41 protein-coding genes and 2 riboswitches are annotated in these 42,463 nt (G+C 50.6%); of the genes, 25 read left to right on the top strand and 16 right to left on the bottom strand.

Features of this window, described 5'->3' with window-relative positions; translation table 11 throughout:
• Positions 1 to 525, top strand: a 525-nt coding sequence (locus tag V7Z69_RS03985) for an MBL fold metallo-hydrolase (RefSeq protein ID WP_334138664.1), incomplete at its 5' end; no start/stop codon positions are given.
• 29 nt (positions 526 to 554) lie between these two features.
• On the opposite strand, the gene metX is transcribed toward V7Z69_RS03985, so the two are convergent.
• The 3 genes from metX to V7Z69_RS09935 form a co-directional block, all read right to left on the bottom strand.
• The gene (metX, locus tag V7Z69_RS03980) at positions 555 to 1,688 is read right to left on the bottom strand and encodes a homoserine O-acetyltransferase MetX (RefSeq protein ID WP_334138662.1); all 1,134 of its coding nucleotides are present in this window, start codon (positions 1,686 to 1,688) and stop codon (positions 555 to 557) included.
• Positions 1,688 to 2,992 (bottom strand): O-acetylhomoserine aminocarboxypropyltransferase/cysteine synthase family protein, encoded by a 1,305-nt coding sequence (locus V7Z69_RS03975; RefSeq protein ID WP_334138661.1) that lies wholly within the window; start codon positions 2,990 to 2,992, stop codon positions 1,688 to 1,690. Before V7Z69_RS03975 ends, metX begins: the two co-directional genes overlap by 1 nt.
• 59 nt (positions 2,993 to 3,051) lie before the next feature.
• A riboswitch (SAM riboswitch) is annotated at positions 3,052 to 3,152 on the bottom strand.
• A 100-nt stretch (positions 3,153 to 3,252) separates the two neighbouring features.
• Entirely contained in the window at positions 3,253 to 3,522 is a 270-nt protein-coding gene (locus V7Z69_RS09935) for an MFS transporter (protein ID WP_416376413.1), read from the bottom strand.
• Positions 3,523 to 4,716: 1,194 nt separating this feature from the next.
• Here V7Z69_RS09935 and V7Z69_RS03965 point away from each other — a divergent pair.
• Positions 4,717 to 6,789, top strand: a complete 2,073-nt coding sequence (locus V7Z69_RS03965) for a methyl-accepting chemotaxis protein (RefSeq protein WP_014162336.1) — start codon at positions 4,717 to 4,719, stop codon at positions 6,787 to 6,789.
• Between the two features lie 68 nt (positions 6,790 to 6,857).
• Here the strand turns inward: V7Z69_RS03965 and V7Z69_RS03960 are convergent, their stop codons facing one another.
• The 5 genes from V7Z69_RS03960 to V7Z69_RS03940 all read right to left on the bottom strand — a co-directional run bounded on the left by V7Z69_RS03960 (position 6,858) and on the right by V7Z69_RS03940 (position 12,521).
• Complete coding sequence (locus tag V7Z69_RS03960) at positions 6,858 to 8,381, bottom strand: cobyric acid synthase (RefSeq protein WP_334138658.1); 1,524 nt, start codon at positions 8,379 to 8,381, stop codon at positions 6,858 to 6,860.
• 20 nt (positions 8,382 to 8,401) lie between these two features.
• The gene (locus tag V7Z69_RS03955) at positions 8,402 to 9,259 is read right to left on the bottom strand and encodes a GHMP family kinase ATP-binding protein (RefSeq protein ID WP_334138656.1); all 858 of its coding nucleotides are present in this window, start codon (positions 9,257 to 9,259) and stop codon (positions 8,402 to 8,404) included.
• Entirely contained in the window at positions 9,256 to 10,359 is a 1,104-nt protein-coding gene (gene cobD, locus V7Z69_RS03950; protein WP_334138654.1) for a threonine-phosphate decarboxylase CobD, read from the bottom strand. The genes V7Z69_RS03955 and cobD overlap by 4 nt, the downstream gene beginning before the upstream one ends.
• 16 nt (positions 10,360 to 10,375) lie before the next feature.
• Entirely contained in the window at positions 10,376 to 11,314 is a 939-nt protein-coding gene (cbiB, locus tag V7Z69_RS03945; protein WP_334138653.1) for an adenosylcobinamide-phosphate synthase CbiB, read from the bottom strand.
• 148 nt (positions 11,315 to 11,462) lie between these two features.
• On the bottom strand, positions 11,463 to 12,521 hold the full coding sequence (locus V7Z69_RS03940; RefSeq protein ID WP_334138650.1) for an NADP-dependent isopropanol dehydrogenase: 1,059 nt from the start codon (positions 12,519 to 12,521) through the stop codon (positions 11,463 to 11,465).
• A 162-nt stretch (positions 12,522 to 12,683) separates the two neighbouring features.
• On the opposite strand from V7Z69_RS03940, the gene V7Z69_RS03935 reads away from it, so the two are divergent.
• From V7Z69_RS03935 to V7Z69_RS03915, 5 genes are all read left to right on the top strand, one after another.
• The gene (locus V7Z69_RS03935; RefSeq protein WP_334138649.1) at positions 12,684 to 13,562 is read left to right on the top strand and encodes a PDZ domain-containing protein; all 879 of its coding nucleotides are present in this window, start codon (positions 12,684 to 12,686) and stop codon (positions 13,560 to 13,562) included.
• 77 nt (positions 13,563 to 13,639) lie between these two features.
• Positions 13,640 to 14,287: a GntR family transcriptional regulator gene (locus V7Z69_RS03930; protein WP_334138648.1), complete on the top strand. Its 648-nt coding sequence runs from the start codon at positions 13,640 to 13,642 to the stop codon at positions 14,285 to 14,287.
• Positions 14,288 to 14,471: 184 nt separating this feature from the next.
• Positions 14,472 to 15,716: a saccharopine dehydrogenase family protein gene (locus tag V7Z69_RS03925; protein WP_334138646.1), complete on the top strand. Its 1,245-nt coding sequence runs from the start codon at positions 14,472 to 14,474 to the stop codon at positions 15,714 to 15,716.
• Positions 15,717 to 15,796: 80 nt separating this feature from the next.
• Positions 15,797 to 17,071 (top strand): Na+/H+ antiporter NhaC family protein, encoded by a 1,275-nt coding sequence (locus tag V7Z69_RS03920; protein ID WP_334138644.1) that lies wholly within the window; start codon positions 15,797 to 15,799, stop codon positions 17,069 to 17,071.
• Between the two features lie 22 nt (positions 17,072 to 17,093).
• Positions 17,094 to 17,810: an aspartate/glutamate racemase family protein gene (locus tag V7Z69_RS03915; RefSeq protein WP_334138643.1), complete on the top strand. Its 717-nt coding sequence runs from the start codon at positions 17,094 to 17,096 to the stop codon at positions 17,808 to 17,810.
• 93 nt (positions 17,811 to 17,903) lie between these two features.
• Here the strand turns inward: V7Z69_RS03915 and V7Z69_RS03910 are convergent, their stop codons facing one another.
• On the bottom strand, positions 17,904 to 18,029 hold the full coding sequence (locus tag V7Z69_RS03910) for a hypothetical protein (RefSeq protein ID WP_334138641.1): 126 nt from the start codon (positions 18,027 to 18,029) through the stop codon (positions 17,904 to 17,906).
• A 193-nt stretch (positions 18,030 to 18,222) separates the two neighbouring features.
• Between V7Z69_RS03910 and V7Z69_RS03905 the strand changes: the two genes are divergently transcribed.
• Genes V7Z69_RS03905 through V7Z69_RS03895 form a run of 3 tightly spaced genes read left to right on the top strand, consistent with a single transcriptional unit; the run spans position 18,223 to position 20,737 of the window.
• A complete protein-coding gene (locus V7Z69_RS03905; RefSeq protein ID WP_334138640.1) occupies positions 18,223 to 19,164 on the top strand; it encodes a metal ABC transporter solute-binding protein, Zn/Mn family in 942 nt (313 codons plus the stop codon).
• A complete protein-coding gene (locus tag V7Z69_RS03900; protein WP_334138639.1) occupies positions 19,161 to 19,940 on the top strand; it encodes a metal ABC transporter ATP-binding protein in 780 nt (259 codons plus the stop codon). The genes V7Z69_RS03905 and V7Z69_RS03900 overlap by 4 nt, the downstream gene beginning before the upstream one ends.
• Positions 19,937 to 20,737: a metal ABC transporter permease gene (locus tag V7Z69_RS03895; RefSeq protein ID WP_014162323.1), complete on the top strand. Its 801-nt coding sequence runs from the start codon at positions 19,937 to 19,939 to the stop codon at positions 20,735 to 20,737. Before V7Z69_RS03900 ends, V7Z69_RS03895 begins: the two co-directional genes overlap by 4 nt.
• Before the next feature lie 3 nt (positions 20,738 to 20,740).
• Here the strand turns inward: V7Z69_RS03895 and V7Z69_RS03890 are convergent, their stop codons facing one another.
• Positions 20,741 to 22,465: an ABC-ATPase domain-containing protein gene (locus tag V7Z69_RS03890; protein ID WP_334138636.1), complete on the bottom strand. Its 1,725-nt coding sequence runs from the start codon at positions 22,463 to 22,465 to the stop codon at positions 20,741 to 20,743.
• A gap of 90 nt (positions 22,466 to 22,555) precedes the next feature.
• On the opposite strand from V7Z69_RS03890, the gene V7Z69_RS03885 reads away from it, so the two are divergent.
• Positions 22,556 to 22,750, top strand: a complete 195-nt coding sequence (locus tag V7Z69_RS03885) for a hypothetical protein (protein ID WP_334138635.1) — start codon at positions 22,556 to 22,558, stop codon at positions 22,748 to 22,750.
• Between the two features lie 14 nt (positions 22,751 to 22,764).
• Here the strand turns inward: V7Z69_RS03885 and cobT are convergent, their stop codons facing one another.
• Positions 22,765 to 23,814, bottom strand: a complete 1,050-nt coding sequence (gene cobT / locus V7Z69_RS03880; RefSeq protein ID WP_334138634.1) for a nicotinate-nucleotide--dimethylbenzimidazole phosphoribosyltransferase — start codon at positions 23,812 to 23,814, stop codon at positions 22,765 to 22,767.
• 81 nt (positions 23,815 to 23,895) lie between these two features.
• A riboswitch (cobalamin riboswitch) is annotated at positions 23,896 to 24,078 on the bottom strand.
• Between the two features lie 95 nt (positions 24,079 to 24,173).
• Here cobT and cobU point away from each other — a divergent pair.
• The 4 genes from cobU (at position 24,174) to kynU (ending at position 27,591) form a co-directional block, all read left to right on the top strand.
• Positions 24,174 to 24,758, top strand: a complete 585-nt coding sequence (gene cobU / locus V7Z69_RS03875) for a bifunctional adenosylcobinamide kinase/adenosylcobinamide-phosphate guanylyltransferase (RefSeq protein WP_334138633.1) — start codon at positions 24,174 to 24,176, stop codon at positions 24,756 to 24,758.
• Positions 24,755 to 25,495, top strand: coding sequence for an adenosylcobinamide-GDP ribazoletransferase (cobS, locus tag V7Z69_RS03870; protein ID WP_334138632.1), 741 nt, complete (start codon positions 24,755 to 24,757; stop codon positions 25,493 to 25,495). Before cobU ends, cobS begins: the two co-directional genes overlap by 4 nt.
• Positions 25,496 to 25,506: 11 nt before the next feature.
• Entirely contained in the window at positions 25,507 to 26,157 is a 651-nt protein-coding gene (gene cobC, locus V7Z69_RS03865) for an alpha-ribazole phosphatase (protein WP_334138631.1), read from the top strand.
• A 144-nt stretch (positions 26,158 to 26,301) separates the two neighbouring features.
• Positions 26,302 to 27,591: a kynureninase gene (gene kynU, locus V7Z69_RS03860; RefSeq protein WP_334138629.1), complete on the top strand. Its 1,290-nt coding sequence runs from the start codon at positions 26,302 to 26,304 to the stop codon at positions 27,589 to 27,591.
• A gap of 24 nt (positions 27,592 to 27,615) precedes the next feature.
• Here the strand turns inward: kynU and ilvD are convergent, their stop codons facing one another.
• Positions 27,616 to 29,298 carry a dihydroxy-acid dehydratase gene (gene ilvD, locus V7Z69_RS03855; protein ID WP_334138627.1) on the bottom strand — a complete coding sequence of 561 codons (1,683 nt, stop codon included), beginning with the start codon at positions 29,296 to 29,298 and terminating at the stop codon, positions 27,616 to 27,618.
• A gap of 397 nt (positions 29,299 to 29,695) precedes the next feature.
• Here ilvD and ilvN point away from each other — a divergent pair, with 397 nt between their 5' ends.
• From ilvN to ilvB, 7 genes are read left to right on the top strand one after another with little or no spacing between them, the layout of a single operon-like run.
• Positions 29,696 to 30,190 (top strand): acetolactate synthase small subunit, encoded by a 495-nt coding sequence (gene ilvN, locus V7Z69_RS03850; RefSeq protein ID WP_014162314.1) that lies wholly within the window; start codon positions 29,696 to 29,698, stop codon positions 30,188 to 30,190.
• Positions 30,191 to 30,224: 34 nt separating this feature from the next.
• Positions 30,225 to 31,235 carry a ketol-acid reductoisomerase gene (gene ilvC, locus V7Z69_RS03845; RefSeq protein WP_014162313.1) on the top strand — a complete coding sequence of 337 codons (1,011 nt, stop codon included), beginning with the start codon at positions 30,225 to 30,227 and terminating at the stop codon, positions 31,233 to 31,235.
• Between the two features lie 54 nt (positions 31,236 to 31,289).
• Positions 31,290 to 32,831, top strand: a complete 1,542-nt coding sequence (locus tag V7Z69_RS03840; RefSeq protein WP_334138624.1) for a 2-isopropylmalate synthase — start codon at positions 31,290 to 31,292, stop codon at positions 32,829 to 32,831.
• Positions 32,824 to 34,122, top strand: a complete 1,299-nt coding sequence (locus tag V7Z69_RS03835) for a 3-isopropylmalate dehydratase large subunit (protein WP_334138622.1) — start codon at positions 32,824 to 32,826, stop codon at positions 34,120 to 34,122. The genes V7Z69_RS03840 and V7Z69_RS03835 overlap by 8 nt, the downstream gene beginning before the upstream one ends.
• Positions 34,115 to 34,630: a 3-isopropylmalate dehydratase small subunit gene (locus V7Z69_RS03830; RefSeq protein ID WP_334138620.1), complete on the top strand. Its 516-nt coding sequence runs from the start codon at positions 34,115 to 34,117 to the stop codon at positions 34,628 to 34,630. The genes V7Z69_RS03835 and V7Z69_RS03830 overlap by 8 nt, the downstream gene beginning before the upstream one ends.
• Positions 34,627 to 35,763: an isocitrate/isopropylmalate dehydrogenase family protein gene (locus V7Z69_RS03825; RefSeq protein WP_334138619.1), complete on the top strand. Its 1,137-nt coding sequence runs from the start codon at positions 34,627 to 34,629 to the stop codon at positions 35,761 to 35,763. The genes V7Z69_RS03830 and V7Z69_RS03825 overlap by 4 nt, the downstream gene beginning before the upstream one ends.
• Positions 35,764 to 35,778: 15 nt before the next feature.
• Positions 35,779 to 37,461, top strand: coding sequence for a biosynthetic-type acetolactate synthase large subunit (ilvB, locus tag V7Z69_RS03820; protein ID WP_334138616.1), 1,683 nt, complete (start codon positions 35,779 to 35,781; stop codon positions 37,459 to 37,461).
• Between the two features lie 2 nt (positions 37,462 to 37,463).
• Here ilvB and V7Z69_RS03815 read toward each other — a convergent pair whose 3' ends face one another.
• The 4 genes from V7Z69_RS03815 to V7Z69_RS03800 all read right to left on the bottom strand — a co-directional run bounded on the left by V7Z69_RS03815 (position 37,464) and on the right by V7Z69_RS03800 (position 40,508).
• Positions 37,464 to 37,991 (bottom strand): chemotaxis protein CheW, encoded by a 528-nt coding sequence (locus V7Z69_RS03815; RefSeq protein ID WP_014162307.1) that lies wholly within the window; start codon positions 37,989 to 37,991, stop codon positions 37,464 to 37,466.
• A gap of 19 nt (positions 37,992 to 38,010) precedes the next feature.
• Positions 38,011 to 38,802 (bottom strand): flagellar basal-body rod protein FlgG, encoded by a 792-nt coding sequence (flgG, locus tag V7Z69_RS03810; RefSeq protein ID WP_334138612.1) that lies wholly within the window; start codon positions 38,800 to 38,802, stop codon positions 38,011 to 38,013.
• A 35-nt stretch (positions 38,803 to 38,837) separates the two neighbouring features.
• Entirely contained in the window at positions 38,838 to 39,275 is a 438-nt protein-coding gene (locus V7Z69_RS03805; protein ID WP_014162305.1) for a YaaR family protein, read from the bottom strand.
• Positions 39,276 to 39,371: 96 nt separating this feature from the next.
• The gene (locus V7Z69_RS03800) at positions 39,372 to 40,508 is read right to left on the bottom strand and encodes a nuclear transport factor 2 family protein (RefSeq protein ID WP_148256296.1); all 1,137 of its coding nucleotides are present in this window, start codon (positions 40,506 to 40,508) and stop codon (positions 39,372 to 39,374) included.
• A 139-nt stretch (positions 40,509 to 40,647) separates the two neighbouring features.
• On the opposite strand from V7Z69_RS03800, the gene fliW reads away from it, so the two are divergent.
• From fliW to V7Z69_RS03785, 3 genes are all read left to right on the top strand, one after another.
• Complete coding sequence (gene fliW / locus V7Z69_RS03795; protein ID WP_334138609.1) at positions 40,648 to 41,139, top strand: flagellar assembly protein FliW; 492 nt, start codon at positions 40,648 to 40,650, stop codon at positions 41,137 to 41,139.
• Complete coding sequence (locus V7Z69_RS03790; protein ID WP_334138683.1) at positions 41,139 to 41,426, top strand: carbon storage regulator; 288 nt, start codon at positions 41,139 to 41,141, stop codon at positions 41,424 to 41,426. The genes fliW and V7Z69_RS03790 overlap by 1 nt, the downstream gene beginning before the upstream one ends.
• A partial coding sequence (locus V7Z69_RS03785; RefSeq protein ID WP_472132147.1) for a flagellin N-terminal helical domain-containing protein occupies positions 41,404 to 42,463 on the top strand: 1,060 nt, incomplete at its 3' end. The genes V7Z69_RS03790 and V7Z69_RS03785, both read left to right, overlap by 23 nt.

The following is a 42,463-nucleotide window of genomic DNA, read 5'->3' as shown; positions in this document are numbered from 1 at the left end:
GAAGGCATAACGGCCCTGGATACGCCTGGGCATGCCCCCCACCACCGCTCGTTTTTCTACGACACCCCATCAGGGAAGATTCTTTTCGTAGGAGAAGCAGGGGGAACCTACGGAAGAAGGGGCTTTGCCTACCCGGGGAAAGACGATGGTACCTTCATTCTAAGACCTGCAACACCTCCCAGGTTCTACATCGAAAAGGCCCTGGAATCCATAGCAAACCTAAAGAAGATCCCCGCAAAGATCATGTGCTACTCCCACTTTGGCTACACCTACGAAACCGAAAGAATGCTGAACGAGGCCGCAGAGCAGCTTTTGCGTTGGCAGAGGCTGTGTCTGGAGTTCATAAAGAACAACCAAATAACCTCAAAGGCCGAAGTGGACAAAGAAAAACTTATGGAGTACCTCATAGAAAAAGACCCACTACTTGAGGACTTCCATTCCCTGCCTCAGGACCTCAAAGATAGGGAAAAAGATTTTTCCTTCTCAAGCCTGGAGGGCTTTCTGGGAGCCATAATGGAAGAATAAAGCTCTGGGGTAAACCCCAGAGCTTTATTCTATTTCAGGTTCGTCTTCTTCCAGAAGCTCCTTATTATGTCGTCAAGCTGGTTTTGATCCGTCAAAAAGGCATCATGCCCATCGTCGCTCTCTATCTCGTCGTAGCAGGCCCTAACCCCTGCCTTGGAGGCCAAAAAGGATATCTCCTCCACCTGCCAGTTGGGAAACAACATATCGCTGGTTATCCCCACGGCCAGAAGGTCCTTTCCCGAAAATCTGCTGAGGGCCTCTTGGGTATCTCCCCTTCCCTCTCCTACATCATGAAGATCCATGGTTCGAGTCAGGTAGATATAGCAGTTGGCATCAAAGCGCCTTACTATCTCCTCCCCGTGGTAGTGGAGGTAGCTTTCCACGCAGAACCTCCCACTCCAGTCCATGGGGTTGCCATCCTGTATCTTCCTCATCCAGCGTTTGCTAAAGCACTGTTCGCTGCGGTAAGTTATCATGGCCAACATCCTGGCCACAGAAAGCCCCTTCCGAGGCGGGTCATCGGGAGTGTAGTTGCCTCCCTTCCACTTGGGGTCCGAGTATATAGCCTGGCGCTGTACCTCGTTCAGGGCGATAGCCTGAGGGTAAAGGTGCGCAGGGGCAGCTATTACTACGGCTCTTTCCACCATTTCAGGAAAGGAAACCGCCCACTCTAGGGCCTGCATTCCCCCTAGAGATCCTCCAACTACCGCTTTGAGCTTCTTTATGCCCAACTCGTCCAAGGCCTTTCTTTGAGCATACACCAGGTCCCTGACGCTCAAAACGGGAAACTCCATGCCATAAGGCCTTTGGGTGTCTGGGTTAATGGATATGGGAGACGTGCTCCCATAGGGGCTTCCCAGGACGTTGAAACAAATAACGCAGTACCTGGATGTGTCCAGCGCCTTACCAGGTCCCACCATATCCTTCCACCAAGGTTCCGGCAGACCCTCCACTTTTTGGCCCGTGACAAGGTGACTTCCCGTAAGGGCATGACAGACCAATATCACGTTGTCTTTGGCCTCAGAAAGCTTTCCAAAAGCAGCATAGGCTTGAACGGGCTCCTTCAGGGTTTTACCTGAAGGAAAATCAAGCCTTTGGAGCTTGACCTCGCCTAAGGTAAAAGCTCCCTCAGCTTTCTTTACTTCAACCCCCGATCCTTGCATTATGCTTTGTCCGCCTCCTGCTGGGCTTTGGATAACGCATTATCCAAGTCTTCTAATATGTCTTCTATGTCCTCTATTCCCACGCTCAACCTCACCAGGCCCTCATCTATGCCGCAAGCCTTGCGCTCTTCGGGGGTCAGCTGACCATGAGTGGTGCTTGCCGGATGTATGGCCATGCTGCGAACATCCCCAAGGTTGGCCACACAGGAGAAAAGCTCCAAAGCTCCCATGAAGGCTTTCCCTGCCTCAAGGCCTCCCTTTATACAGAAGGCCACCATTCCCCCGGCACCGTTGGGTAGATACTTTTGCGCCCTTTCATAGGATGGGCTGGATTCCAAAGCAGGATAGCTAACCCACTGGACCATAGGATGTTCTTCCAGGAAGCGGGCTACTGATAACGCGTTGGAGCTGTGCCTTTCCATTCTGAGATGAAGGGTGGAAAGGCCCGTTTTTGCCATTAGGGCATTGAAGGGAGAAAGACACCCTCCAGCATCCCTCAGTATGGAGACCTTGATCTTGGCGGCCAGTGCCGCTGGACCAAACTTTTCGGTGAACACTACACCGTGATAGGATGGATCAGGCTCCGTCAAGGCAGGCCACTTGTCGCTTGCCCCCCAGTCCATGTTGCCGCAGTCAACTATGACTCCCCCAATTATCTGTCCATGCCCGGAAATGTACTTGGTCACCGAGTGGATCACCACGTTGGCACCCCATTCCTTGGGCCTGCATAGAGCAGGGGAAGCGAAGGTGTTATCCACCACCAGGGGAATGTGGTGTTCCCTCGTTATGGCCGCCAACTCCTCAAGGGGAGCCACGTTGAGGCATGGGTTGCCTATGGTCTCTGTTACAACGCACCTGGTATTGGGCCGTATGGAATTCCTAACGGCCTCTACGTCATCGGTATCCACAAATGAAGACGATATTCCAAACCGGCTCATGAGGTTTTTGACCAGCGTAACGGTACCTCCATAGCTTTTGGTCGCCACTACTACGTGATCCCCCGCAGAGCACAAACACAAAAGCAGATGCGTCAAGGCAGCCTGCCCTGAAGATGTAGCAACAGCATCCACCCCACCTTCACACTGCGCTACGGCTTTCTCAAAGACCTCGACAGTGGGATTGGAAATGCGAGAATACAAGTGTCCCTCTTCTTCCATGTTGAAGAGGCGCATCGCGTGCTCCTGATCCTCAAAACGATATCCTGCGGTTACGTAAATGGGTAGACCAAAGGATCCGGTGGCCGGGTCGCTCTTCCAGCCTCCATGGACAGCCTTGGTAGCAAAGTTCCATTTCTTTTCCAACACAATGCACCTCCGAATAAAAAAATTTCCCTTCCGAGAGGAAGGGACACGATCTCTTTCCCCTCTTATCACCCAGCCTAAGCTGCAGGTATTGGCACCACGCCTGTAAAAGGCAGGTTGCCGGGCATCATCGGGCCAGTCCCTCCGCCTCTCTTGATAAGAGCTAGTTTTTGAAAATAATGCACACTAAAATTAGATTGCATTTTACGAGCATAACGCAACCGTGTCAAGGTGGGCAGAATTTTCTGACTTCAGATCAAATTTCAGGATATGTGTTTTTTGAACAGCCTATGAACAAAGGGGGCACACAGCATGATGAAGATTGGTATTATTATAAAAGCAGCCGTGAAGCTCAGGCTACGGGCTAAATAGCCTGTTATGACCGGAGACAGGAAATAGCATCCTGCCATAAGAAACCATACCAGGGAGGTAGCTTTTGGCCTTAGCCTGCTTTCTGCCACATCCCCTATCAGGGAAAGATGCAAAGGAAATCCCAATCCCATTGCCACACCATATACGCACCCCAGCAGCATAAAGGCCAAATTGCTGCGCGCGAAAGCAAGGCCTAAAAGGGAAAGAGCCTTTTTCCGAGGCCAGACCGGCAAGAGATACTATGGCCGCATCCGTCATGGCAAAAAGGATTACAGAGACAAAAAGCACCCTAATCGCTGGATTTTTGAAGACTTCCCTGTAAGAGCCCCAATCGGCGCCAGAGATGTTTATTTCATCAGAAGAGCCTATGGAATATGCCACAGCCAGGCACATGGCCGCTGCCAGAACAGGAAACCATATATAGGCCCTGTACATGCCAGACCTCAACAACCACTCAGCCAATGGCAGTATCATCACCAAGGGAGCTATGGTTCCCGCTGTGGCAAGAGTAAAGGACGAACCTCTTATATGTTCCGGAACTGCCAGGGTTTGATAGGTCGTAAGCCCTACCAGGAAGAGGCTGGAACCGAAACCATAAAAATTAGTCCATGGCGGCATCTTTTCCGTCCCCTTACGGAGAGACAATCCCACTGTATGGTGTATGGTAACACAAAACCAACATCGCTTTGCGGCTTCTAATGTCTTTATGATATAAAAAATAGCTATCAGTAAAACATGGGCACCTCTAATACTTCAGTTTGTCCATCGTGGCCTTGCAAGTTCAGCTGGGGTGCGGCAGAATTTTCAACCCTGAAAGAGTACGACAAATCCCTGAAACAAGCGGATTCGTTCCTATACGAAATGAAGGAAAAACATAAAAAGAGCCGCACCAAGTGCGGCTCCTCCGGAAAGGAAACAGAGAATCTATAACAATATGGGGTACAGGGTGAGAGCCAAAACTTAAACCTTCATATAAACCTGCAATTTTTAATTGCGATACGATGTTATCGTGAACAATGTAACTATACACCAAATCCTATCGTTCGTCAATTCACAAATAATCCCCTGCACAAATTTTGAAATTCTACAGCAATCTCCTAATTGCACCTTTTATTTTCTCTGACTATCATGCTAAACCAGGTAGTCTATTTTAATTTTAACTCGGCAAATAAGCCAAATTGCCCAGACAAAATCAATTTACCCGCAAGCAAATTTCAGATTGCCTTGAATACCTTCTGCAATTAACCAAAAATACTTACAATTAATACTTTATTGCCCGGGAAAGTTGCTCCGTTTATACTATGACTCGATTTCAAATTTACACATGCGGATTTCACACAAAGGAGTGGTCTTAGATGCTTGAACCTCACAACGGGAACAAAAGAGAAAAAAGCATATCTATAGCTCAAAAACTGTTAATTCTTGCTATAAGCGTTATTCTCCTACTGGGAGCGATGATAACTTTAATGGCTTACCAAACGAAGCACACCCTTAATGAGCAAGTCAACATCCTAGGCAGTGAGGTTACTATCAACGGTGCCGCCCAGGTCGATCAATATTTCCGAGAGCTCAAAAATCTATCCAAGAGTGTTGCAGGCGCAGCTGGCGAATTCCTAGATACTCATCCCAACGCTATAGACAACGAGTTAGAACCCCTTCTCCGCCGAACTTACGAATCCTTGACAGAAAACCTAAAACTATATGACATATATGTAGGACTGGCTTCCACCGGCAAAGTCAGCTCGGGCAGCGGATGGGTTGAACCAGAAAATTATGATGCAAGGAAACGCTCCTGGTATATCAAAGCAACCCAATACAACAAGCCAATTCTTACGGAGCCATATATCGACGCGGGTACAGGAAAGCTACTTATAACGGTAGCTACGCCCGTTATTTCATCCACCGGTAAGACCCTAGGCGTTGCAGCGATAGATGTGGTACTAGAGGACCTATCCAAGGTGATAACGTCATACAAAATACTGGGAACAGGTTATGGTTTTCTCATAGACCAAAACGGCACTTTCATTGCTCATCCTGAATTAGATATGATTATGAAGGAAAACATTACAAAAACAAGTTCCATAGTAACTCCTGAGATAGCAGAAGTGGGACGCAAAATGCTATCTAGCAAAACAGTAGGTTTTGCCGAGTACGCTTTTCAAGGCGAAAAAAGAAGAACATTCTACGCCCCAACAAAGTCTGGGTTTGTCTTCGGGCTGGTCTTTCCCACCTCGAACTTGAACGCAATAGTATTAAGTGAGGTCAAAAATCAGGCTATAGTTGGCATACTTGCTATCGTAATATTGGGCATCTTGCTCTACTCCATCTCCAAGAGCATTACCGTTCCCATTCGCCATATTACTAAAGCAATGACAAAGCTTGGACAGCTCAATTTGCAAGAATATGAAAACGAAAACTGGCTCGAAAAAGTAGCAAAACAAGATACTGAAATAGGTATTATGGCTTCCGCTGCCTTGACCTTGCGGAACGTACTGAGAAATGCGCTAAAAGACATATCCGGCCGCTCTGCCCAAACCATCAACGTCGCAGAGGGGTTGGCTTCCTTTTCCGAGGAGGCAGCAGCATCGGTGCGGGAGGCTAAGACATCCGTTGAGCAGGTGGCCGCTCTTATGGAAAACAACTCTGCCTCTCTGCAGGAAATAAACGCAAGCGTTGAGGAAGTTGCAAGCTCCTCTCAACAGGTAGCACAAAACGCCACCAATGGCGCCGAAGTAGCAGCTAAAATGTCCGCCATATCAGAAGAAGTTGCTCATAAGGTAAAAAGCGTAGTAAAAGCTATAACAATAGTAGGGGAAAAATCAACAGACACCGAAGAGACAATAAAGGAAATGGCTAAGTCATCCATGTCCATTACCAAGCTGGTGGACTCCATAAAAGCTATAGCCGATCAAACGAACCTCCTCGCTTTGAATGCCGCAATAGAGGCAGCAAGAGCTGGCGAGCACGGAAGAGGCTTTGCAGTGGTTGCAGAGGAAGTAAGAAAACTGGCCGAAGAATCTTCCAACGCTGCTCATGAGGTTGAAAATTTGATTGCCCCTTTACAGGAAAAGGCGAACGCATCCTTGGAAGCTACAAAGGAATCCACCAAAGCCGTAGAAGATACGATCCAGCTTGCAAACGAGTCATTAAGCAGACTATCGGACATGTTACAGCACATCAAAGAGGTGAGCGATATGGTTCAGAACATAGCGGCAGCCTCTGAAGAACAGGCCGCTGCAGCCCATGAGATGGCTCAATCAGTAGAAAGCGTAAGCCAAGCCACAATCAACACAGCAAACGCCATGGAGAACGTATCGCAGGCCACTGAAGAAATAGTAAAAGCAAGCGAGCGGATAGCCCGCGAAGCCCAAACCCTAACCGAAATAGCGGAAACACTTAAAGTTCTAGTGGATCAGTTCAAGCTGTAGACAAGAAGAAACTTCGCAGACCCACTCAAAAGCCGGGGATGGAAAGACCCCCCGGCTTTTGTTCATTATCAATACAGGCCAATTATTTTATATATACTATCCATATCCACGCTCTCTCTAACAATCTCGGCCAGCCTATCATACTCTCTGTCCTTAATTTCCCTGTACGATTTAGTTTCTATTTCTAAAGGATCCCAACCTTTGTTTTTCCTGATGTTGTTCAAAAACGCCCTCGTAAAGACCATGTTGTCAAATATTCCATGGATGTAAGTTCCAAAAACCCTTCCATTATCGCTCACTGCTCCATCTGGTATATAAACCTCATCTTCGAGTCTCTCGGTTATCAGCGCCAAAGGACTCACTTCGGCATCAATAACTGTTTCCCCCATGTGAATCTCGTATCCCTCTACCTCCACTCCCTGAAGGCCTTCAAAAGGTCCTATATTTACGTTGATCCTTGCCTTGACCTGAGTAGTAACTTTATCTCGACTGAATATGGTCTTCCCATCTATGAGCCCCAAACCATTGCAATACTCTAAATCGCTTTCAACATGATAGGGGTCGTGGATTTCCTTACCCAACATCTGAAACCCACCGCAGATCCCTATTATGATCCCGCCTTTGCGATGGACCTCGAAGATTTTCTTATCTATCCCCCTGTTTCGTATAAACTGTAGGTCCGCTAAAGTATTCTTAGAACCAGGGATGATCAAAACATCAGGCTCTCCAATCTCGTTGCTAAAAGCCACATAATTCAAGGCCACATCTTCCTGGCACTCCAACGGATTGAAATCTGTAAAATTAGATATGTGGGGAAGCCTTATAACCTTTACGTCAATTTTGTGCTCGGCACCTGACTTAAAGCCCAACCTATCATGGGAACCATCCTCATCATCTATCCTAACATCCATATAGGGCACAACCCCCAAATTGGGGCGCTTTATAATTCTCTCCAGTTCGTATATCCCGGGTTTCAGGATCTCTACATCGCCGCGGAACTTGTTTATTAAAACCCCCTTGATTCGCCTTCGCTCAGCGTGGTTTAAAAGCAACATAGTCCCTGTCAAAGATGCGAAAACTCCTCCTTTGTCTATGTCACCAACCAATATCACGGGAGCATCCGCAATTTCGGCCATGCCCATGTTCACAATATCCCCTTCTCTTAGGTTTATCTCCGCAGGGCTTCCAGCTCCCTCAATGACTACAATATCGTTGTCCATGGCAAGCTTCCTGTACGACTCCGCTACAACCTCCCTAAGATAGGGCTTGAAATCACAATATTCCTTGGCAGACATATTTTTGTATACCTTTCCCTTGACTATGACTTGACAATTTACGTCCACTGTCGGCTTCAATAATATGGGGTTCATATTTACATCCGGCTCTTTCCTTGCTGCCTCCGCTTGCGCTACTTGAGCCCTCCCCATTTCTAAACCTTCTTTTGTTATGAAAGAATTGAGGGCCATGTTTTGTGACTTGAAGGGAGCAACGCGAAAACCGTCCTGGTGAAATATGCGGCATAAAGCCGTTACTATCAAGCTTTTACCTACAGACGACCCCGTCCCTTGAATCATTAAGCTTTTTGCCTTCATCTTAACACATCACCTTTTCTTCAAACTAACATCTTGCATAAGTAAACCCTCTCGAACCGCTGCAATAACCCCTCATTCTCCAAGGCAGCTTTTACCACTTCCGCATCAGTATAGGCCTTGTCTATCAAGATCCCAATCACCGTCCCACTGTGAGCCACATTAACCCCCACGGCCTTGGCCTCTTTCGCACAGCGGATTATGGCAAGTAAGTCAGGCTTTTCAAGCACTTTTTCATTTGCAATGGAGCTAATGGTTGCCGCTTCTCCTATCAACAAGGAGTTTTGCGTTCTTATCCCCTCTTTCAAAAGCCGTAGGGCACGCTCCAACCTGGGTTGATCTTTTCTTTTGATTTCCGAATAGTCCACCTCTCTAAACTTAAGGGTGTCCAAAACCTCGGGGGGCTCCAAGACCAGCACATTCAAAGGAGGAGCTTTACCTAAAGGCTCTACAACCTCCCCCTTTAGATGATCAAACAAAGTTAACCCATGAAAGCACACACTGTCGGTTGGCTCAATAGATAAAGCTATTTTGGCCACCTCTTCAGGGTTTATCCTTTTCCCAAGAAACACAGCTGAAGCTTTCACAGTCGCAACTATATCTGCAGTACTGCTCGCCATTCCCTTGCCCACTGGTATGGAAGAATCGATTTGAATTTCGATCTGGTATGTATCCTCCCGAGGTAACCCAAAGAATTCAAATGTTTTCTCCAGAGCCTTCCTGGACTTTTTGTATCCCTGATCAATACAGGAATAAGGAACATCCCTCAAGACAACTTCCGAATACAGATCAACAGGACAAGAGACAAGAAGCTCCCTACCACCAATGAAACCCTGAATTACCTCTCCACAAGATCCATGACATCTAGCCCTTGCTATCATTGCGTTTCCTCACGACACCTCTTAAGAGCAGATATAAGAATATCATTGCTCCTTCGATCCTTCACAGCCACCCTAATGAACCTATCGCTCAAGCCCACAAAGTTTGAGGCATCCCTAATGAGGATTCCATGAGGAATGAGCTTCATCCTAAGATCCGATGAAGATATATTTTCATCTAATATTTTAATCAGAATGAAATTAGCCTTGGTCTCGAACGGCTTAAGCCATCCAATTTTAGACAGCTCCTCCAGAAGGTACTTCCTCTCTCTTTGAATAATTGCCTTACTTTTTTGGATGTAATCTTCATCCTTGAGAGCTGCAACTCCTGCAACTGCGGCCAAAACGTTTACACTCCAGGGCTCCTTGAAAGATCGAATACCCTCCAGTATCTCTGCACTTTTGGTTATCCCGTACCCCAATCTTACCCCGGGCATTCCAAAAAACTTAGTGAAAGCCCGCACCACCATGACGTTTCTAAATTCATCTAAAAGATCTATTGCAGTCAAACAATCCATCTCTTGGACGAACTCCATGAAGGCTTCATCTATGAGCACTAAAATGCCACGGCGATTGCAAAACTTCACAACTTCCTCTACTTCATTCCTGGGCAAAACGACGCCTGTTGGATTGTTGGGATTACACAACACTAGGGCACTCACGCCTTCAAGGTTCTGAACTAACCTTTGAGGAGACAAACTGAAACCATCCTCTTCATTCAAGGGCAAGTAACATATTTCACAGCCAGCAAGCCTCGCCGCCCGCTCATATTCGCTGAAGGTAGGAACCGGAATCAAAACCTTTCGTGGTCTCATGCTCCTGAAGAAAAGGTATATCAACTCCGTTGCTCCATTTCCCACGATAATGTAATCTGAAGCAACGTTTAGATACTTAGATATTTCATTCCTCAACTCACAGTAGTCCGGATCTGGATAACACTGTTGGAGTGATAAATTGTTAATTATGTTTTCTACTGCTAGCGGAGAAGGGCCCAGAGGATTTATGTTGGCACTGAAGTCCAGTATCTTTTCTTCCTCCATGCCGTACTCCTTCGCAACTTTATAAATGTTTCCTCCATGGGTAAACTTTTTCATCAGGCTCATCTTCACCTTCTCCTCTTTACACCCACCGGCTGATCAAAAAACCAGCTGTCACCATTATCGTAGCCACTGTGTACATGATTCTTATTCCAGCCTTTATATGCTTAGGCTCCAAAGGAACCATTGGATCCCCAAGGGTGGGCTTTTTTATTTTCTTTCCAAAATATGTGCTTTCACCCCCGAGCTGAACCCCTAGAGCACCAGCCACGGCCGCCTCAGGGAAACCAGCATTGGGGCTTGCGTGGTTGCGTCTGTCCCGAAGGACGATCCGGAAGGAATTGAACATGTGGAAACCACAAACGCCAGAAGCTAAGGGAATGATAAGCCCGGCCAATCTGGCTGGAATAAAGTTGGCTAGATCGTCCAACCTTGCCGACGCCCACCCCAAATGTATATATTTCTCGTTTTTGTACCCCACCATGGAATCGAGAGTGTTAATGGCTTTATAACACATAGCCAAGGGAGCACCTCCCAAGAAAGCGTAAAACAACGGAGAAATGACACCGTCCACAGTGTTCTCTGCCACGGTTTCCACCGCAGCCCTAATTATCCCTTGGTCATCCAAATCTTTGGTCTCCCTGCTCACCAAGTAAGAAAGAGCCTTTTGGGCCCCGACGATATCGCCTTTCCTCAAGGCTTTATGGACTTTGCCCACCTCATAACCCAAACTTTTTACAGAGAGGGTAGTATAAAGCATTAGGATATTTAAAAGGTGGTAAAGCAAAGGATGGATAAATCCCGCAATTTCCAGTACAGAAAACGCCACACCCCACACAAGGGCAGGAACACAAAAAGCCATAAATGTACCTGAGACCTTCAATCCCCGGGCCGTTGTAAAACGATTCCTAATGAAGCGCTCCGTTTTGGCCACAAGCCATCCGATCCCCCTAACGGGGTGAGGAAAGCCATAAGGGTCTCCAAATACTAAATCTACCGCAAAGGCCAAAAGAACATCCACCAAATTAATTCCCCACTTTCAGCCAGATTCCTACAAATGAATAATTTACATGAAAGTTACAATAAGACAAAGAAAAAGGTGCCACCGAAAAGGCGGCACCTTCGAGGAAATATACGATTTATAGGAGGTTGTTATAGGAGATTGAGAGCTACTCCACCAAAACCACAGGTTTTATAAGATCCTTTGGCTTATCCTTCATGAGCAACAAGGCTTCCTCTACATGTTCGAACCCTTTGAACACGTGAGTTACCAACTTGCCTGGATCCAAACGGCCGTAAAGGACCAAGTCTACCAACTTCTCCATTCTGAGCCTACCACCAGGGCAAAGGCCACCTCTGATGTCCTTGTGGGCCATACCGCAGCCCCATTCCAGGCGGGGCACAGGTAGGTACTCCCCTTCGCCAAAATAATTGATGTTGGATATGACGCCACCCGGCTTGGTCATTTCGACAGCAGAGGCCATTATGTCGGCGTTTCCACCAGCTATGATGGCTGCGTCTACGCCTTTACCCTTGGTTAGATCCAAAATCTGCTGATCTATCGGGCCTTCCTTGTAGCTTACCACATCGGTAGCTCCGTACTCTTTTGCAACCTCTACGCACTTGGGCCTGGTGCCCACGACGATTATCCGGGAAGCCCCCCTGAGCCTTGCACCTGCCACGGCCATAAGACCTACCGGCCCTATACCCAAAACGGCAACGGTGTCTCCTAGTTTTATCTCGGCCAGCTCGGCCCCATGAAGCCCAGTCGTGACCATATCAGGGATCATAACTGCGGCCTCCAAGGGAATCTCCTCGGGCAACTTGGCCAAATTCATGTCCGCATCATTTACGTGGAAAAGCTCGCCAAAAACTCCGTCCTTGATGTTCGAGAACTTCCAACCGGCCAAAAGCCCTCCGGAATGCTGGTGGCGCCCAGCCTGTGCCTCAAGGGTCCTCCAGTCTGGGGTTATAGCAGGAACCACTACCCTGTCGCCTGGTTTGAAGTCTTTGACTTCTTCTCCTACTTCCACTACCTCTCCTACTGCTTCGTGTCCCAGGATCATGTTGTGTCGCTCACCAATGGCTCCCTCAAAGACCGTGTGAATATCCGAGGTACACGGCGCTACAGCCAAAGGCTTCACTATGGCGTCAAAGGGCCCTGGCTTTGGAGCCTCCTTCTCTATCCAACCTACGTTTCCTATGCTCAACATGGCAAAACCTTTCATGATGTTGCCTCCTTTCAAGGGTTCTTGGTGAGGTATACATTCGTATTTTGTAAACAAAATAACTATAACATGAGATATATTGTTCGTCAATTCACAAATAATATGGATTTTGCTGCTCAAGATAGTAGTGATATACTGCGAAAAAGAGGGGGGGATCATCAGATGGGTAAAGGTATTTTTCCCAAAACCAGGGTTTTGCTTTTGATTTTCATGGTGTTTATGTGGGCGTTTTTTTCCGCAGCTGCCTTTGGGGCTGAGCAAGAAAACATCAAAAGCCCAAACACAAAAACACCTATATCCGAGGAAAACATAGCATCTGTGGTGGAGTTTTTATGCGACTATGATGACTTAGATTCAGCCTATAGTATTGCTAGTATGCTTGCCTATGGAAACGGTTATTTGCAAGGAGTTCCACAGCTTTTATATGACCAAATGGCCAAGTTTCAACTATCTGCAGGTCGACTGCAGAGCATAGAAGCACAAGACCCCCATTGGGCTTCCTTTGTGAAGTCCTGCATGGAGGGAGCAAAAACCATTCTGACAGCGTCCGATTTGTTCGCAAAAGCCATCCTCACGGGGCAACAAGCCCAAAACTGGAACGCCACTGCGCAAGATCTTTGTAAAAAGTCCTCATCCTACCTGAACCTTTCATCTCAGATAATGCAGTCAGCCTCCAAAGCCTTTATGGAAATCAACCCATCTTTCAAAAACAGACTACCCAGCGGCCTAACCTACGACCTAGGAGTGGATAAGCGACCTTCCATCTTCCGCATAGGCCTCTATAACTACTCCCGCGAACCCCTTCGCATCTGGTATGTGGTACCTGGCTCCCTGGCCAGCACAATAGGCCTAAAAAATGACGACATCATAGTAAAGGCAGCAGGACGAAAATTCGGGCCACAGAACAATATAGAGGACTTCAAAGTAGTGCTTCAAGAATACCTAGGCTTACCCATACCTGTCACCGTGATTCGAGGAGGAAAGGAAGTTACCTTTGAAGTGAAGATGCCCAAGACCATCCCGAAACAATTCCTCTACTAAGATGCGTATGATATCATGTATTCATTGGAACATTGATGGATGCATAACTGATGAATACATTGAAAGGAAGGACCTCAATGACAGTAAGCGCAGAGAAAAGGGCATATCGTTCCATTATAAACCTGATCATCTCCGGCCAGTTTAGGCCAGGTGATTTCCTGCTGGAGACCGAGATCGCCGAAAAACTGGGGATGAGCCGCACCCCCGTGGGCAAGGCCCTCACCATGCTGGTGAGCGAAGGGTTCCTGAACAAGATGCCCAAGAAGGGTTGTTACATACCTCTACCCACCCCCGAGGACGCAGAGCAGGTATTTTTCGCTAGAAAGGCGGTGGAAAGCCAGGCTGCCGCGAGTGCCGCACTGCACGCCACAGAAAAGGAAATCCAGCAGCTGAAGGAGGTACTATCCAAGGACCATGAGGCCCTGGCCTCGGGCAGCAAGGACACCTACTCCAGCGCAAACGAGGAATTTCACCTGGGAATAGCCAAGGCCTCCCACAACCAGTACCTTGAGAAGTGGGTAAGAAACATATTCTGGCGCTCCAACATCTATGTGTTCTATTTCGACAGCTTCTACAAAGGCAAAGAATTCTCCGTGCCTCAAAAAACTCCCATGCAGCACGCGACAATAATAAAGGCCATAGCCGACAGAGACCCTAAAAAAGCAGCCCAACTGATGGAAGAACACATCCAGTGGACCTATGAAAACCTCCTCATGAAGTACTGAACACCTACTCTTTAAGAACCTTTTGCTGAAATGAACCTATCGGTACTCCTCAACAAGTCCATCTTGAGGGGTACCGATAGTACCTTTTTACACAAAATTGACTCCCTCCCCCATCCGTGCTAATAATATTTCTGAATTTATCTATGAGCACAATGATGAATACATAACACGAGGAGTGATTTTCATGGCCGGTAAGACAGTTCTGCAGCTAGGCTACGGAATGCAGGGCAAGGCAGCACTATATGACATAGTAAAAAGCCCTATTGTATCTAAGGTTATCCTGGCTGACGCATCCACTCAGGTTTTAGACGTACCCAAGGCTCCCGGATTCGAGAAGGTCGAGGCGGTAGTACTGGACGCCTCGGACCAAAAAGCCATGGAGGAGCTGATGAAAAAGGCTGATATAGTGATGGAGCTTCTTCCTGGACCTTTTGCCCTTCGCGCTGCCAGGCTTGCAGCTCAGGTGGGGGTCAGCCTTGTGAGCTCCATGTATTTCGTCAATCCCGGAGAACAGGACCCCGAAAAGAGACAAGCCCAAAAGGAGGAACTTCAAAAGATTCATCAGGAGGCATCCTCCAAGGGAGCAACCATCCTGCAGGAGTTCGGCATGGATCCAGGAATCGATTTGGTTTTAACAAAGAACGCCCTGGACAAGCTCGACGTCGTTGAGGCCCTCCACTCTTACGGGGCGGGCTTCCCCGAAAAAGAAGTAGCAGAGAAAAACCCCTTGGGTTACAAGTTCACCTGGTCCATCATAGGAGTGATGCGGTCCTACTTGAGGCCGGCGCGCTACATAAAGGACTCCCAAATAGTCGACGTCCCCGCGGACGAAATGTTCATGCCAGAACACACCCACATACTGGAGATTCCAGAGCTGGGAGGCCCCCTGGAGTGCTTCCCAAACGGTGACTCCGCCTCCTACGCTGAGCTCTTCGGCGTAAAAGGAACGGTCAAGAGCATGGGCAGGTACATCTGCCGCTGGCCTGGACACGGCGCCTTCTGGAGCCGAATGGCCAAGTGCGGCTTTTTGAACGAAGCTCCCATCAAGTGCGGAGATGCCTGCGTCTTTCCTGTTGAGTTCTGCGCAAGCCTTCTGGGCTCTCAGAAACAGTTCTTCTACGAGGACGACGAAAGGGATGTAGCCCTCATTCGCATAGACGCCAGAGGATACAGTAACGGAAAACCCATCAGAGTGATAAACCAGATAATCGACAAAAGAGATCTGAAGACGGGCTTCACATCCATGCAGCGCACCGTTGGATTCACCGTCTCCATAGGTGCCCAAATGATACTCCAGGAGAAGATAAGCGAAAAAGGGGTGCTAAGCCCCATACAAGTTCCTTTCCAGCCGTTCATCTCAGAGCTAGCCGCAAGAGACATAGTCTTCACTTCCAGTGAAGAACATTGGGATGGCCGGCTGGATGCCTAGGAGGTGATGCCAACACTGAACTTAGCTCCACCTTGCAAAAAGAAACAAACCAAAAGAGCAAGAGAAAGGAGTTGTGCTTCATGGGAGAAATAGCAGCAAAAGGTGCTCTGTCCCTGGTTCCAGTGATCTTGGCCCTTATATTGGCTTTCAGGACAAAGGATGCGGTGTTCTCTCTACTCATAGGATGCATCGTCGGCGTCGTCATAGCCGGATTCGACCCAGCAACAGGACTTTCCAAGCTGTTCCAGAAGGCACTGGGCAACGGCGACTTCATCTGGGTGGTCATGATAGAGATCGCAGTAGGAATCATGGTTGCCTTCTACCTAAGAGCCGGCGTCATTGCCTCCTTCGCGGAGTGGGCCAGCACCAAGATAAAAAGCCGCAGAGCGGCCTCCGGGTTTGGCTGGCTTTTGGGAATATTCATCTTCTTCAGCGACTACTTCAGCCCTCTTTTCAGCGGCCCCATCGCCAGGCCTCTGACCGACAAGTACAAAGTTTCCCGAGAAATGCTCGCTTATCTGTTGGACTCAGGCAGCGCCCCTGTATGTACCCTGGTCCCCCTGACCGGCTGGGCCGTTTACATCGCAGGACTCCTCAAAGGGTACGGCCCCATACAGGACGTAAACGAGGGCATGGCCGTCTTCATCAAATCCATACCTTATAACTTCTACGGCTGGTTCGCGGTAATCCTGGCTGGTTTGATAGGCTTCCAACTGATCCCCAACTTCGGGCCGATGAAGAAGGCCGAAGAACGGGTCATGAAGGAGGGCAAGGTGCTCCGCGACGGTGCTACACCCCTTACCGGCGAGGAAATGGAAATGATCAAGCCCCTGGAAGGAAAGAAGTCCAACTTGTTCTTGTACCTTGTGGTTCCCGTCCTGATAGTAATATCCATAGCCATAGGCACTTTCGTGGCCTTCGGAAGCGCCAAGATCCTTGAGGCTTTCTTCGCTGCAGTTATGTACCAGGCCGTTGCCATGGCCTTAGGCGGATACTTCAAAGGCATAAAAGACGGCATGGACGTGGCCGTAAAGGGCATAACCGGAGCCATGATATCCTTCTTCACCGGGACATCGTGGGGAACCTACGCCATCTTGACGCCCTTCGTATTGCCCGTGGCGATGAACCTCTCCGGCGGTGAGGTCAACAGCCTAGTTTTGGCGACGGTTGGAGCCGTAGTGGGCGGAGGGCTCTTTGGAGACCACTGCTCCCCTGTCTCGGACACCACCTGTCTTTCGTCCTTCGGGGCAGGCTCGGACCACATGGATCACGTAACTACCCAGCTACCTTACGCCATAACGGCCGGCGTTCTGGCTGCTGTAATCTTTGCCATAATAGGCAACATCAGCATATAGATTCCATGGAGGAGGGCCGCTGATGACCAACACTACAGAAAAACCGCGCATAGGAATACTCTGCTGGGAAGCCGGGCAATCACCAAGGGGACTGGAACAGCTTGAGACCCTCAAGGGGAACAGCACGAATCCTGACACTTACGATTTCCCAGTGAGGTTCTGCAAGGTCAAAGGTGCCAACATAGAGACCATCCTCGAGAACCCCTGCAGGAAGGTCATGGAGAGGATGATAGAAGAGGCCCAAAAGATGGTGAAAGAGGGCGTGAAAGCCATAACCACAAGCTGCGGCTTCAACGCCATATTCCAGCGGGAGCTGGCGGACTCCCTTGACGTTCCGGTCTTTACATCCAGCCTCCTTCAAGTCCCCATGGTTTTCCACACCCTTGGGAGGAACAAACACATAGGAGTGATAACAGCCAAAAAGGCCGCCCTCCGAGAGGAACACCTAAGAGCCGTGGGCATAACCTCCGAAATGCCCGTTGAGATCTTCGGAATGGAGGAGTGTCCAGAGTGGAACAAAATATTCATCGCTCCCAATGAGGACGTGGACCTCGACGTAATAAGGGAGGAAGTGGTCTCAACAGCTGTGAAGGCCGTAAAAGAAAACCCAAAAATTGGAGCCTTCGTGCTGGAATGTACCGACCTTCCCCCGTTCGCACAAAGGATAAGGGAAGTAACGGGAAAACCTGTCTTTGACTTCGTGACATTGGTAAACTACATAAACAGCGCCATCCCTTAAAAACATGCTGAAACTGGGAGCAAAAAATGGGGGACCCCCATGGGGTCCCCCATTTACTCCTCGTTGATGTCAAATACTCTCTTTGAACAAAAACTAGAGATACTGTACCAGAAGCTGCGCTATGCCAAAGGCACAACCTGTAATATCAGAAGCAGCAAAAGCTGCGAAACCCAATGCCTCAGAAGCTCCCCCGGCCTTTTTACCGTAAATACGTGCCATAATTTATCCCCCCACATATCGTTCGTACCATTTGAGAAAACAAACGCTATTGCCTCCGCCGAGAATCATTATATATTATTGTTTTTAAATGTCAATATATACCGCTTTTTTCTGACAATTTAGTTTTTTGTCCATCTTTCTGGATTTTCCTTCGGAAGGCCCATGCTATAATGAAGTAAAGCGGGGTGAAAACATGACGGGAAAAGTTGCGGGGCTTTTTCTCTTTTTTTCCTTGATAATATTCGTCTTGCTGTCCCCTATTGCGGGGTGGGCCTCCCAGGAGGAGAAGCTGTTGGTTGCAGCCAGCATACTCCCCCAAAGATACTTCATTGAGCGGATAGCTGACCAAAAGGTCCAGATAGAAATAATGGTTCCGCCTGGAGCCAACCCTGCGACATACGAACCCAAGCCATCTCAGCTTGTATCCTTGAGCCGGGCCTCCCTTTACTTCGCCATCGGCGTTCCCTTTGAAAAGGCGTACCTTGGGCGTTTTTTTCAGATAAACAAGAATATGGTTGTCGTTGATACATCTGAGGGGATCTCCAAAATACCCATAAGCTCCATACACGACCTAACCAACCGCGAAAACGGCAAAAGCCACGGTCATGAACATTCGCAAGGGGAGCTTGATCCTCACATCTGGCTTTCCCCGAGGCTTGTGAAAATTCAGGCACAAAACATTCAAAGGGCCCTTTCTTCGGCGGATCCCCAAAACACCAAGTCATATCAAAAGAACCTAAAGAGGTTCCTCAAGGAACTGGACGAATTGGACGAAGAGATAAGGGGCAAGCTCTCCGAGACAAAGGGCAAAAAATTCATGGTGTTTCATCCCTCTTGGGGTTATTTTGCCAGGGACTACGGCCTTGATATGATCCCCATAGAGGTGGAAGGAAGCGAACCCAGCGCAGCGGAACTAGCCAAGATCATAAGCATCGCCCAAAAAGAGAAGATAAGGATAATCATCACTCAACCGGAGTTTCCAAGCCGATCAGCAAAGGTCATAGCCCAGGAGGTAGGGTGCAGGGTGGTCCCCATAAGCCCCTTGGCGCCCAACTGGAGAGAGAACCTCCTGCTTCTGGGGGACACCTTGGCTGAAGCTCTGAAAGACAACTCCCGCGAGGAGACCAAGCCATGAAACAAAAAGTCATAAGCTTAAAGGGCGTTTGGGCAGGGTACGGCAACAACAACGTGATAGAGGACATAAACTTTTCTGTGAAGAAGGGGGATTTCGTGGGCATTATAGGCCCCAATGGAGGCGGGAAATCCACCCTGCTAAAGGTCATATTGGGCCTCATAACACCTTACAAGGGAGAGGTGAAGGTCATGGGCCTTCCTCCAGAGGAAGGCCGGGAATTCGTGGGGTGGGTTCCCCAGGAAAGCGATATGGACAGGGACTTTCCCATAAAGGTCCTTGACGTGGTGCTAATGGGACGAATGGGAAGGAAAAAACTTCTTCGCTCCTACTCCAAGGAGGATAAAAATAAGGCTTCAGAGGCCCTCGAGATGGTGGGTCTACAAAACATCGCTCAAAAACCCATAGGTGAGATATCCCTGGGACAGAGGCAGCGGGTCTATATAGCCCGGGCTCTGGCAAAGGACCCGGAGATCCTACTTCTTGACGAGCCCTTAGCAAGTGTGGATCCCAACACCAGCGAGGTCATTTATGGCCTGCTCAAGGACCTTAACGAAAGCAGAGCCATAACCATAGTGATGGTAACCCACGACGTGGGGGCTGTGTCCTCTTACGTCAAATCCGTAGGGTGCCTGAACAGGAAGCTCTACTATTACGACGAAAAAACCCTTACCCAGGGCATGATAGACGCCGCCTACCACTGCCCTGTTGACCTGATAGCCCATGGAGTGCCCCACAGGGTGCTCCCCAAAATAAACCAGGAGGAAACCAAAAGATGATTGAGGCCCTTCAGTTCGACTTCATGAGAAACGCCCTCTTGGCAGGGCTTTTGATCAGCGTAGCATGCGGCATCGTGGGGACCTTTGTAGTAACCAAACGTATAGTCTTTTTGAGCGGCAGCATCGCCCACGCCGCTTACGGTGGGATAGGCCTTGGATATTTTTTGGGATTCAACCCCCTCTTGGGGGCCTTCGCCTTCAGCCTTGCCGCAGCCGTAGGAATGAGCGCCATTCAGCGAAGGGCAAGGGAGCGCTCCGACACCCTAATAGGGGCCCTGTGGGCCATAGGCATGGCTGTGGGGATAATACTCATTGATCTATCAGGAGGATACAAGGCCGATCTAATGAGCTACCTTTTCGGAAGCATCCTGATGATACCTCAAGAAGACCTATGGCTTCTTTTGGCACTGGACCTGGGTATAATGCTTTTGGTGTGGCTGTTTTACAAGGAGCTAGTGGCCCTTTCCTTCGACGAAACGTTCTCAACGGTGCAGAACATCCCCGTGGGTAAGATTCACACCCTTTTGGTCACCATGACCGCTCTCACCGTGGTGATGATGATGCGAATGGTAGGACTCATAATGGTTATCGCCCTTCTCACCATGCCCGCTGCCATAAGCGGGCAGTTCGCCAAGAGCCTGAAAAAAATGATGGTCCTTGCCTCCATTTTAGGGGCCTTATTCATCCTCTCAGGCCTTTGGCTTTCCTACTGGCTCAACCTCACATCCGGTGCATGCATCATTCTGGTGGCCGGCGTTTCCTACTTGGCAAGCCTGGCCATCAAGAACTTAATCTAGAACCTATTGCGCCCTTGCAATTTTTAGGCTCCTCAGCCTATTTATCGCGAAAGCCGTCTCGAACTTCCTGGGTAAGGCGTAATCCCCCGGATGGCCATAGCGGTGAGGGGAGATGACGTCCATACCCTTTTCCTGTATGTCCCCAAACACTTTATCTATTATCTCCACTATGCTCCTTCGACCATCTATGTAGCCCTTTACGTATGCGTAATGCCAGATTTGGGCTATCATTCTAGTCTGACTCTCGTCTACGAGCAGAGAGAGTGCACCAAGGTCCATGTTGTCCCTACCAAAGGTTATACTTCTAAGACCATTTGCCTTGATCTTAAGCTTCTTGCCCAGGTGAGGATTTATGCTTCCGGGGACAGGCACCCTAGAAGAGGGTATGAATGGGACCTTTTGAGCCTCTTTGGCTCTGTTGGTCTTTATACTTTGGGCCACCGACATAGCTTCCTGGGTCACGTCCAACGGAACGTACTCATCCATCATTATCACCTTATCCGCAACATCCAGGTAATCTCCGCTTCCGCCTATAACGAGGATGGTCGAGACGCCCAATTGCTCGAAGAGCCCTCTTACGTGATCTATGAAGGGCGTTATGGGCTCCTTGTCCTTGGCAATCAGCCTCTGCATCCTTGCATCCCTTATCATGAAGTTGGTTGCAGAGGTGTCCTCGTCGATAAGCAAAAGCTTGACCCCCATTTCAAGGGCCTCCTGTATGTTCGCGGCCTGGGATGTGGAGCCCGAGGCGTCCTCCGTGGAGAAAAAGGAGGTGTCCTTCCCTCCAGGAAGGTTGTTTATGAACGGAGAAATGTCCACTCCCTTTACGCTTCGGCCATCCTCAGCCCGTATCTTGGCGGTCTCCTCCACAGTGGCTACATATTCCCTGCCGTCTCCAGGAATATGGGGATAAACGCCCATCTCTATAGCCTCAAGAAGGGTCGTTTTGCCATGGTATCCTCCGCCGGTTATGAGGGTCACTCCTTCAGGAATGCCCATGCCCGTTATCTCTCCCCTGTTAGGCAAGGTCATCGTTACCCTCAGGCTTGGAGGACTACTAAAGGCGACGGCATCCTCCCTCCTCATGGGACGCTGGGAAACTCCGCTTTCTCGGGGCAATATAGATCCATCGGCTATGAAGGAAACGAGCTTTTGTTCTTTAAGTTGTTCTTTTATGTAAAAGTGGTCCTCCACTACTTCCACGTGTCTTTTTAAATTTTCTTCGTTTATGTTTCTGTAAAGCAAAGCCTCCTCAACAATCCTCGGCAGTTCGTCAAAGAACATCTCCATGGCCTCTCTGCCCAGAACCCTTCTTCCTGCCGCGGGCAAACCGCACACAAACCGAATCTCCACGAAATCTTCATTAACCAAGCAGGACGTGCGCTTCAATACCTGTTGCCCTGGAACATCCACGGCAAAAAGCCCTGATTTTCCGCTGCCCCTTTTCCCCTCTGCATATTTTCTTATGGCCTTTGCAAAAGTTCTGGTCATAAAATCACAGCAAGCCATTTGTCTGTGAGGGTTTTCAAAGGCCCACCCGGGGATCTGGGCAACCTCTTGCTTTACTCTTACCCTTAGCCTGCTGGGAGCTGCGAAAGGGTCTCCCTGAACATGGTCTATGAAAAGATCGAAGAAGCCGAACTTGTAGGAACCCTCTATCTGCTTATAGGCCTTGTAGCCCCGACCATCTATGGACAGTAATATTTTTTTCAGTCGTTCGCTCTCCAACGAAAAAACCTCCCTAGCTTAATAAGAGATATAATTGTAACTAAATCATTATAATAATTGGCATTTGACCGTAGAAGGGTTTGTTTTGCCATGAAAAAATACTTAAGCTGCATTTTTGCGTTTCTTCTTGCCTTCGGAGGGTTCGTGCCTGAAGCCCAAGCTTCAGGCACATTGAAGCTCCTCTTTGGAGGGGACACGTACTTTGGTGAAAGCTACGGCGTCTTCGAAACCGGCGCGTCCCCCCAGGGCGAACCTGGAATATACAACAAAAGCTCCTCCACATAGGCCAATAAGGTCGCCTAGGCTATCTCAGTGGAGACTCCAGCATCCTCAAAGGTAGCCATTTCGTCTAAAATCCTCAGTGCCGCCTCTATCAAATTGAAAGCCAAAACGGCGCCTGTGCCCTCTCCCAACCTCATATCCAAATGCATCAAGGGCTTCAAGCCTATCAGGTCCAAGGCTATCTTGTGGCCTGGCTCCTGTGAAAGATGAGACCCTATCATGTAGTTTGTGGCCTTTGGCTCTATCTTCGAAGCTATCAAAGCGGCAGCCGAGGATATGAATCCGTCAACCACCACAGGAATCCTTCTGGAAGCCGCTCCAAGCATGCAGCCTGCCATGCCGGCTATCTCCAGTCCCCCCACCTTGGACACCACATCGATGGGGTCTTTCACATCTGGCTTGTTTATCTTTATCCCTCTCTCTATGGCATTCTTTTTGACAGGCACCCTATCTTCCCCTATGCCAGTTCCCCTGCCCACGACCTCGTCAAGGGGCCTTCCAGAATAAAGAGCTACGATAGCGCTACTAGGCGTAGTATTTCCTATGCCCATCTCTCCAATGGCAAAAATAGATGCTCCTTTTTCTATCAGCTCATAAGCCACATCAATGCCCACTTCTATGGCCCTTACTGCCTCCTCTCTGGTCATAGCAGGGCCACAGGCAAAGTTGTCCGTCCCGTACTTTACTTTCCTTACCTTCAAACCTGGAGCGTCCAAATCCACCGCCACTCCAACATCCACACAAACCACCTCTGCACCTGCGTGCCTGCTCAGAACATTTATGGCCGCTCCGCCATTCAGAAAGTTGATCACCATCTGGGGGGTTACCTCCTGAGGGAAAGCACTTACTCCTTCCGCCACTACCCCGTGATCGGCCGCCATTACTACCGAGACCTTCTTGCCAAGTTTTGGCCTTGGATTTCTTGTAATACCAGCCATTTGTACGGCCAATTGCTCAAGCATTCCAAGGCTCCCTCTTGGCTTGGTCAAATTATCCAATCTCCTTTGAGCTCTTTCCATGGATTCATAATCAAGGTCCTCAATACGGGTTATCGCTTCCTCGAGCATCGTCCATCCTCCTTCGTTATGGGTATCAATAAAAAAAGCCCCAAACCGCAACTGCGGTTTGAGACTTTACCATCATCCCAACCTACTAACTCCAGAAAGGCAGGTCTCCTGGCTTTGGATCATCCCTTGGCTGAACCTTCCCATCGCACTAAGGCAACAGTGGCATCTCTCAACCAAAGTCCCCGTCACAGTGGCGGGACCGCGCCGGATTCTCACCGGACTTCCCTATTCTCCCTTACGGGCACCTTCCTGGTTTGTCTTCGCTGTTTTTAGTAATTTTATGAAAAAACTTCCTGCTTATCAACTTATAATATAATCTTCTATATGTTAATACTATCCACCGGAAAGAAGGAAAAATTATGAGAGAGAAGAAACTCATTCTCGTGACCGGCGGCGCAAGAAGTGGTAAAAGCTCTTTTGCGGAAAGGCTGGCAAAGGAAGCACAAAAACCGGTCACATACATAGCCACTTGCCAACCTCTGGACGAGGAGATGGCTTTTCGAATCCAAGAACACAGAAAAAGACGGCCTAAAAATTGGAAGACCGTGGAAGAGCCCTTTAATCCCACGGATATAATAGCCAAAGAGGGAAAGTCCGATGGGGTAATCCTCCTGGATTGTTTGGCCCTGCTGGTCTCCAACCTCCTCCTGAGGGAAAAAGACCCTAACGATCCAAAATCCTTTTCTCGTGTTATCGAAGAAATCGAAAACCTGGCCATCACATGCAGATCAGTCAAAGGAGAGGTGATCGTAGTAACCAATGAGGTAGGAATGGGCGTAGTGCCTGAATACCCCCTCGGAAGAACCTATCGAGACCTTTTAGGAAAGGCCAATCAGATAATGGCCTTATACTCCGACTCTGTTTATCTTCTAGTATGCGGCATTCCCGTAGACGTTAAGCAGCTGAATAGGGTATTGGAGAAAGGAGTTTATGATCTTCAATGAAAAGCCTCTTTATTGCCCTCGGTTTCCTCACGAGGATTCCCTCTCCCTACAGTAACGCAACCTATACCGAAAAGGAAATGGCAAGCAGCTTGGCCTGTTTCCCCCTGGTTGGACTCATCGCGGGCTGCCTAGTAGCAGCAATCGACGCTTTGGCCACTAAGTTTTTGGGCACCATGGTGGCTTCTGGGGTGGATCTCGCGGCTTTTTTCCTCATAACTGGCGGTCTCCACTTGGACGGGTTAATGGATACAGCTGACGGCCTCCTCAGCGGTAAAGAAAGAGAAAGGGCACTGGAGATAATGAAGGACAGCCGAGTGGGAGCCCTGGGAGCAAGCATAGCATCACTAGTACTTATATTGAAGTTTGCCTTGCTTGCTTCTTTCCCTGAGGGAACGCGCTTGGCGGTCTTGGCTCTTTTTCCGGCCATTGGTAGGTGGGCAATGGTACCTGCAATAACCTTTTTCCCCTACGCTCGCAAGAAAGGACTGGGGAAAAGCTTTTGGAGTTTTTCCACCAAAAAGGAGTTCTTCGTTGCGACGGCCCTGATCTCCGCACTGGCCATAATCCTCTTAGGAGAGAGAGGTTTATGCTCCTTGGCTGTTGCTGGCGGAGGAACCTTTTTAGTAGCAAAAAGAATTAGCCAAACATTAGGAGGGCTAACTGGAGACACCTACGGAGCAATAAACGAGATTGCGGAGATCTTAGCACTGATGATAATGGCAACAAGACTCCAATAGAGGGAAAGATCATGATCAAGCTAATATTGATTAGGCACGGAGAGTCCAAAGGAAACAAAGAACTACGCTATACCGGCCATACGAACGTACCTTTGACGGAAGAGGGAAGGCACCAAGCACGACATCTTGCAATTAGGCTTCGCAAAGAAAACATAACGGCCATATACTCCAGCGATCTAAGAAGGGCTTTTGACACCGCCTCCTGCATAGCGGAAGGAGTCAATTTAAGCGTCGTGAAGGAACCTCTTCTGCGGGAGCTGCATTTTGGGGATTGGGAAGGCTTAACCTATAATGAGATAATCCAGGGATGGGGCGAACTATGGAACCATTGGTTCGCAAACCCTCTGGAAGTTGCCCCTCCTGGGGGAGAAACACTGCTCCAACTCCAAGAAAGAGTTTTGAAGGCCCTCTTTAAAATAACGGCCAAACATAAAGATGGCACCGTTGTTCTTGTCTCCCACGCAGGTCCTATCAAATGCATTTTATGCTACTTAAACAGCTTACCCTTGTCCGCCTTTTGGGATATCGCCGTTCCTCCTGGAAGTTTAATGGCTATACAGCTTTCTGAAAGGCAGGGAGTCCTTCTCTGCGAAAGAGCAGAGGGAAGGATAAAGATAGCTGGCAAAGCAAAAACCTACATGATAGGAGATATACTAATATAGTATACTAATAAAAACTGAGCTGACTGGAATAAATTCATTGATGCCTCCCAGCATATGTGGGGCATGGCATAGGGACTAAGGTTCGAGAAAAAATTCAAAAACATCAAAAATAAAGACCTAAGCCCTATGAAAGGGAGTGAAAAAATGGGTAAATTCGAGGAAATGAGGGCAAAGGCTGAGGAGTTGGACAGGCTTGACCCACTGAGGGATTTCAAAAAGCATTTTGAGGTTCCCAAAGGGCGGATTTATATGGACGGCAACTCCCTTGGGCTTCCCGCAAAGGAATCCATACAAGGGGTGCTTCGGGTGCTGGAAGAGTGGAAGACATTCAACATAGACGGCTGGCTGAAGGGCTCGCCTCCTTGGTTCACCATGCCAGAAGAGCTGGGGCGCAAGATGGCACCTCTCGTGGGCGCGCAGCCAGAAGAGGTAGTAATGACGGGATCCACGACCTCCAACCTACACAGCCTGGTGAGCACCTTCTACCAACCTGAGGGCAAACGAAGAAAGATCCTGGCCGACGAACTGAACTTTCCATCTGACCTTTACGCCCTTGCAAGTCAAATCCGCCTGAAAGGACAAGACCCATCAGAGGATCTGATCTTGGCCAAATCCAGGGACGGCAACACCCTTGATGAGGATGACCTCATAGCCCTCATGGATGAGACCGTCTCGGTGGCCTTATTTCCATCGGTACTATACCGAAGCGGCCAGCTGCTGGACATGGAAAGGCTAACGAAGGCGGCCCACGAAAGGGGCATTTTCATAGGCTTCGACTGCGCTCACTCCGCTGGGTCAGTCCCTCACCGCCTACACGACTGGGGAGTGGATTTCGCCTTCTGGTGCAGTTACAAGCATCTGAACGGAGGGCCAGGAAGTCCCGCGTTCCTCTTCCTCCACAGGAAGCATTTCGAAAGGGAACCCGGCTTGGCAGGCTGGTTTGGATACGTAAAGGAGAAGCAGTTCGACATGAACATAACCTTTGAGCACGCCAAATCCGCTGGAGGCTGGCAGATGGGCACTCCATGCGTTCTTTCCGCTGCAACCCTTGAAGCAGCCCTTGACATCCAGCAGGAAGCCACCATCGAGCAAATCAGGGAAAAATCCCTAAAATTGACGGACTTCCTAATCGAGCTGGTTGATACCTTCCTCTCAGATGAACCCTACTGCTACTCTATCGCCACACCCAGGGACCACAATAGGCGCGGAGGGCACTTGGCCATAGAGCACCCAAAAGAAGCATGGAGAATATGCTGCGCTCTCAAAGCCAGAAATATCATTCCCGATTTCAGGCCTCCAAGGATCATCCGTATAGCTCCCGTTGCGCTATATAACACCTTCACAGAGGTGTGGGAAGTTGCCAAGGCGCTAAAGGAAATCATAGACCACAGGGAATTCGAACACTTCCATAAAGAACGAAGCATGGTTTCGTGAAGGGACAGTACTGTCCCTTCACGCCTATATTCTGTCGTCCAGCATGGCGCCTTTGTCGGCCTGAAGGGCCGTTTTAGCGCAAAGGCCCAAAATCCCCCTGTCTACCTTAGGCGGCAAAGGCTTCCATTTCCTAAGGCGTTCCTGGAGTTCTTCATCGGTAATTCTTAGGTCCACCCTTCTTTCCGGGATATCTATGTCAATAATGTCCCCTTCCTGCACTACGCCTATAGGTCCGCCTACCGCTGCCTCGGGAGCTACATGGCCTATGGCGGCGCCTTCTGTAAAACCGGAGAACCTGCCGTCCGTGACTACAAAAACGTCAGATCCCAACCCTAGTCCCACAAGGGCATCGGTAGTCATCATCATCTCCCTCATCCCCGGTGCCCCCCTGGGGCCTTCGTACCTTATTACCACTACGTCGTTTTTCTTTATCTTGCCCGTCACGACGGCTTCGTGGGCCTCTTCATCGGAGTGAAAAACCCTGGCTCTGCCGATAAACTTCAACCGACCTGAAGGGATCGTAGTGGTCCTGCATATGGCCCCGTCCGACGCAAGGTTTCCTCTCAAGACGGCAATGCCTCCATTGGGAAAGACGGGATCATCCAGCCCCCGCAGCACCTTTTTGTCCTTGGACGAGGCTCTTTCTGCTATCTGGCCAACGGTCATACCTGAAAGGGTTGCCGCCGAACCATCCAGAAGTGGAAGAAGCTCACCCAAGATCGCAGGAACGCCTCCCGCCCTATTGAGATCCTTAACTGTGGCCTTACCAGTAGGTATAACCTCGGAAATGACTGGAACCTGCCTTGAAAAACGGTCAAAATCATCCAGGGTAAGTTCGATCTCCAGCTCTCTAGCGAAACTCAAAAGATGAAGCACCCCGTTTGTGGACCCCGCCGTGGCCAAAAGAACCTTGACGGCATTTAAAAAACTGGAGCGGCTCAATATATCCTTCGGAGTTATCCCCTTTTTGGTGAGCTCCACGATCTTTCTTCCGGTCTGCGTGGCAAAACGAAGCTTTTCCGCCGAGGTTGCAGGCACTGTCGCTGAGCCTGGCAAGGAAAGCCCCAAGGCCTCCATGAGAATCTGCATGGTGTTGGCCGTCCCCATCAAGGCACACGCTCCAGGTCCTGGACACACGTGATCCTCCAGATAACGAATTTTCTCCTTCACCTCTTGTGAGCTTGAATGGTCATATTGGGCGCCGAAAACCAGCTGATCCAGCTCGGATAGGACCACTTGCCTTCCCTCGAACTCACAAGTGTCCTGAGGGCCTCCGGAGAGGAAGATGGCAGGAAGCCCCGTCCTAAGGGCGCCTATGAACACCCCGGGTATTATGCTGTCACAGGACGCCAATAATACCAAGCCATCAAAGAGCTGTACGTTGGCCATTATCTCGACGGAAGAGGCTATGACATCCCTTATGACCAACTCATACCGCAAGTGGGGGGTCCCTATGGGAACCGCACCGCAGGTAGCAATGGTCCTGAACTCGAAAGGTGTTCCTCCTGCCTGCCATATGCCCGCCTTTACTCGTTCTACCAGTTTATCCAGGTGAACATGGCCCAAGCCGGCATCGTTAGCTGTATTAACGATACCGATAAGAGGTCTCGACAGATCTTCGTCGTCGTAGCCGCACCCCTTGTATATGGCCCTCCTGGAGGCTCCTTCACTCGTGGAAAACAACTTGTGCTTTTTGGAGCGGTACATTCGTTCTACCTCCTTTGCTTGATAAACTAATAAAATATTATAGATTTTTTAGGGTGTATGTATAGGACTATTTAAAAACACCAAAAGTAAAGACCTGACCACAGATAAGTAAATAGGGAGGGTTGACAGGAAAAATAATGACGTGTACAATCCCATTTAGAATTTAACGCCGGAGCCGGAAGGAGGCATAACCGTGAGCGAATATAGGATAGCAGTAGAACTCGTCCTTATAGTAGTCGTACTCGTCCTTATTAGCTGCGGGTCCCTTCCCGGAGTGCCGGCGGACTAGTACGTCTACGGCAGAACCGGGCCGGGACCCATAAAAGGGTTCCGGCCTTTTTTTATACTCAAAAACCTGTACTTCGGAAAAAACGAAATCAATCGGGGAGTGATTCAAATGAAACATACCATAAGCGTCCTGGCCGAAGACCACCCAGGGGTGCTGACCCGGCTGGCGGGGCTCATCTCCCGCAGAGGCTACAACGTGGACAGCCTTAGCGTCGGCCGCACCGAAAAGGAGGGCATTTCTCGCTTTACCCTCGTGGTGAGCGGCGACGACGAAACGGTTCAGCAGATCGAAAAGCAGCTGGAAAAGCTCATCGAGGTGATAGAGGTAAAGGACCTGAGCAAAGGCCCCTTCGTGGAAAGGTGGATGGTACTCGCCAAGGTGAAAGCCCCAATGGAGCAGCGCCCTCTACTCCTCCAAACAGCAGAGGTGTTCCGAAGCCGGGTCGTCGATATAGGTGAAGACTCCATAATATTCGAAACCACCGGGGACAGGGGAAAGGTAACGGCATTCCTGGAAGCCGTAAAGCCTTTCGGACTCGTTGAAATTTCATCCAGCGGCGCCGTAGCCCTGGAACGTGCAGGCTTTGCCAATGGGCATTCCTAAATAAAAATTCCATCAAAAGGAGAGTGGGTAAATTATGGCGAACATCTATTATGAAAAGGACGCAAATCTTGACCTTCTCAAGGGGAAAACGGTGGCAGTGATAGGGTACGGAAGCCAGGGACACGCTCACGCCCAGAACTTAAGGGACAGCGGCATAAATGTCGTGGTGGGACTTCACGAAGGAAGCCGTTCCAAAAAGAGGGCAGAAGAGGACGGATTTGCCGTTTATTCCGTGGCAGAAGCCACCCAGAAGGGCGACCTCGTAGTCTTCTTAATGCCAGACCATGTACAGGCACAGGTTTACAGGGAACATATAAAACCCAACTTGAAACCCGGCGCATCCCTTGTGTTCTCCCATGGATTCACCATTCACTACCATCAGGTAGAGCCTCCAAAGGAGTGCGACGTCTTCATGATAGCCCCTAAATCCCCAGGGCATCTGGTAAGAAGAATGTACACCGAGGGCAAGGGCGTCCCGGGCCTTTTGGCGGTCTACCAGAACCCATCAGGCCAAGCCAAGGAGATGGCCCTAGCCTACGGTACCGCCATAGGCTGCGGCAGAGCTGGAATAATCGAGACCACCTTCGCGGAAGAGACGGAAACGGACCTCTTCGGCGAACAGGCAGTCCTCTGCGGTGGCGTTACAGAGCTGGTTAAAGCAGGCTTCGACACCCTGGTAGAGGCAGGCTATCAGCCCGAGATAGCCTACTTTGAATGCCTAAACGAGCTCAAGCTTATAGTGGACATGATGTTCGAGGGCGGCCTCAGCTGGATGCGCTACTCGGTAAGCGACACTGCCAAGTACGGCGACAAGGTGGCTGGGAAAGTTGTAATAGACGACCATGTAAGAGCCAACATGAAGGTCCTCCTCGAGAGGGTCCAAAACGGCGAGTTCGCCAAGGACTGGATCCTGGAGAACCAGTGCGGCAGGCCCTCCATGAAAAAATGGGCAGAAAGGGAGAAAAACCATCTGATAGAGAAAGTCGGTAAAGAATTGAGAAAAATGATGCCTTGGCTGGACGCCAAGGAAGCACCTGAAGCTTAGAAAAACGTCGGGGGCGCACCGCAAGGTGCGTCCCCCTCGAAAGGAGAGTCAAAGATGGGTGAAGATTACGTAAGGATTTTCGATACTACTTTGAGAGATGGAGAACAGGCAGCGGGGATAAACCTGAACACCGCTGAGAAACTTCAGATCGCTCATCAGCTCGCCGCCATGGGAGTGGACATAATAGAGGCCGGATTCCCAGCGGCGTCCCCTGGGGACTTCGAGGCCGTTTCCACCATAGCCAAAGAGGTAAAAGGCCCCACCATCGCAGGCCTCGCCAGGACAAGACCTGAGGACATCGAAGCAGCCTACAACGCCGTGAAGCATGCGGAAAAACCGCGGATCCATACCTTCATAGCCACAAGCGACATCCATCTGGAGTACAAGCTGAAGATGGACAGAAAACAAGTTCTGGAGGAGATAAAAAGGGCCGTCACTCAAGCAAGAAGCTACGTGGACGACGTGGAGTTCTCCGCAGAGGACGCCAGCAGGTCGGACCTGGATTTCGTAGTCGAAGCCTTCAAGACCGCCATCGAGTGCGGCGCCACCACCATAAACATCCCCGACACGGTAGGTTACGCCCTCCCCGTGGAGTTCGGCGACTTCGTAGAGGAGATCATAAGGAGAGTAGACGCCCCCTCCAACGTCATATGGTCCTGCCACTGCCACAACGACCTGGGCCTTGCGGTCGCCAATTCCCTTGAGGCAGTAAAAAGAGGAGTAAGGCAGGTGGAGTGTACCATAAACGGGTTGGGCGAACGAGCAGGAAACGCAGCCATGGAAGAGATAGTCATGGCCCTTAAGACCAAAAAAGGCTACTTCGGCGTAGAGTCTCGCCTAAACACCAAGAAACTCTACCACATAAGCAAGCTGGTCTCCCAACTGACAGGCTTCATAGTTCCTCCCAACAAGGCAATCGTGGGGGATAACGCCTTCGCCCACGAAGCAGGTATCCACCAGCACGGAGTTCTGTGCAACAGGGCGACCTACGAGATAATGAAACCCGAGGACGTGGGTGCCCCAGGGAGCAAGCTCCACCTGGGCAAACACTCGGGCAAGCACGCCTTCACCAAACGCCTGGAGGACCTGGGCTTTGCCCTCTCAAAAGAGGAGATCGCCCATGCATTCAAGCTCTTCAAGGAGCTGTGCGACAAGAAGGAAATAGTCACGGACAGCGACATAGAAGCCCTCGTAGTGGACGAAATCCTCGCTGTGAGCCCCACCCGCAAGTTTAAGCTGGTGAGTTTCTCCGTGAGCGCATCGGCGAGCAAGGGCACAGCGACCATAACCTTGATGGACGGCGAAGAAGAAAAATCCGACGCGGCAGTAGGAAACGGCCCAGTGGACGCTTCCTACGCGGCCCTCAAGAGGATCATAGGCATAGATCCCAAGCTGGAAAGCTACAGAGTTCACGCAGCAAGCGAGCGTTCCGACGCTGTAGGGGAAGCGAGAGTCGTCTTGTCCTACAAGGGGCTTAAAGCCCAGGGCCGCGGAGCCAGCACCGACGTCGTTGAAGCCAGCATAAAAGCATACATAAACGCCACCAACAGGCTGTATCAGGTGGCCGCAGCAAGAGGAGTTGACATAGATGAGTAGGACCTTAGCCAGCGCCATAATCGCAAAGAAGACCACCCAGAAGGCCTTGGAAGGCGAAATATGCAAGGTCAACGTCGACCTTGCCTTCGCCAACGACATAACCGGTGCTCCCGCCATAAGGGCCTTCAGGAAAATGGGGGCCAAACAAGTATTCGACCCCCAAAGATGTGCCATACTGCCGGACCACTTCACCCCCAACAAGGACATAGCGGCAGCAGAGCAGGCAAAGGAAGCCAAGGAGTTCGCATTGGAACAGGGCATGCTCTACTGGGAGCAAGGACGAGTCGGGGTGGAACACACCTTTCTGCCCGAACAGGGGCTCATACTGCCTGGAGAGATAGTGATAGGCGCCGACAGCCACACCTGCACCGGTGGCGCCATGGGAGCCTTCGCCACCGGAGTTGGAAGCACCGACCTAGCAGCCATTTGGGCCCTCGGCCAGACGTGGCTGAAGGTCCCCAAGACCATAAGGGTGCTCTTTCAGGGCAAACGCCCTGCCTGGATATCCGGCAAGGACCTGATACTGGAGGTCTTGAGAAACCTCGGCGTCCAAGGGGCCCTCTACAAGGCTCTGGAGTTTTCCGGCGAGGCCGTAGAAAGCCTTCCCATGGACGACCGGTTCACCATATCCAACATGGCCATAGAGGTTGGAGGAAAAACGGGGCTTTTCGTGCCTGACGAAAAAACGCTGAAGTACGCAGAAAAGCGGGCATCAAGGCCCTTCGAGCCAGTCTATCCCGACAAGGATGCACCTTACGAGAGGACCATCGAGATAGACACATCAAGCCTTGAGCCTTTGGTGGCCCTGCCCCACCTTCCTTCCAACGTGAAGCCTGCATCGCAATGCGAAGGTATAAAGGTAGATCAGGTGTTCATAGGTTCCTGCACCAACGGAAGGCTCAGGGATATGGAGCAGGCCGCTTTGGTGTTAAAGGGCAGGAAGGTGCACCCCTCCACGCGGTGCATAATCATACCCGCATCCCAGGAGGTCTTCCAGGCATGCCTGGAAAGAGGATACATAAGCACCTTCATAGAGGCTGGGGCGGCAGTCTGCACCCCCACATGCGGACCGTGCCTTGGGGGGCACATGGGCATTTTGGCTGCAGGAGAAAGGTGCGTTTCCACCAGCAACCGCAATTTCGTAGGCCGCATGGGACACCCCAAGAGCGAAGTGATCCTGTCAGGCCCGCTGGTTGCTGCAGCCTCGGCCGTGACAGGAAAGGTCACCGACCCACGGGAAGTCCTCTCCCAAGAGGAACTGAAGGCATTGGAGGTGGGCTCTTATGAATAAGACGTTTCGCGGAAAGGCATGGGTCTTTGGCAACGATGTGGATACGGACGTAATCATTCCTGCAAGGTACCTGGTGACCGACGATCCTGTAGAACTTGGAAAACACTGCATGGAAGGGCACGACCCCCAATTTCCTGAGAAGTTCCACCAAGGGGACATCATTGTGGCAGGGGAAAATTTTGGGTGCGGTTCATCCAGGGAACATGCACCTTTGGCCCTTTTAGGCATTGGGTGCTCCTGCGTGATAGCCTCATCATACGCCAGGATATTCTTCAGGAACGCCATAAACGTGGGACTTCCCATCCTGGAGTGCCCCGAAGCTGCAAAGGCCATAAACCAGGGTGACGAGGTGGAAGTCAACCTCGCCGAGGGAGTCATAAAGAACCTTTCCACCGGACAAAGCTGGAACGTCCCTCCCCTTCCTGATTTTCTTCAGGACCTCATGGACAAGGGAGGCCTAGTCAACTGGGTCAGAGAGAGGCTCAAAGAGGAGGAGGGCGCAAAATGACCGAAAGCAAAGCAAGGCACTACAGAATAGCCTGTATAAAAGGCGACGGAATAGGACCTGAAGTAATAAATGAGGCCATGAAGGTCACGGAAAAGGCAGCTTCCGCTTTTGGCTTTACCGTCGAATGGACCGAACTGCCCTACGGAGCAAACCATTACCTAAGGACCCAGGAGGTCCTGCCCGACGAAGCCCTAAAGGAAATAGGGAAACACGACGCATTGCTTCTGGGAGCCATAGGAGATCCATCGGTGAGGCCAGGGATTCTGGAACAGGGAATCCTGCTGAAACTGCGTTTTCATTTTGACCAGTACGTAAACCTGCGGCCTGCCAAAAGTTTTCCCAGGGTTTTCCTCCCAGTGAAGGCGGACAATGTGGACATAGTGGTCGTAAGGGAAAACACAGAAGATTTTTACATAGGCCTTGGCGGACGGTGGGAAAAAAGCACCTCACAACAAAGCTTCAACCTCAAGAGGGCCAACTACGAGATGTCCGGAGATTTGCGGTTGGAGTTTTCCCCAAAAAGCAATGCGGCAGCCCAGGTGGGCATCGCAACAGAAGGTGCTGTGCGCAGGATAACCGCCTATGCATGCAAGGCCGCCCAAGCCAGGGGTGAGGATACGGTGACCTTGGCATCCAAATCCAACGCCCTCTCGTGGATATACGGATTCTGGGAGGACGTGGCAAAGGACGAGGCCCAAAAACAGGGAATGAAGCTTCAAGTAGCCAACGTGGACGCCCTATGCTACCACTTGGTAAAGGATCCATCGAAATGGGGAGTAATCCTCACCCCCAACATGTTCGGCGATATTGTAAGCGACCTTCTGGCGGGCATAGCCGGAGGTTTGGGAGTGGCAGCTGGAGCGAACATAGGAGACGGCCTCTCCATGTTCGAACCTGTACACGGTTCGGCACCGGACATTGCAGGAACCGGCAAGGCCAACCCAGTGGCGGCCATCCTCTCTGCGGCCTTGATGCTCGGCCACTTGAAGGAAGAAAAGGCCGCAAAGGCAATAGAAGAAGGGGTACGAAGCTACCTTGAGGAGGCAGCAGAGGATGAGCTACCATGGGAGTTCGGAGGTAAAGCCTCAACGGAAAGTGTGGGAGACTGGATCGCTGAAAAGGTCCATCCATAGGAAGGAGAGATACCCATGAAAATGACCGGAGCCCAGATGATCGCAAAAGCCCTAGAGAAAGAAGGTGTGGAATACGTTTTTGGCATCCCCGGCGGAGCCGTAATTCCCCTTTTCGACGCCCTCTACGATGCTCCGTTCAAGGTGGTGCTCACCCGCCACGAACAGGCCGCATGCCATGCAGCAGATGGATACGCCCGAACCAGCGGCAAGGTGGGGGTATGCGTTGCCACATCAGGGCCCGGTGCTACCAATATAATGACGGGCCTGGCCAACGCTCACATGGATTCGGTCCCCCTGGTGGTCATAACCGGACAGGTAGCGACCGGAGCCATAGGGACCGATGCATTCCAGGAGACAGACATATATGGATGCTCCCTGCCCCTCGTAAAACACAGCTTCCTGGTTAGGTCCATCAAGGAGCTTCCCTCTGCCCTAAAAGCGGCATTCATCATAGCTTCCACCAGGCGCCCAGGGCCTGTCCTTGTGGACGTACCAGTGGACGTGCAAAGGGCAATAGGCACCTTTGAATACCCCGAAGGGGTGACATTTCCAGGCTACGACCCCACGATGCCGGAGGAAACAGAGGGGTTAAAGGACGCAGTTGCCATGCTGGAAAAGTCAGAGCGGCCCGTAATACTGGCCGGAGGCGGGTGCAACAACTCTTCTGCCTCCAAATGGCTCATTGAGCTGGCGAAAAAAGCCGACTGTCCCGTGGCTACCACCCTGATGGGAAAGGGCTCCTTCCCCGAGACGGACCCATTGGCTTTGGGAATGGCTGGGATGCACGGAACACCTCAGGCAAATATGGCCCTTACGGAGTCGGATTTGATCTTGGCTATCGGAACCCGCTTCAGCGACAGAACCACGGGAGACAGAAGGGCCTTTGCGCCAAAGGCAAAGGTTATACATATAGACATAGATGCGGCGGAACTGGGAAAGAACATAAAGGCCCACCTTCCCATACGGTGCCATGCTGAACTGGCGTTAAAGACCCTCTTTGAATCTATGGGAGACAAAAAATCCGAGGCAAGGAAAAAGTGGCTCTCCCAAATAGAAGAAGCAAAAAGAAAGTTTCCCCCCGAACCTACCAGCAACCAGGGGGTTGACCCCCGGGAGGCCATACGCGTCCTGAGGAGTCTGATGGGACAGGAGGAGCACCTGGTGACCGAGGTGGGACAGCATCAAATGTGGGCGGCGCTGCACTGGAAGGCCCTAAAGCCCAGGACCTTCATAACCTCGGGAGGGCTGGGCACCATGGGCTTCGGCATCCCTGCGGCCATAGGCGTGGCCTTCGCCCACGAGGGAAAGCCCGTGACATGCCTTTCTGGAGACGGAAGTTTCTTCATGAACATGCAGGAGCTTGAGACCTGTGCCAGGTACAACCTGCCGGTGCACATAGTGGTCTTGAACAACTGCAGCCTCGGGATGGTCCGCCAATGGCAGGAACTTTTCTGGAACGAACGCTACGCCAGTACATGCGTCCCGCAGGCTTGCTCCATAGCCGAGGTGGCCAAAGCCATGGGCTTCAAGTCCTGGGTGGTGAAGGAAAACAACGACCTAGAGAGCACCTTGAAGGAAGCCTTGGAACACCATGGCCCCACGCTGGTGGAGTGCATGGTTCCCACCCAAGAAAAGGTCTTCCCCATGGTGCCCCCGGGAGGGAAAATAGGGAATTTTTTATATCCAGAAAACAAATGAGGCTACAGCGCTGCCTCGTCAAAGGCCTTCTGGCTGAGCTCTAGGTTCTCCAGCTTGAAGGCCTTTATTATCTTTTCAAAATCGGGCAAGAGGACGTTCTCCCCCTCTTGTTTCACTATACAAGCCAAATGCTCTCCTAGGAAGGTCTCCTTGAGGGAGAAATCCAGCTGATCTTCCGTTATCTCGTATATCCTCCTGACCGAATCCACAGCAAGGGCCACCTTAAGCTGCCCCTCCAAGTCTAAAATTATGAGTTTCTTTTCCTTCAAGGGCACTTCGGATCTTATCTTCAAAAAGGTTCCTAGGTCTATTACGGGTATGACCTCTCCCCTTATGGTGCATACGCCCAGGAATGAAGGCGGAGTGTGAGGTACAGGCCGGGTCTCCTGAAATTTCAATATCTCCCTCACAAGGGTTACATCCACCGCAAAGGTCTGATCTCCCAGCTCGAAGATTATTATCTTGTAACTCTTAGATCCGTCCCCAGAGGGCCTCTGTGCCTCGTTGCTTTTGGAATTCAAACTAGTCATAAAAAGCACCTCCTAAAGGTTATCCTTTCTTCATCGAATTGGCTATGGCCAGAAGGTCATCGGCTGTCTGAACTGCTTTGGAGCTCGCTTCGTAGGCCCTTTGGACCTCTATCATGTTCACCATCTCATCCACCACTTGGACGTTGCTCATCTCCAGAGCACCTTGGACTAAAGAGCCAAGTCCCTCCTCGCCTGGGTTTCCCACTATGGGCGGCCCACTCGCATCGGTCTCGACGAACAGGCTGTTCCCTTTAGCCAAAAGGCCCGCAGGGTTTATGAACCGGGCAAGTTCAATTTGACCTATCTCCTGCCCTTGAGGGTCTCCCTGAACCTTAACGGAAACCACACCGTTTTCGCTTATCATTATCTCCTCCGCGTCCTCGGGTATGGTTATGGCGGGCTCCAACAGATAGCCGTCGGTGGTGACTATCTGCCCTTCACCATCCACCTTGAAGGCACCATTCCTTGTGTAGGCCACAGAGCCATCCGGCAGGGTAACCTGGAAAAAGCCATCGCCGGATATCATCAGATCCAAAGGATTGTCAGTAATCTTGACCGCGCCTTGGCTCATCAGCCTTGGAGTTCCCACTACCCTACTGCCCAATCCTATCTGAACCCCCGTAGGCACAGTGGAGCCTGGGTCCACAGGAGCTCCCGGCTCTCGGTCCACCTGGTACATAAGGTCCTCAAAGTCCGCTCTCTGCTTCTTGAAGCCCGTAGTATTGACGTTGGCCAGGTTATTGGCCACCACGTCAAGGTTGGTCTGCTGAGCCTTCATCCCCGTGGCAGATGACCAAAGTGCTCTTATCATACCCCACTTCCCCTTTCAACGTTTATGGCACTACATCAAGCAAGAAGAGACACCAAGCACCCTTTGATGTCGTTGGCCAACTTCATGAGCTTGACCCTTTTAGCCTCCCTGGATAGGACCTTCTCCATTTGGGAAAGCCCTTCATGTACCCTGGTTATAAGCCTGAAGGCCGCCCCGGAGGTCATGGAAAACTCCTGCCTTACCTGGAGCATCCCCTGAACCTGCTGTAAAAGTTCCCTCACTACACCCTTGTACTCCTCCAGCACCCTTTGGGATGGAAAACGAAAGAGCTTGTCCGCCACCTCGTCAAGCCTCTTGAAAAGCTGATCCGACTGGGCCTTTATAAGATCCTCGCCAAAGGGCCGCTCAACAGCCTTTCCCTTGCCCTTGGATGATTTGCCCAACGGCGCTGATATGCCCTCGGCAGAAAACCTTTGGGCCAGTCCTACCTCCGGCGACAAATTACCGCTCATGCTTCGTCCTTCCTCTCCTGGCGGCTTCTGCGTTCATGTACATGTTCATATATTGTTTCGGCAGCGACATGGCAATGTTTAACCCTCAAAGGAACGTCATTTCAAAGACCCTATGAGCCACCCTGTGTCCACCTTCTCCATCTCTAGCCTCAGGGATCTGAGGGTCCTCACGAAGAGTATCTTGGGGGCAAAAGTTACGGCGACCTTGTTGGGATCATCCTGCCTTTTTACCTCATACCTGTCGGGTAGCTGCTCGGGCAGGTGCTTTTCTTCAAAGAGCTTCTTCAACCCCGCTGGGTTGCCCAACTGGGCCCTCATGGTCGGAGAAAGCAATGAAAAGATGGCATCCCAATCCCCTGCCTTCCAGGCCTCCAGGAACTTATCCAGGAGCACCTCCCTCTCGTACCCAACCACTTTTTCTTCCTTGGGCTCCAAGGAAGTCTCAGCTTTTTGGGCTTCCTTTTTGGTGGTTTTTGGGATTTGTTGCGCTTGTTGTAGTTTTCTTTCCTTTTCCAGAGCCAAGGAGAGGTCCTCAATCCTATTTTTGAGGATCTCCCTCTCCTGCAAAAGCTCCTGGATCGTCTTTTGGAGCTTTTCCTTTTCCTTCTGCAACTTTTCGGCCGCCTCCTTGAAGGCCTCAAGCTGGGAAGAGTCATTGGACGTTTCTTTCCTTTGCTCCTTCGTCATACTTTGAGCCTTGGCGATCCTGCTGGCTTCCTCCTGTAAATTCTTCTTCAATCTGGCCCTCATGTCGTCAGGAAACTCAAAGACCAACTCGGAAGTATGGCCCTTCTTCAATACTAGCTTGAAGGGGCCCTCCACCTTAGGAAAGAAGACCAGCCCCTGAGCAAAATCCGATATAGGTTCATCTAGAGTTTTCTCATAGTACGAGGGGGAGATCTCCGTTCCGTCATCCTTTCTCAAAAAAAAGGCCTTTGAAAGGGGGGCAAGGCTAACCTCCCTTCCTCCGTACACGTAAACACTCAAAAGGACCGGAGTGGAGGTATCCATTCTAAGGGCCTTCTTGAAATCCTCGGCCACTTTGCCCGTGGGATCGCCGTTTCCCCCTGTCACCTCCATGACCCAGGGTTCCACTATGTAATCCGGGTAGTGGACCACCCACGCCAAAAAACCCTTTCCCCATCGGAAGGCGGTGCGGTCATCCAATAGCTCCTCCACGGAAGGCTTTGCCGAGGAGGGAAGCCCTAGCCCTAAGGAGAACATAATCACCATAAGGAATATCGTTGAAATTTTTCTCAAAAACAACTCCCCCAAGAAGGCAGATTGTAGCCAGTAGCAGTAAATATTTTAGCAAAATAATGCTAGAATAGGAGAAGTATCTCATTTTTTCGCGAGAAAGGAGACAAAACCCATGGGAATAAAGGTCCAGACGATCATGATGGGCGAGGTGGAGGTGGATGAAAAGGCCATCATAACCTTCCCCAACGGCCTTCCCGGCTTCGGCGGAGCTAAGAGGTGGTTTTTTGCAGGCGAAGACGAGGACGTAATAAAGTGGATGATCTGCCTGGACTGCGGTCATATATGCCTTCCCGTTACGAGCCCCGAAGTTGTGGACCCTGCCTACTCCCCCCACATCCCAGAGGAAAATCTAAAGAGGCTTAGGCTCTCCAGCCTGGACCAAGGGGTCCTCATGGTGGTCTTGAACTTGCCCAGGGACAAGCCATGGATGGGCACAGCCAACCTTCTGGCCCCCATAGTCATAAACCCCTCCCTGCGATTAGGGGAACAGGTGGTATTGATGGACGAACGCTACAGCGTTCGAACCCCTCTGGTATCCGAGGAGGAGAGGGCCAAGATAGAAAGGTCCGTAGAGGCCCAAAAGAGACAGGGCGGTGAAGAGTGATGCTCGTTTTGACCAGGCGCAAGGACGAGAGCATAGTCATAGATGCCGGTGGGGGCATAGAGGTGAGAGTAATCGAGGTGGGCAACAACTTCGTCAGGTTGGGCATAAAGGCCCCAAAAAGCATAAACATATGGAGAAAGGAGATCCTGGTGGAGGTTACGGAAGCCAACAGGGCAGCCGCTGAAACGGCAAGGGAAAACCTCGACATCTTGGAATCCCTGCTGAAAAGCCGCCCCAAAAGGCAGAAGGAGGAAAAAGAAGAGGATGGGAGCGCCTCAACCAGTTGAAGGGATACTTCCATCAGAGGGTATTGACAATTCCCTGCGAAATGCCGATACATACATCGGAGGCTACGGCGAAGAGCTTGAGCTGGCCTTCGAAAAAAATCCTTTGTTGGTTGTTTGGCGAAACTATCTCTCTTATATTTTCAATAGAGAGGCAAAAGCAGGCCGGCAGCTTTTGTCAGAGACCCCGCAAGGGGTAAATTCCAAGGATGGAAAATCGACAGAACAAGGAGGTTTGAGTAGCATGCGTATTTATCACAACATCAACTCAATGGTCACTCAGAACAGCTTGAGGACCAACGAACACGCCCTCTCCAGGTCTCTGACCAGGTTGTCCACTGGTCTTAGGATCAACAGTGCCGCAGACGACGCCGCAGGACTTGCCATATCAGAGAAGATGAGGGCCCAGACCGCAGGTTTGGACAAGGCAGTAAGCAACTCTCTGGACGGCATCTCTCTGATCCAGACGGCAGAGGGTGCCTTGAACGAGACCCAGTCCATCCTCCAAAGGATGAGGGAACTCTCGGTTCAGGCTGCCAACGACACCCTGACGGCCAACGACCGCCAGGCCATCCAGTCGGAGATAGACCAGCTCACTCAGGAGCTCGACAGGATCTCCGACACCACCACGTTCAACACCAAAAAGCTGTTGGATGGAACTGCTTCCGCGATAGTATCCACTGACAAGTCCACGACCAAGGTTTACGCCCGTGGTACGGTCACGAACGAGGGCAACTACAAGATCTCCGTTGACCTTCTCCAGGCGGGAACCGCCCAGGTTCAGGTATCCAACGTCTTCACCCTGGGAAGCGGTTCCGGCGGCGAAATAGAGAGCCAGACCGCGGGAGAGGGCCGTAAGGCCGCAGCGAAGATGGTAATACAAAGCGGCAGTACAAATGGGGATACTTTGGACTTCGACTTCACCATAAACGGAAAGACCTTCTCGGTTTCCAGCATTGTGTTATCAGGTAGCGGTTCCGATGCTACAGAGATCAAGGCAGGATTGGAGGCCAGCGATGACTTCAACAAGTACTTCACCG

It is taken from the genome of Thermovirga lienii (assembly GCF_036847465.1).
GTDB classification, from domain to species: domain Bacteria; phylum Synergistota; class Synergistia; order Synergistales; family Thermovirgaceae; genus Thermovirga; species Thermovirga lienii.
The sequence above is the reverse complement of the archived record's forward strand: the minus strand, read 5'-3'. Positions and strand labels throughout refer to the sequence as shown.

Excerpts from the sequence above, each read along its gene's own strand:
- metX (WP_334138662.1), bottom strand. The coding sequence starts at position 1,688 with ATGCAAGGATCGGGGGTTGAAGTAAAGAAAGCTGAGGGAGCTTTTACC.
- V7Z69_RS09935 (WP_416376413.1), bottom strand. The coding sequence starts at position 3,522 with ATGCTGCTGGGGTGCGTATATGGTGTGGCAATGGGATTGGGATTTCCT.
- V7Z69_RS03965 (WP_014162336.1), top strand. The coding sequence starts at position 4,717 with ATGCTTGAACCTCACAACGGGAACAAAAGAGAAAAAAGCATATCTATA.
- V7Z69_RS03960 (WP_334138658.1), bottom strand. The coding sequence starts at position 8,381 with ATGAAGGCAAAAAGCTTAATGATTCAAGGGACGGGGTCGTCTGTAGGT.
- V7Z69_RS03955 (WP_334138656.1), bottom strand. The coding sequence starts at position 9,259 with ATGATAGCAAGGGCTAGATGTCATGGATCTTGTGGAGAGGTAATTCAG.
- cobD (WP_334138654.1), bottom strand. The coding sequence starts at position 10,359 with ATGAGCCTGATGAAAAAGTTTACCCATGGAGGAAACATTTATAAAGTT.
- V7Z69_RS03940 (WP_334138650.1), bottom strand. The coding sequence starts at position 12,521 with ATGAAAGGTTTTGCCATGTTGAGCATAGGAAACGTAGGTTGGATAGAG.
- V7Z69_RS03935 (WP_334138649.1), top strand. The coding sequence starts at position 12,684 with ATGGGTAAAGGTATTTTTCCCAAAACCAGGGTTTTGCTTTTGATTTTC.
- V7Z69_RS03930 (WP_334138648.1), top strand. The coding sequence starts at position 13,640 with ATGACAGTAAGCGCAGAGAAAAGGGCATATCGTTCCATTATAAACCTG.
- V7Z69_RS03925 (WP_334138646.1), top strand. The coding sequence starts at position 14,472 with ATGGCCGGTAAGACAGTTCTGCAGCTAGGCTACGGAATGCAGGGCAAG.
- V7Z69_RS03920 (WP_334138644.1), top strand. The coding sequence starts at position 15,797 with ATGGGAGAAATAGCAGCAAAAGGTGCTCTGTCCCTGGTTCCAGTGATC.
- V7Z69_RS03915 (WP_334138643.1), top strand. The coding sequence starts at position 17,094 with ATGACCAACACTACAGAAAAACCGCGCATAGGAATACTCTGCTGGGAA.
- V7Z69_RS03910 (WP_334138641.1), bottom strand. The coding sequence starts at position 18,029 with ATGGCACGTATTTACGGTAAAAAGGCCGGGGGAGCTTCTGAGGCATTG.
- V7Z69_RS03905 (WP_334138640.1), top strand. The coding sequence starts at position 18,223 with ATGACGGGAAAAGTTGCGGGGCTTTTTCTCTTTTTTTCCTTGATAATA.
- V7Z69_RS03900 (WP_334138639.1), top strand. The coding sequence starts at position 19,161 with ATGAAACAAAAAGTCATAAGCTTAAAGGGCGTTTGGGCAGGGTACGGC.
- V7Z69_RS03895 (WP_014162323.1), top strand. The coding sequence starts at position 19,937 with ATGATTGAGGCCCTTCAGTTCGACTTCATGAGAAACGCCCTCTTGGCA.
- V7Z69_RS03885 (WP_334138635.1), top strand. The coding sequence starts at position 22,556 with ATGAAAAAATACTTAAGCTGCATTTTTGCGTTTCTTCTTGCCTTCGGA.
- cobT (WP_334138634.1), bottom strand. The coding sequence starts at position 23,814 with ATGCTCGAGGAAGCGATAACCCGTATTGAGGACCTTGATTATGAATCC.
- cobU (WP_334138633.1), top strand. The coding sequence starts at position 24,174 with ATGAGAGAGAAGAAACTCATTCTCGTGACCGGCGGCGCAAGAAGTGGT.
- cobS (WP_334138632.1), top strand. The coding sequence starts at position 24,755 with ATGAAAAGCCTCTTTATTGCCCTCGGTTTCCTCACGAGGATTCCCTCT.
- cobC (WP_334138631.1), top strand. The coding sequence starts at position 25,507 with ATGATCAAGCTAATATTGATTAGGCACGGAGAGTCCAAAGGAAACAAA.
- kynU (WP_334138629.1), top strand. The coding sequence starts at position 26,302 with ATGGGTAAATTCGAGGAAATGAGGGCAAAGGCTGAGGAGTTGGACAGG.
- ilvD (WP_334138627.1), bottom strand. The coding sequence starts at position 29,298 with ATGTACCGCTCCAAAAAGCACAAGTTGTTTTCCACGAGTGAAGGAGCC.
- ilvN (WP_014162314.1), top strand. The coding sequence starts at position 29,696 with ATGAAACATACCATAAGCGTCCTGGCCGAAGACCACCCAGGGGTGCTG.
- ilvC (WP_014162313.1), top strand. The coding sequence starts at position 30,225 with ATGGCGAACATCTATTATGAAAAGGACGCAAATCTTGACCTTCTCAAG.
- V7Z69_RS03840 (WP_334138624.1), top strand. The coding sequence starts at position 31,290 with ATGGGTGAAGATTACGTAAGGATTTTCGATACTACTTTGAGAGATGGA.
- V7Z69_RS03835 (WP_334138622.1), top strand. The coding sequence starts at position 32,824 with ATGAGTAGGACCTTAGCCAGCGCCATAATCGCAAAGAAGACCACCCAG.
- V7Z69_RS03830 (WP_334138620.1), top strand. The coding sequence starts at position 34,115 with ATGAATAAGACGTTTCGCGGAAAGGCATGGGTCTTTGGCAACGATGTG.
- V7Z69_RS03825 (WP_334138619.1), top strand. The coding sequence starts at position 34,627 with ATGACCGAAAGCAAAGCAAGGCACTACAGAATAGCCTGTATAAAAGGC.
- ilvB (WP_334138616.1), top strand. The coding sequence starts at position 35,779 with ATGAAAATGACCGGAGCCCAGATGATCGCAAAAGCCCTAGAGAAAGAA.
- V7Z69_RS03815 (WP_014162307.1), bottom strand. The coding sequence starts at position 37,991 with ATGACTAGTTTGAATTCCAAAAGCAACGAGGCACAGAGGCCCTCTGGG.
- flgG (WP_334138612.1), bottom strand. The coding sequence starts at position 38,802 with ATGATAAGAGCACTTTGGTCATCTGCCACGGGGATGAAGGCTCAGCAG.
- V7Z69_RS03805 (WP_014162305.1), bottom strand. The coding sequence starts at position 39,275 with ATGAGCGGTAATTTGTCGCCGGAGGTAGGACTGGCCCAAAGGTTTTCT.
- V7Z69_RS03800 (WP_148256296.1), bottom strand. The coding sequence starts at position 40,508 with ATGGTGATTATGTTCTCCTTAGGGCTAGGGCTTCCCTCCTCGGCAAAG.
- fliW (WP_334138609.1), top strand. The coding sequence starts at position 40,648 with ATGGGAATAAAGGTCCAGACGATCATGATGGGCGAGGTGGAGGTGGAT.
- V7Z69_RS03790 (WP_334138683.1), top strand. The coding sequence starts at position 41,139 with ATGCTCGTTTTGACCAGGCGCAAGGACGAGAGCATAGTCATAGATGCC.